The sequence below is a fragment of the Segetibacter aerophilus genome (assembly GCF_007991655.1).
GTDB classification, from domain to species: domain Bacteria; phylum Bacteroidota; class Bacteroidia; order Chitinophagales; family Chitinophagaceae; genus Segetibacter; species Segetibacter aerophilus.
The window spans coordinates 1-57,671 of record NZ_BJYT01000013.1 but is presented as its reverse complement, the minus strand read 5'-3'; the positions used below and the strand labels follow the sequence as shown (position 1 = coordinate 57,671).

The following is a 57,671-nucleotide window of genomic DNA, read 5'->3' as shown; positions in this document are numbered from 1 at the left end:
ATAAATTTGTAGTCGCCCTTTAGACAAAGATGTATTCATCAAAGAGTATATGAGCACTTTATTCATACCGCCCGGTATAAGAAACATTTGGAAAAATGTTTCCGCAGCAGACAGAATTGAAATAATAAAAACAAATAATCAGCGCTTAAAAAAAAGTGGCGTCTGTGATGTTTCTATTATTATTCCCGCATTTAACGAGGAAAAAAACATTCTTAAAACGTTACATTCTTTAGCTGTAAATACAACTGCGAAATCGGTTGAAATTATCGTTGTCAACAATAATTCTTCAGATAACACAGAAGAACTGGTGCGGCCAACCAGTGTAAAATGCATCTTAGAAAAAAAGCAGGGAATAACGGCTGCAAGAAATGCCGGCTTACAAGTAGCGGCAGGCAAATACATTCTAAACGCTGATGCTGATACCATTTATCCATATAACTGGATTGATGCAATGGTTGCGCCATTAGAAAAAGACACTGCAATTTCGCTGACTTATGGGCGTTTCTGTTTTATACCTACGGGAGGCACTTCACGTTTCACCTACTTTCTTTATGAGTCTGCGACAAACCTGTTGAGGCGTTACAATCGGCATTTTAAAGAAGAAGCGGTAAATGTTTACGGTTTTAATTCTTGCTTTAGAAGAGAGCATGGCCTGGCAGTAGAAGGATTTAATCATCCTGTTGGTAGCAACGAAGACGGTTGGTTGGCTTTGAAATTAAGAGACAAAGGCTTTGGGAAATTGCGAAACGTTACTACATCTGGCGCTCTTGTTTGGACAACTGACAGACGCATACAAATGGAAGGAGGTTTTCTAAAGGGCTTGAATAAGCGAATTGCAAAAACACTATTTCCTCAAAGATTTACTGAAGTTAGAACGGACTTGTAATCTTTAAACTTTACTTTCTCCTGGCTTTATCCCATGCTGCACTTTGTTTGTTTGAAGCGAATCTGACCATTCCAGCGAGTACAGCATAATTCATCATGCAAAAATAAAACGGGATAAAAACAGCCTTTATCTTAATCTCCTTCCTTTCAAACAACCAGCCTATTAGTGCCGCAGTGTATATAAAGAACTGGCCTAAAAATAGAAAGCTGTACAGGTAATCTGGGGAAGAGAAAAGAATAGCAATATTTAGTAAGAAGGCAAGTATCATACAGAATGGAGTAATGGTCCATCGTAACACCCTATGGCTGATGTACTGAAATGACAGCACCGGAAATTTAAAGGGATTTAATAAGGCACGCAAGCGAAGTATCGATTGTATTCCACCAGCTGCAATACGTACTTTTCTTTTTAGCTCTTCAAACGTGTTTTCAGATGAAGTCTCAAGCGCAAAAGCATCAGGTTCGTAAATGATGCGATAATGCCTGGCTGCAATTTGTAGTGAGATCATAAAATCATCTAAAATCGTGTCGGCAGGAACGGGTTCATATAAACTTGTACGAATGCTAAAAAGTTCTCCGGCGGCACCTACCACTGAATAGAGCTGTGAATCCAACCTTTTTAATGCCGATTCGTATTTCCAGTAAAATCCTTCTCCTGCAGTGGCGTCAGAAACATTTGTTATTTCAACCCGCTTTTCACCGGAGACAGCACCGACTCTTTCGTCTTCGTAATGCCGTGTGATATTTATAAGAGCCTCCTTATTTAGAAAAGTATTTGCATCAGTAAAAATGGTAACCTCCGATGTTACTTCTTTCATCGCCCGATGTACTGCGTTTATTTTACCACTTCTCCCAGGTAAGTGCATGAGTTTTATACGTGGGTATTTTGCTACTGTATCTGGAGTACTGTCGGTAGAACCATCGGTTATAAAAATATATTCAATTTTATCTGCAGGATAAGTTAACGCGAGAGTATTACTTATCTTTTCGTCAATAATATTTGCTTCATTGTATGCAGCAACTATTAATGTAACCGAAGGAAGATTCTCGAGATTGTTATGTACAGGCCTTTTGCCTTTTATGGCTTGCCTGATTTTTACAAGTATAAAAAGTACAAAACCATAACCGAGATAAGTATAGAAAATTATAAAGACACTGATCCAAAAAGTAACTATCATAGAATTGCGCTGACAGAAAAAAGAATATTTCTATGATAAAACGCTCAACCTATTTCTATTATTTTAAGAGGGGAAATATAAGCGCTTACTATTTACGCTATTTGTAAAATTCCAGTAAATGGCTTTAAACAAGATGGAGATGAAACTAAATTGTTTGTTCCTCAAATAAGTGATCATGTTTCTTGTAGATACAATGCTAAGAAAGTAAATCATGAACATACAATAGGTAAAAGCGGGTGCATGCGAACGAATGAAAAGAATTCTGTTTCGGTTCATGTAATATTCTTTCAAAGCAGAATTCTTGCCAACAGATCGTGACTCTTTGTGAAATATAATGGCATTGGTATTAATCCAGATGTCGAAGCCTTTCTGTTTTATTCTCTCGCTCCAGTCTAACTCTTCGTAGTACAAAAAATAGTTTTCTGCCATTAAACCAGCTTTATCAATGGCCGTCCGCCTGATCATCATTGCTGCTCCGTGTGCATAAGCTGTTTCTCCCACCACATCATTGTATTGGCCCATATTTTTTTCGTCAATACCAATAGTTTGATTTCTTCCTGTGAGGTAATTCATTTTTGTAAAACCTGCATATTGAAATACTTCCGGTGCGTCAAAAAATAAAATAGCTGGAGAAATAGCACCGACATTTGAGTTTTGATCAAGGGTATTCGCAAGGAGACCGACAAGATCATCAGTAACTTCTGTATCGTTGTTAATAAGAAATAAATACCCGCCCGTTGAAGCCTTAATTCCGAGATTATTGCCGCCTGCAAAACCAATATTTGTTTCCGATCTTATAAACTTCACTGTCGGGTAAGTGATTATCCAGGCAGGAACAGGATCAACTTTGCTACCGTTATCTACAACAATAATCTCTATATCAGAATACCTGTTTTTATCAAAAATTGATTGCAGAAGTTCTTCTGTAACCGGGGCATTATTGTAGTTGACCGTTATTATAGACACTAATTGCATAGAACCAAATTCTGTCCGCGAACTATTAATAATCTACTATCAACAGTTTCAACAAATTTTTGCCTGATTATTACTTTCAATGAAATTCTCTTTGATAGTCTTTAAACTAAATACAATTGTCAAGGGCTTTTTGTAAAACGCTTGCAAAAACTTTATCGTTAGGAGCGAATAGCATTGTTTTATGATCACCCGGAACTTCATGAACATTTACACCTTGCAATGCATACTTTTTCCATCCTAGAAACTTGAAATCATCCACAAAATAAACTCTCTCTTTTGCCTTAAACAGATCAATTTTTCCTTCGAAAGGTTTTATTCTGTAATTGTTGTAAGCAATATCATTCTGCCGACTGATAAGATTCAATTCGGGAAGATACTCACTTCGTTCTTTTGCTTTTAGTAGCCCAAGGGAAAATGAAATCGCTTTAACTTTATTAGACAGGAAAGACATTTGATAATCTATAGTCGTCTTTGGTTGTTTTATTAGCGAAGATGATATCCAGGCACCTTTTTTAAACTGTCTTATTATTTTATTCAATCCCTTATGAAAAGCACTTGTCTCAGAGAAATGTTCTTTGGCATTTGTATCAAACATGGCAAGCAACTTTACTTCTTTTCCCATCAATCTAAGTTGCCGCGCCATTTCTATGGCTACATAACCACCAAATGAATAACCCGCAATAGCATAGGGACCGGAAGGGTTGTGTTTAAGCACCTCGCCGATATAATGATTCGCTATTTCTTCCATACTATCCAATGGCTTATCTACCCCGTTAAGGCCCTTGGCCTGCAAACCGTAAACAGGCTGGTCATCGTGCATGTGTAGCGCAAAACTGCTAAAATTCATGATGTTTGATCCACTGCCATGAATAATATAAATAGGCATTTTGCTTCCCGTTGCTTTTATAGGAACCAGCGATTTCCAGATGGTTTCTTTATTGTCAGTGGTTAAAAGTGTTGCAAAAGTTTTGATAGTAGGATATTTAAACAAACTTGATAAAGGAAGCTTTACGCCTGTTTCCTTTTCGATCCGTACCATTACTTCTACTGCTATCATCGAATGACCTCCCAACAAGAAAAAGTTGTCATTGAGGCCGATGTTTTTGTCGCCCAGGTATTGTTTCCAAATTTTACTAACTAGTTTTTCAGCATCGCTGTATTCTGACTCGTCTTTGCTTGCTGACTGTCGGTGTATTTTTGGAATTGCCTTATAATCGATTTTACCATTGGGGAGGAGCGGCAATTGCGAAAGACAAATAAAATCATCCGGTATCATGTGAGCCGGCAATTCTACTTTTAATTGATGTTTTAATTTTGGAACTATCCTTGAAAAATTATCTTTATCGGGAGCGTTCTTAAATACTAAATATCCGACGAGTGTTTGATGTAACCTTTCATCCTGCTGCGCGATAACGAGTGCTTCTTTGAAGAGGCCACATTTCATAATGACATTTTCAATTTCTCCAGGTTCGATTCGAAAGCCTCGTATTTTTATTTGCCTGTCTATTCTACCTAAACATAGTATTTCACCATTAGGTAAAAACTTTCCAAGATCTCCTGTTTTATACATTTTTCCCTTAGCTATACCAAAGGGATTACGAATGAATTTTTCTTCTGTTAATTCAGGCAGGTTCAGATACCCGCTCCCAACTCCATCACCTGATATGTATATTTCTCCCGTTCCACCTTCTGTTACAAGATTACGGTCCTCATCTAATATGTACACCTCGGTATTGTTAATAGGGGTGCCAATAGAAATAATTTCATCATTTGGCAAAATTTGCTTTCCTGTGGAATAAACGGTTGTTTCGGTCGGCCCGTATAGGTTGTAAAGAGAACTACATCTTACCAATAGTTTATCTGCTAAATCTTTAGACATGGGCTCTCCACCACAAAGGAGTTTTATTGGCAGTATCTGATCCCACCCGGCTGCAAGCATCATCCTGTAGGTAACAGGTGTAGCCTGCATGATAGTTATTTGTTGATCTTTCACAACTTGTAAAATTTCCCGACCGTTTCTTGCGACGTTTGCATCTGCCAGCACAATGGTTGCGCCGACTAATAAAGGCAAAAACAGTTCGACATAAGCGATATCAAATGAAATTGTAGTTACTGCAAGTAACACATCCCTTTGTACTATGCCTGGCATTTTTAGAAGGCTGGAGAGCATATTTACTAAGTTCCTGTGTTTGATAAGTACTCCCTTAGGTCTTCCGGTAGACCCTGATGTATAAAGAACATAGGCAAGAGCATCACCGCCAACTCTTGTACCCGGCTCACTTTTAGAGTAAGAGTCTAATTCAGGTAAAACATCTTCAATAAATAACTCAGGAGAACGATATTCTCCCTTATACTTTTTGTTCATTATGATACACTTAGCAGACGTATCATCTAGCATGTATTGAAGACGGTCAGTAGGGTATTGTACATCTAAAGGGACGAAGGCAGCACCGGTCTTCATTACGGCAAGTATCGAAATGACCATTTCCGGAGATCTTTCCAGCGCCACACCAACTATGTCTCCAGCCTTTATTCCTTTTCTTATAAGATAATGAGCAAATTGATTTGATTTTCTGTGCAGCTCCTTATAACTTATATTTCTTTCTCCAAAAACCAACGCAGTCTTTATCGGAAACTTTTCGGCTGTCTCGCTTATTAAACTGTGCACAGACTTGTCGCGCTGATAGTAAATGGTTGCAGCATCCCTTTGATTGCGTTTGATATTTGCACCTGCTTTATTATCAAGCGGAATGTCTTCAATGGCAATTGATGGATTTTCAATTACTGTTTTTAGGATATTCTTAAAGCCTTCCATCATATTGTTAATCGTTTGTGCTTGAAATAAATAGGTATTAAATGACCATTCAAAGGTGAGCGACTTTTCGGAGCCACTTATATTTAAGAAGATTTCAAAGGTTTCAAATGCTCTTGGGTTGCTTACAAGTTCATGTTGTAGTCCGTAAAAGCTTACTCCGTCGCCCATGCCCATATCTACATTAAATACTACCGGCACTAAGGCTACCCTTGATGCATCTCGTGCGAGATTTAATTTCTTTAGAAGGCTTCCGAACGTAAACTGTTGATGATCGAATGCATCAAGAATAGATTTCTTTCGCAGCTTCAAATAGTCCGCAAAGCTTCTATGCCTGTCTACATGGCTGCGTAAGGGCAGAAGGTTCACACAATGACCTACCAGGTTGTATTGTCCTGTTGCTGCCTGGTCTGCTGACGGTAGCCCTAGCACAAGCGAATCCTGACCTGTCAGTAGATGGAGAAATACTTCAAAGCCGCTAACTAGTGTAGTTACAAAGCTGCAGCCGCTCTTAATCGCAAGTTGTTTTAACGCCAACGTTAATTCACTGTCAATCTTATAATCCAGCCGCTGACTTGAGTAAGTACGAATTTCTGGCCGTGGAAAATCCGGTGTAAGAGCTATTGTAGGAACGTTTTCTTCATATTGATTTATCCAATATTTTTCTACCGTTTTATACTCTTCTGTTTTGTAAAATGACAGCTTCTCATTTGCGTATTCCTTAAAAGAAACAGGCGGTAGTAATTTGGCTTGAACGTTTTGCACTTGGCCAGAGTATAACCTACCCAGTTCCTGCAACATAAGACTAAGGGACCAACCATCACAAATGATGTGGTGTGCTGTTATTATAAGAATATGTTTCTCGCCAGCTAGCTTTAATAGTTTTGTTGTAAACAGAGGTCCTTGAAGTAAATCGAAAATATGAAGAACCGCTTGTCGCGCTTCGTTAGCTAAGATTTTTTCCTGCTCCTCAACTTCAACACCTGACAAGTCTTCGTACGAAAGTTCTGTATACTGATTTTTAAAAATGCAAATTTGACTGCCGTCAGCACTAAAGGCTGCGCGAAGTAGTTCGTGTCTTTCTTTTAAATCGTGTAATGCACTTTCTAATTTCTCTTTTTGTAATTCTCCCTTAAAAATCAATGAAACTGACTCGTTAAAAGCTCTGCTTGCGTTTTCTCCACCCAGCACACAGGAAATCCAGATTTCTTTCTGCGGTTCTGTCGCAGGAGCTACCGCTACGATTTGTGGTCCAAAAAAAGGATCAAAATCAACAGAGGTGAACTTAAGCGAAGTTGTATGTGTAACCATTATTTAATGTGTCTTTATCTGAAGGTACTTTCCAGGGTCTTTTGCATCGGCGATGAACCAGGCAGGATTACCGCTTTTATCGCGCCCTAGCCTTGCTCCGGGAACTGGTGTTGTATTAAATGAATTATCTCCATTTCGGAAAGTTTTTTGATCCACCGATTTTGCCTCCTTATAGAATCCCGCTGCTATCATACTATCGACACTTTCTATAAATGCATCAATGATAAATTCTATGTCTGCCGGGCTGTGTGCCTCGGTCATGAAACAAGGAAAGCCATCCCAAATATGAACTCCTTTCTCACGCATTAGCGTAAACAATAACTCTCCGTGAAGTACATCTTCTTTGAATTTCGTTTTCCACAAGGAGCCAAATTGAGCAATATAAATTGGTAGTTTCCTGCGCTCTAATTGAGCATTTATTTTATTGGCGAGATATTCTGCCTTGTAATTTATACTTTCCTGAAGCTTCGGCCCTTTTGCCATCATATACTCCAGTGTGGCTTTAGCAGTGGCTAAAGCAAGCGGGTGCCGAACAAAGGTTCCGGCAAAATATGTAACACCTACTTCTGGAATAGAGTCATCTTCATAGTCCCAGTAGCCGCCGTCAAGCGCATCCATGAAAGTCTTTTTGCCGGCGATCACACCAATTGGTAATCCTCCGCCAATCACTTTGCCATAAGTTCCTACATCTGCCTTTATATCAAACAAAGCTTGTGCGCCCCCCGCATGCATTCTGAAACCTGTTATCACTTCGTCAAAAATCAATACGGTGTTCGACTGATGCGTTATATCTCTAACTTGTTTCAGAAAATCGACTGGTCTGAATTCAGGTCTCCTGCTTTGCACAGGTTCAACTAAAACCGCTGCGAGTTCATGTGCCCGCTCCCTGATTATCTGTAAACTTTCTTCCGTACCATAGTCGAGGATCAGCATGTTTTGGACGGCCTCAGGCATAATTCCTGGCGCTGCCGGAAACGACTTTAATTTTTTTGTTCCTCTAATAAGTACTTCATCGTTTATTCCATGATAAGAACCTGTAAAGGCAACGACAAGTGAACGGCCTGTTACAGTACGTGCTATTCTTAAAGCGCCTAATACTGCTTCCGAGCCAGTGTTGCAGAAAGCTGCTCTGTCAAAATTTGTGAACGCACAAATCATTTTACTTACTTCGCCCGCAAGTTCATGTTGTGGACCTAATTCAAACCCTTTTTCCACCTGGTCATAAATTGCTTTTTTAAGGAAGTCAGGTTGGTAGCCAAACAGGTTTGAGCCAAAGCCGTTCAATGCGTCAACGTATTCATTCCCGTCAACGTCCCACAACCTGCTGCCTTTTGACTTATTGACAATAATAGGGTAGACGACTTCTTTGGTTAATGGAGAGAACCCCGATACTACGCGGGGATCTGCCATATGTGCCCGGTTTTCTTGCGTGTAAGTTTTACTGCCTTGAGTCTTTTTATTATACCTTAAGGTCAATTGCTGCAGAAATCTTTCCTGCGCGGGTGTAAAATCTGTTTTTCTGCGCTCAATTTTTGGCGTCGCGCCAAAAGGCTTTTTTATTTCAAAAAACTCTTCGGCGCTTAATCCTGATGTATCGTGAGAAGAGCCAATTTCGGACAAACTCACTTCTTTTGATTTTGAGAAATTTGCTTGAAAATTGTTCGAAGTACCACGTAAATTTTCCACCTGTTTTGTTAGCAACTGCAACTGTTGCGTAATAAATTCAAGCGTTGAATGATGACTGCCATTAGCCGAAACAAAATGGTTTAACGCAGGCTCTGTAGTATGATTTTTATGTTCTGCAGAGGTATCAGGTGGAAGTGCCTTCTCAAGATATTCAGCTAACAAATCTATAGTGTTGCTTTCCTCTTGTAATTGGCGGAAAGTAACCGGAACGGCAAATTCTTTTTTTAGTGTTATGGCCAGTTGGGTAAGTAATAACGAATCAAGACCAGCTTCTAAGAAACTGATTCCGGTCGTATCATCTTCCATTTCAAGACCCGAGGCATCTTCGATGATTTGTTTTATTTTTTTGACTAAAGTTGCCTTTCTCATTGGTAATTCTTGCAATAAAGTTGGAGTAGGAATTTTATCATAGTTAGTTTCAACTGCGACTTTTGCAGGTACACCAGATTTAATAGGAGGGTCAATCCAACAGTATTTTTTATCAAACGCATAAGTTGGAAGTGTTAGTCTTTTTCGCTTTTCATTTGAATAAAATAATTGCCAATCCGGCTCCAAACCATACATCCACAGCTTTCCTAAAGACTGCAGTAATGAAGCGTATTCGTTGTTTTTATCCTGAAGGCTTGAAACTACAGTGATCTTCTTTCCCACTGTCTGCTTGCGGGCAAGAGTGGTTGTGACAATGCCGGGACCTACTTCAAGAAAAATCGGGTTCTCTTCTAATAGTATATTCTTTAAAGCATCTCCAAAACATACCGTTCTTCTAACATGTTCTGCCCAATACTTCGGATCAACGGCTTGTGCGTCAGTAAGCCAAGTGCCAGTGACCGTGGACATGATTGGTTTTAGCGGCCGATGTAAAACAAGGCCTTCAGCCACTTTTTGCAGCTTGTCTATAATGGGCTCCATCATAGAAGAATGAAAAGCGTGACTGGTAGTAAGAACTTTGTTAGGTATCTCCTTGGTGGTTAAACTATCTGAAAAATCCACGATATCTTTTTCTGTACCCGCAACCACAATTACATCGTCACTGTTTATTGCTGCTATTGAAAGATTTTGCGGGAGAATATCCTTCAAACTTTTGACATCAGTTCTGATCGACAGCATTTTTCCTTTCGGCAATTCGCTCACCATTTTACTCCTTAACACAATAAACTGAATGGCGTCTTCTAAACTAAAAATGCCTGCAAGATGAGCGGCAACGATTTCACCAATACTATGGCCACAAAGGATGGTTGGATGAATACCCCAACTCATCCAAAGTTTAGCTAAAGCATATTCTGTAATAAAGATTGCTGGCTGTGTATAAAACGTATTGTTGAGTGCAGATGCATTGTCACTACTGTTTTCAGTAGGAAAAATGATATGGCGGATATCAATTTTAAGATAGGGAAGCAGTAACTCAGCACAAGTATCAATTGATTGCTTGTACACAGGTTCGTTTTGGTATAAACCAAGTCCCATATTTAAATACTGCGATCCCTGGCCGGGAAACATAAATACAACCTCTGAAGGTTTTTCGAACACTGTATTAGTTTCTGCAGATTGGATAGCGCGCTGTAAAACGGCTATGTCTTTTTCATTTGTTGATACTACCGTTGAATAGCGATGGTTGAATTCAGCACGTGTTGAATGCTGCGAATAAGCGAGATCGGCCAGGTTTTCGTTCTTATTATGTTGTAAGAATTCCACCAGCTTTTCTGCGTAACCCTTTCCACTTAGAGGAGATTTTGCAGACCATGTAAGAAGCTGCATTTGCCTTGATCCGCCAGACTCCATCTCTTTGTTTTCGTATTCCTCCACAACCACATGAACGTTTGTGCCACCTACTCCAAATGAACTTACTCCGGCTCTTCTTTTCTCACTTGTGGCCCATGCTTTTAGTTCAGTGCTTACATAAAAAGGACTGTTTACAAAATCTATCTCAGGGTTAGCTTGCTTATAAAATAGGGTAGGAGTGATCTGTTTATGATATAGAGATAGAGTTGTTTTAATAAGGCCGGCAATGCCGGAAGCGGCTGTTAGGTGACCCACGTTACTTTTTACTGAACCAACCGCGCAAAATTGTTTGGATTGTTGCTGCCCAAAAACAAGATTTAATCCTTCTATTTCTATCGGATCGCCGATGGCTGTGGCGGTACCGTGTGCTTCAATGAAAGAGATATCTGAAGGTTGTAAACGTGCATCGTTTATCGCCATACTAATTGCACCTGCCTGGCCTTCAGCAGCAGGAGCGGTGAAACTGCCTTTGCCTGACCCGTCGTTGTTTACACCTACACCTTTTATGATTGAATAAATAGTATCACCATCACGTACAGCATCCTTTAGGCTTTTTAAAAGAACAACGCCTGCGCCATCGCTAAAAACTGTTCCTGAAGCGTCTTTGTCGAAAGGTCTGCAATGGCCGTCCTTACTTAATATTCCACCTTCTTCGTAGAGGTGTCCACTTTTTACAGGCGAAGTAATGGACGCGGCTCCGGCAATGGCGATAGAACAATATCCTTTTCTAACAGCGTCGACAGCCTGCGCTACAGCAAGCAGTGAAGTAGAACAGGCTGAGTAAACACCAACGGCAGGACCCTTTAAATTTAATTCGTATGCTGTTCTTGATGCTATATAGTCTTTCTCATTAAGCGTCATTACGTTAAAGGCGCCTACTTTATCAACGACGTCTGGGTTAGGTAAGACATTGTTGATATAATAAGAATTGTTTCCTCCTCCTGCATACACGCCAATCGTCTCCTTATATTTTTCAGGCAGATGTCCTGTCTGTTCCAACACTTCCCAGGTGATTTCCAAAAATACCCGTTGCTGCGGATCCATTAGGGCGGCAGCCTTAGGATTAATGCCGAAAAAAGCAGCGTCAAATTCTTCTATCTTATCAATTACGCCTCTTGCCTTTACGTAGTTGCTATGAGACTTTATAGAAGGATCAATGTGAATGGACAATTCTTCATTTGTAAAAAATGTAGTGGTTTCTCTTCCCTCTTTTAAAATTTCCCAAAACTCTGAAATCGTATTTATGCTAGGTAAGCGGACCGCCATTCCAATGATGGCTATATCATCTACAATTTCTTGTTTAAGTTTAATGCTGGTTTGAACGTTTTTTGAACCTATTCCATTTTCGAGAAAATCTGCAATGGCTGCGGCCGTAGCAAACTTGTAGAGTTTGGTAACCGGTAGTGTGTAACCAAACTTTTCACAAAGAATAGTTACTGATTTAAGGGCGAGTAAAGAATTTCCGCCAAGCTCAAAAAAGTTATCATCAACGCCCGGTTGATCTATACCAAGCACTTTTGTCCATACTTCAACAATCCTTTTTTCAATAATGGTTTTAGGAGCTTTATACAAAACAGCCAGATCGGGACGAGTAATAGTGGGGCGTGGTAGCGCCTTCTTGTCAATTTTACCGCTGGTAGTTTTAGGAAGTTCTTGTACCCACACAAATGCAGACGGTATCATATAATCCGGTAACTGATCGCTGAGGTACTGTTTTACGTTAGCGGTGTCACGTTTACCATCACCAGACACGAGGTAAGCAACGAGGCGCTTTTGATCATCTTCGCCTTCGTCAGCGATGACTACCGCTTGTTTAACATTGCTGATTTGATTCAGCACAACTTCGATCTCGCCTAATTCTATTCTTACCCCACGTATTTTAACCTGGTCGTCTTTTCGTCCGAGATACTCAATATTTCCGTCTTCCAACTTGCGAGCTAAATCGCCGGTCAGATAAACTCTTTTAAATTCTCCATTAGCCCTTTCAACTTCTACGAACTTAGAAGCTGTTAATTCAGGGTTATTTAAATAACCATTTGCAAGACTGGCTCCGCTAATAGCGAGTTCGCCTGTCTCATCGTGCGGCAATTCATTATGATTTGCATCAAGAATTAATATTTCTGTGTTAGCGATTGCCTTGCCTATTGATGGAAGTTTTGGCCATGCAGTTGGTATGCCTGTGAGCTTGCATTCGGTCACCACATGACATTCGGTAGGCCCATATTGATTAATTAAACGACATATAGGAAGTTGACTAAAAAAGCGTTCAATTGCCGGCGTAATTTTAAGTTGTTCCCCTGCGGTGATTACTTCCTCTAAGCAAACAGGAAAAAGGTTACTTGCATTTGCTGCCTCTGTTAAATATTGCAATGCGACAAACGGCAGAAAGATGCGGTTTATTTTTTCTTTTTCAATGAACTGCAGTAAGGCTTCCGGCTCAATACGTAGCTCATTCTCGATCAACACAAGTGTGCCGCCCGTTGTGAGCGTTGCAAATATTTCCTGGAAAGAAACATCAAAACTTAGAGGCGCAAATTGAAGCGTTCTTGTGTTGACACCAGAACTTGAACTTTCGCCCTGCCACTTTAAAAGATTTACGAGCGCCTTATGTCCCATGCAAACACCCTTCGGCTTACCCGTCGATCCTGATGTATATAAGACATAGGCTACAGAACCAGGCACAGCCTTTTGTTCTAAAATAGCTTTCTTGGAATCGCTATCAGTTTCGATAACGTAAACGCCTAAAGATTCAAACAGCTTTGTCTCGGCTGGCGGAGCGATGCAAAATTTTAACCTTGCATCTTCTATAACGTGTAAAAGCCTTTCGCGTGGATAGTCAATATCAAGTGGCAAATAAGCTTTGCCTGCTTTCAGTATAGCAAGCACGGCAATGATAGTTTGTATACCGCGCGAGGCACTAACACCAATTAAGTCACATGTGTCTGCCTTCCCTACTATTGTAAAGGCTAAGTTCTGTGCCTGTTCATTCAATTGCTTATATGTGATTGTCTCATCGCTGAAAACTATAGCAACTTTGTCCGCGTGCATTTCAGCTGCAGACTCGAAAAGTGTGTGAACTAAAGCTGTATCGATATTGCCTGTATTTAAGATTGACATTGAATTTATTAGAAAGTCTTATTAATTGAAACCGCTCCGGGCCGCCCGGTACTAGCTTCACTTTGTTCTTCGACAATATTCCAAAAAGTTTCTACCCTATTTTGCCATGTGTTTTTTGCTGCCTCGTTCATTCTTTCAGTCTTTTTCTGCAATGAATTTTCCTTGATGGCGAAGTCGATCAACTGCAAGAATTCCTCATTGGTTTTGGCTATATATGCCACCTTATCGAACTCCTTTATGTCCTCCGAAAATGCTGTTGAGACGACAGGCTTTCCTGCAGCGAGGTACTCATTTATTTTGAGGGGATAAATGCTTTTGGTTAACTGGTTGTACTCAAAGGGAATGATTGCAACATCGGAATACTGCAAGTAGGCGGGCAACTCATTAATATCCTTTGCACCTGTAAAAATAATATTAGGGCAGTCGCTGAGGCCTGCATCAATATATTCTGAGGTCAACGCAGGCCCTACTAATACAAGTGTTTTATCAGGATGATGAATGGCAATTTTCTTTAAGAGATCATAATTGATTCTTGTACCGATAACGCCTGTGTAGCAAATTATTTTTCCTATTATATTTTTTAATTCTTCCGGGCGAGGTAAGATGGTGTTCGAAGCCCTTTTAAAAATTGATATATCAGCGGCATTAGGCAGATAGAAAACGCGACTAGAAAATGGGGTAACACGTCGTACCAATTCCCTGGAAGTAGCAAAGGTGAAGTCAGCCTTACTAATTGCTTCCTTTTCCAGGCGTATTCCATGCTTTGCAATGTATTCTTCCTGACTGATGTCGTCCACTGTTTGATAGATGAGCCGGCTAGGCTTTAGGTCGGACGGAAAGCTTTTGAAAAAAAACGGATCAAAGATGTTTATGAAGATGTATTGCTTGATGCTGTTCTTCTTGATTACCTCCCTCAGCGTTTTGTATAATATTTGATCATTTTTACCTGAAAGAAAATTATACATCTTTCCATCTTTCAGCCAATTTATAGGAATAGTAAGCTTCGGCGTAACGGCTGTGAAACCAGGAGGAAATCCCTCAACCCTCCTGCAGATACCTTTACCTAATAGTAGAGATGACATCCGTGACCTAATCCTGGTTTTGTTCTTGCCAGAAAAAAAATCTTTGATCGAAAAAGGATGATCTATATAAAAAACCCTGTTTGATTTTGAGAATTCCTTTGCAAGACTCAATGCTGAGGACGAGAGTTCATCATCCCAGCGGGATGAGGTAAGCATTACAATATCGTGATTGCGGAATTTCATATTATTTAAAATGTTACCCACGAAGCCGGGAGTAAATCTTTAGTGTTCCAATCAGGCTTGTTCTTATACCAGCTTGCCGGAGAAATAACGATTTTGTTCTTATTGTTATTTAACCATGCACCCCACCAGCTAAAAGAACTGTTAGCAATAATATGATGCGTACACAAGCTCATTAGTTGCAATTCTATTACATCACTGTCTTCTCCCGCGGTTTCGACAAATACATTTGAACCCGGTAGTTTAAAGCTTTTCTTAACCCATTCTTTATCATCACTAAAAACAAAAAAGGTAGGATTTTCAACCTTAGTCTTTATATAGCTCACAGCCTGTTCATAATATTCGAGACCAATAAAGCCAAAGCTTTTGCTGAACTCAGGGTGACTAACGTAGTCACCTCGTCTGATATGAATTGAAACGGGGTTTACGGCTTTTTCAATTTGTCCCTTATAATCATTTAAACTTGAAGTTGCAGCGTCTTTGAAGATTAGCTCTCTTCTTATTGCTTCGGTAGCGTCTGCAAAGTATTTCTCTGATTGCCAAAATCCGTCAAGTGTAATGCAAGTGGATTTAGCCTTCACTACTTGTTCATCATAATGAAAATGCTTTTCTTTCAGAAGTAAGAAAAAAGGCTGACAACTTCTATTGGGAAAAAGTTTAGTGGCTTTAGAAAGGTAGACAAGCGGAGAGGTGTTTAGTGTTTTGTAATCAATATCAAAATGATGAAGTTTAAAGCTCCGTGCTGTGTCTGTTTCATAAGTCGATTTATAATAGCTTAGGTCGAAAAACAAAGAAGTTTTATGTTTTAAAGAGAGACTCTTCGCAACTGCATATTGAAAGAGTTGGTTTCCTAATCCACTTGTAATTTTTGAAATGATCATACTGTCTTCATGTTGCAAGCGATCGCTTACTTGCACTCTTTTTAATATAATTCTTCTAAATACCTGAATACTTCATCCCGACTTTTAGCGTGAAGAATTGTAGCTCCTGATAAAGCAGGAAATATTGTTTTGTATTCATCAAAATGGTGCTCCATACCATGTGAGGGATTTGATAGAATTATATTTTTTCCACCAAAATAGCTAGCTAAAGCTGCGGTGCCTCCATGCATCGAAATAAACCGGTCGCAATTAGCATAGACCATTAACTGCAGGTGATTGAAGCTCGCAACCTTTGATCTGTAGCTAGTATACAAGTCATTCATAAGTAAAACTTCAGGATGCTTTTCCCGAAGCCACGAGTGTTCGTTTAGGTCAAGCACCTCGCTGTTATCAGAAATAATCTGGGTAGATAAAGGACGGTTGTAAATGACCTGGTACTTGTGTTTATAGGTTGAAATGATTTTATCAAGCGAGGCTATGTCAAGGTAATTCAATGGCGGGTTGTCCCACTCGATATTGTATTTATTGGCAATGATTAAAATGGGTTTCTCAAAAACAAACTCATCGTTTTTATAAAATTTCTTTAGAGGAACTCGTGCCCACTTTCTATAACTAAAAGAATTGCTATGGGTCATGTTGGGAACGTCGTAGTAGTCGTAACCCGCCTTCCAAACGCGTTCGCTATATTTTTCTTCATGGTTCTTGCTGAAGAAATAAAACTCCTTTGTATTCTTACACGATATTGTTTTCTTAAGTGTCCCATTCAAATGGTGCCAGTAAGCAAAAGGCAAAACATACCGCAGCTCCTGGTCGAATTCTCCATAATATTCAACCTCTTTGTACTGCTCTTTTACCAAATAATCTTTCACCAGAAAGCGAGCCTGGTTAAGTCGGCAGAAATAATTATCTCTTATAAAATACCTTAGATCGTTACGGATTCGGGGATATTTTATGAGCACAAAGGCGTATAAAGATTTTAGAATTAAGCGTTGCATTTGCTGTTCTGTTTTATTAGTCTCTTTTTGAAATCGTTTATCAAATGGCCTTTTTTAGTGCCTTAATTTCTGAAAGCGAAATCTTATATATTAACGTTAGTACTCCGTAGATTATTCCCCCAATACATACCTGCGTTATTGTATTGATGATACCTGTATAACCTACCAACATCTTATAAGCATAAATAATAGCGATCATTAACAAACAAAAGAAGACGGGTTTTAAAAGATTTCTAAGAAACATTTTAATAAAGTCGCCGATCAGATGATGAACGATACAAAAATTAAGAACGAGGTTTATAAAAGTGGCTGTTAAAAATGCCATAGCAATACCGGTTACTCCCCAATATTTCGAGAAGACATAGAGTAGCGGAATCTTTACTGCAAGTGTGGCAAGATTTAAATAAAACAACAGCTTTGGTTTTCCTCTTGTAAAAGCCAGCGTGTACAGGGGATGACCCAGGCAGCTAAAGAAACTTATAAATACAAATATTTTTATCAGCGCTATTGTCTGCTCCCAACCCGGTCCATAGAACAGTGGAACTACACTATCCGCGGTAATAAACAAGCCGGCTAATAAGGGCAGATTTATATAAGATAAGAAGTCGAGTATGGTAAGGTAGGAGGTTTTAAGACCTGAAAGATTATCCTTCATCTTCGCTAATAGGGGATAAGTGACTTGAAGAACGATCGGATTTAATTTGGTGATTGGGAACACCGCCAGTTGAATTGCAATTGTATAGTAGCCGAGCATTTTAACGCCTAAAACTCCCCCAATAATGATGTTGTCTGCATTTGATTGTATAAAACCAATAAACCCGTCTGCCACATTATATATTCCAAATTGTAGATGTTCTTTTATTGAAAAGATGTTGAAATAAAGCTTCGGCACGAAGTATTTGCGGCCAAGTATTATTTGCAATATTGTTCTTACGGCTTGCATGGATAATTGCCCGTAAATCAATGAAAGCTCTTCGAAGCCCGAGTAGGCAAGTGTGATGGTAACGGTAGTACCCACAACCGCACCTATTATCTCAATAACTGCCACCGACTTAAACTGCAATTCTTTTTCAAGTAAGAAATAGTAAATCTGCCCGAAGTAAACAATGAGGAAATAGGTCGATGACAACTTGATAACCTCGCTCAGTTTAGCCTCTTTGTAGTAAGCAATAATTAAAGGAGCGCTGAAATAAATGGCAATAAAAATGATTACGCCGAGAATAAGATTTAGGAAATAAAGGGTTGAAAGTACTTTCCGATCCTGCTCTTGTTTGTAAATAATTGAATTAGAAAATCCGAGGTTAGTGAAAATATTAAAGAAAGCAATTATCAAGGTACTTATGCTGACTACCCCGAAAGCAGAAGGGTTTAACAGCCTTGCAAGAATAGCAACCTGCATAAACTGAAAAACAGTTGATATAACGGTTGAAATTGTTATCCATTTACCGCCGTTTATTGCTTTCTTTTTATTACTCATAATTCATCCTGCCTCCGATACTAAAATGCCCGAATTCCAATTTCAGTGTTTTGTTGAAGTTCGACTTGTTTTGTAGCGGCCTGCTTTTCTTTATCAATTCTATACGTTACTGTTATCAATGCCGCCACTAAATAGAAATAGACGTTTGTAGGAAATTGTACAAATGCTTCCTGCGGAAAATTGCCGATGTTCCATGCAAAAACAATCATGGTCATGGCAAGACAATAGCTTTTTAGTTCCGCATCTTGAATACTATAAAAATTATTGACGCCTGTTTTTAAAATAGTGAACATTAAAAGACAAAAGAGGAATAGTCCAATCCATCCCATTTCAACTGCGACCCGTACATATCCGCTATCAGGGGGAAAACTTGCGAGGTACGATGTAGGGGCAAACTTCACACCCCAGACTCCAGTTGAACCGAGGCCTCCCCCCATTGGGTGAGACAAGATGTAAGGCCGGATCTTTTTCTGATTCGCTTTTCTTAAATTATAAGACGCGTCGTTTGATGGTCTGAATGCAGATTGGAAACGATATAGAGTGACATTGCCTGTAGGAATAAAAATTAGAATAACAAAGAAGGCTCCCACTACCATCATTGTCGCCATCATCGTCTTTGTACACTTAAGAATTGCAAATAGAAGTAGTGTGGCAGGTATTAGTACATAAGCGCCCCGGGTACCCGAAAAGACCATTACGTACAAGAAAAGAGCGGCTAGAAATCCAAGAACCAGCTTCTTCCAAAGTCTAAGCGGACCGGTTATAAGAGCAATACAAAGAAGGCTACTTGCAGCCATATTGTACGAAAATGTAACAGGATCCGAAAAAATAGAAAACTTCCGCCATGCACCATCTATAAACAACAAAGCTGATACAATAGGATCTGAATAAAGGTACTCTTCTTCAACAGCTGAGAACCCAATAAACTCCTGCTTCAGCGCGTACAATGCGGCAACAATAGAAAGTAGGATCCAGACTTTTAAAATAAGTTTTATAAAAGAGATCGTGCGAACGTTGTAAACAAAAATAAAATACAACAGCATTAATAAACCAACTGAACGCACGGTATATACCCATGCTAAAATCGACTCGGCTGAAGGATTAAAAACTTGAAGAAGGTTATAGAAAATCCAGGCAAGTATAAGAATGGAAGTAGGTCCTTTAACCATTTCCCAATTTTTCTCCTTCTTCATTTTAATAAAGAAACCGAGAATAAACAGGACTTCTAAAGAGTCAACAGCCGTGCCCAACGGCACGTTATGCAGGTACCTCAAAATAAACATGAGAAAGTAAGCAAGCACCAACAGGAAAATAATACCAAAGTTTGGGTAGACAACAATGGTATAGACGAAAGGCAAACCAATAACTGCAGCAATGCATATTACTCCACCAACGACACCCATATTTGCCACTAACGACGATGCGATAAGGGCAGCAGCGATAAATAATATAAAAGCAAGGAGTTTGTTGTTTTTAATAGCTGCAGCAACTGAGATTGACTTACTAGTATGAGGGGTTCCACCTGCTCCGGTTCTGCCTTTATTTAATATTATTTCCACTTCTTCCATTAAAAGAAAAGTATTTTAAAGAAGAAAATAAAGACACAGACAAACACATATAAAAGCGCGGCTCCCTTGGTAATTTTTTTAACCCTGGCATCCTGCTCGTTAAACAACTTAGCGTTTTTTGTCTTCGGTAAAATCATACGTTCATTACTATTAAGTTCCTCTCACATTTTTTAATTGTAGTCGTGTCTCGTGGCCACAGAAATTTTATTCGCCTTTGAAGCTTTAGTTAAAGACAATACCTGGAAGAACATAAATTTTGGGATACTAATCAGCGCGCTATAAATTCTTTTGTCAATCTTCGTCTTCATCAATGCAATTAGAAAGGCTGCTACAAAAAATAGAATACCAACCATCCAAACAATGGCAATCATTGGCGAGATGAATAAGTTTACACTAAAACAAGCAATCGCTAATAGTAAAAAGATGAAGAGCGGTGGTCTTAGTAAGATTAAGCCAAACAAGAACTGATTAAAATTGGTCTTTTTTATTCCTTTTGCCATTAAGGTAAAACCATAAGAAAAATATTTAAACCACGTGTTTATCCAACGGGCACGTTGCATAACAAGTTGATCGGTCTTTGCTGTTTTCTCGTCGTACACCAGTGCGTTTTCTGCGAATGCAATACGTCTACCTCGCTTTACAATTTCAAATTGCAAGACTTTGTCAAAGCCCGCACCGGTTATGTCAAGATGTTCCAGGCAGTCTCTGTAGAGCTTAGTATTGAAAGCCATTCCAGAGCCGGCAAGGGTGGCTGAAGAACCAACACCAAATAACAATTTACCATCATAAAAATGATAATACACATCTCGTGCTGCGTCAAGGCAGGCATATGTTGTGTTCAGATTTTTCGCATCCCTTACTCCCTGAACTGCTTCATATCCCTTATCAAAAAACTTGTTTAGCTCTCGCAGATATTCCCTGTCGACCAGGTTGTCGCTGTCTATGATCGTTAACCTTTCATGTTTTCTTACAAACCTGTTTATCGCGTAAAAGTGAGACCGTGTATTGCTTCCCAAAGTGGTTTCAGGACGTAGAAGAATTACTCTCGGATCATCGAAAATTAAACCTGAAACATCACATTTATCGGCAACTATATAAACCAAATAATTGCTGTAATTGATATTTAAAATAGAATTTACTGCTTGTTGCAGCAGATCGGTTTGTTCATATGCAGTTACTATAATTGCATAGTCAGCTTCCTTTGAATGTTCTGGCAAATCTTTTTGCTTTTTTGCACAAACATGAATTGTATAAAGCAGTAGTGGCATTACCAGGTTGTGCCCTATTATAAGTTGGAGTATTATCCAGGTCATTCCCCCGATGTTCACGCTTTTACTGTTTTAACTTTCCTGCCTTTCACTGCAAATTTTTTCCCATCAAAACGGTTAAGAACCCAGCCCGATAATTTTCCATTTAAACTTCCCAGGTAATCAATTTCACCGTTGCTGGTATTGCGGATAGTTTTCGCTGCGGCAAACACTGGCACTACCTTGTCTGCAAACATGATCCATTCTTTGGCTTTATTCAGTCTATTTAACGATGGCGTCTCAATAAGAATAACGTCAAATAAATTTCTTAATGTCTTTATTTTTTCTGCTATCAACTGGTGACTACTAAGCTCAAGTAAGGAGAGATCGCTGCCCTTATTGCCCATTATGGTCAGATTACTTTCGGGGTTAAGCAGAGACTTGTCGGTGTTATCGGAAAGCACATAGTCCTCGAAGTAAATATTAGTCTTTACAGTTTCTGTTATTTCAGGTTGTCCGAAATTGCCATCAATAAGAAGAACTTTCTTGTTGATCATAGTGTAAGCATAGGCAAGATTTAAGGCAAAGAAAGTTTTGCCTTCATCTCCATCCAGGCTTGTAATGGCTATTACCTTTTTGTTGTTCAGGTTATTATCTAACTCAAATCGCAGGCTGCTAAGTAAGCTTTTAAAATATTGTAATTCGCCAGTTTCACTTGTGTTGTTCCAGATATCCGTCAGATTGATCTTATCGTTTTTAAGTCGGTTTAATGATCCTAATACCGGTTGTTTTGTACGATTAGCGAGTTCGTTGCCATCATTTATAGAGTCATCCAGAAAAAATAAAACGAAGAGTACCATGATGCAAAATCCAAAAGTTATGATTCCCGATAAAACGACGAGCATCATCTTTTTAGATGGTTTCGGAGTGCCTGGTGTGGCCGCTTCAACCTGTCTTAGCTTTACAGTAAAACTCGCGTCCATTCTTGCCTGCTCGTACTTTTTTGATAATTCGGTGTACTCAGTTGTGGCCAGGTCAATCTCATCCTGAGTGCGTTTTATTGCTGCCTGGTAGGGCACAAGCGAATACAGCCTGCTGTTTAGCCTGCTCAGCTCGCTGCCAAGCGAAGACACGCTATTCTTGGCAAGTTCAAGGGAGACTTCGAGGTTGAGCTTTTGTGCAACCAGCTCCTGCTTAGACGATGTAGGATTGTAGCTATAGTTGTCATTTACTTTGTTAAGCTGGTTTGAAAGCACTGACTGCAACGAGTCTGCTCTCGCCTTGTATTTAGGATCGAAACCGCTTTTTATATAATCGTTATTTACTGTTGTTAGGCGGCCCCTGGTGACAAGTATATCCTGGTTTAGATTTGCAACGCTGCTTTCAAAAAACTTCCTGTCATTTGGGTTGAACCTGCTGTCAATATTTCTTAATGCACCCCGGTACGAGCTTATGTTTTTTTGAGCATCCTGCTTCTTCGTTTCAAAATCTGCAATTTGCGAGATTAGAGTACTTGCCTGTCCATTCACATCCAGTATGCCATTTCTTACTTTATAGTCCCGGAGGTAAGCTGTTTTTTCTTGTAGAACCGCTTGCTTATGTTGTAGAAGACTATCTAAAAACTCGACGGATTTACGGTTGTTGTCACTAACGGTTGCCGTGTAGTAAGCTATCGTTTCTTTACAGAGTGTGTTAAGAACAAAAGCCGAAAGCAAGGGCTCTTCAGCTGCATAGGTCAAATCAATAAAGTCACTATTAGTAACCCTTAAAATAAGGAGATCAGAAAGCAACGATTCACTGTCATACTCCACGGAGGCCAGCAACCGCGATAGTTTATTTTCCTGAGGATTGTTTAAAAAGAGCTCCTCCCTCTTGTTATATTTATTTGTAAGGATTTCAATAGCCTGCCTTTTTTCACCTGGGCTGAGGTGTGTCAATAGATTTCCTGTTTGACGGAAAGGTTTTTCGGTAGAAAGATCGTGCAAGGCCAATTGATACGACACCTGGTTCAAAACCTTTTTCAGCGTCATGGTTTGGATGATGTTGCCAAACTCCTGGTTGACCTGAACCTCCGGCACACTCTTTCCATTCATAAGTGCGTTCGATCCATCGATAATGCCGGTGGCAATTCGTGCACGAGATGTATAAGTCTCCGGAGAGTCTTTCAGAAAATAGTAAGTAGCAGCAACAGCGATCATTGGAATAATCAGCAGCGCTATCTTATGCCTTAAAAGAACTTTTATAAAATTTTCTATTGCCATTGTTTTACAGATTCTAGCGTGTTCCCAATTAATTCCTCCAACCTTGCCTTTGCAATAAACACTTCTGCTTCTGCAGCTACTTTGGCTTGATTCTGATTCGTATATGCTACTAAAGCGGCAGAATAGTTGCCGAACGTTTCCTCGCCTTTTTGAAACTTGTTTCGTACCGATACGAGAACGCTCTGCACATCAATCTCAGACTGGGCTATTAGTTTAAGTGTAGATAACGATTGTATATACTTAAAATAGCGTTCTTTCACCGTCGCCTCAAGCAGGTAAGAATACTCATCTTTTTGCAGCCATGTGATCTCCAGCTCTTTCTTTGCTATTTTAACCTGGGTAGGTTTCTGTAGTAACGTGCCAATGTTAATTCCCACGCCAACCTGGTATCCATTTAATAGAGAAGGATTTATTAAAGTGGTAGTATTCTTAGGACTGTATAAGTAGTTAAGGTTGATGACATCAAGAAGCGATGCTTTAGATTTTTTTACATTTAGTTCAGCTATGTTTATCTGCGCTTCGAATACTTTCATCCGGGCATAGTAGCCTTTGGAAATACGAATAAGTGTGTCTAGATAAGGGTAAGATATTTCGTTTAACATAGTTTCCTGCGCCTCAACCTTAGGAACAACAGAAAAGAACAGGATGCATAAGAGTAAGATAAAACGATACATACTTGGATTACGATAAAAAGGATTCTCAAAAAATTGGTTGCTAGTATGATGACAAGAAAGTAAAATATGATGCAACTCCTTTAAAAAAGATTTTGCTGCACAAACTGCAACTATTTATACCCGCTTGTAATCAATAGATGCTATAACGGGTTTTGAGCTTGTTTTATTTCGTATTAATACAACTGGTTAATAACATAAGGGGATAATGAATTTTAATTTTTTAAAAAATAATAAGAGGCTTAAAAAGATTGTTCACAGGCTATTAATACCCGCAAACGAAGCGAGGCCAAGATTGTGGGTAAGCTGGTTTGTAAACCCCTTTTTTCATAAACAAAAAAGAAGCTCCGTAATAAGAAGAAGGGTGAGGTTAGACGTTGTGCCCTTCAATTATTTTGAAATTGGAGAGAGTTCTGTAATTGAAGATTTTTCAACTATAAATAACGGGGTAGGAGATGTGGTGATAGGAGATAATACTTTGATTGGATTAGGTAATGTAATCATTGGCCCCGTAGAAATAGGCAGCAATATTATACTGGCTCAAAACATTGTAGTAAGCGGGTTAAATCACAAGTACCAGGATGTTGCTTTGCCTGTTAGGGAGCAGGGGATAACGACAAGAAAAATAATTATAGAAGATAACTGCTGGATCGGTGCAAACAGCGTTATAACTGCAGGGGTCACTATTGGTAAACACTGTGTTATCGCTGCAGGATCTGTTGTTACGAAAAGTATTCCTCCTTATTGTGTAGCCGCTGGTAATCCCGCTAAAATAATTAAACAATACAGCTTCGAAACAAACGAGTGGATTGGCGTTGTTACTAAAAACCCCATAAGTCTTTAATCGTAATTCGATTGCTAACCCATAACTCCATGTCTACTACAAACTACTTTTTTCCAGATGTCACTTTGCTGATTACCCATTATAACAGGAGTAGTTCTCTCGAGCGTTTATTGCAAACCTTCAAAGAAAGGAGTTGTAAATTTGGAGACATCGTAGTGTCTGACGATGGAAGTCTGCCAGAACACCTGGAAGCGGTTAAGGAATTAGAGAACCGATATTCCTTTCAGCTCATCACCACGCAGAAGAACAAGGGTCTCGGAAATAATATCAATAAAGGGCAGGACGCGGTTAAGACCCCTTATACACTTTATGTACAGGAAGACTTCATACCTACGTCTGTCTTTGCCAACCATTTTCTAGACGCAGTAAATATTATGAGTTCGGACACCAAGTGGGATTTGGTTAGGTTCTATGCCTATTCACCCTACCCGTACTTGAAGCCTTTTGACAAAGGATTTTCGGAAATGGTATATAGTCGTTGGGGATTAAAAACAATGAAGCTTCACTATTACAGCGATCACCCGCACCTGAGGAGAAGTAATTTTTTAGAGAAGTTCGGTCGCTACCCAGAACACTTAAATTCAAGGAAGACAGAGTATACAAAGTGTGTTTCCTTCATTCAAAAAAAAGGAAAAGGGCTGTTTTTTAATGAATTTAAAACCTTGTTTATACAGGAGAATTCTGCCACCGAGCCGAGCACCTGGACGGAAAAGCGCTGGAGAACCAGTAATAACCCAATGATCTCGCTTGTTCGTAAAACTTACAGGCAAGTAAAATATAATTATGACGTAAACTTCAAAAGAGTACCCAGTTAATTTTTCTTATACTCTTTAAACTGGACAATATAAATTTTCTTTCCTTTTTTCTCTTTAAAGGAAACAATCTTTCCAAGCTTAATATATCTAATCAAAAGCGCAGTCGATTTAGGGTCGGGCCTTTTACTATCCAGGGCTATCGTCTTTTTGACATTACTTTTTTCAGTTGCCGATAATATATAAGGCGTGCTAAACTGTTCGGCTTCCTTTTCTTTAAAGGCTACTGAAGCAACAATTTCAGATTCTTTCAGTTTTATATTTTCTGCTTTCAGATAAACGTGTTCTGTTCCTTTGAAGTAATAAATTTTACCCGTTACACAAGCATCTTTGTATTGTAAGCTATCAGCAGAGAGGCTCGCAATACTTCCTTCTTCTGTGGCAATTATTACGTCAAGGTGTTGCGTCACGTTTCCAAGATTTACCAAAATGGGCTTATCCTTTACATTATAAAGATGCTTGACACTTATAATGGTACCGCATACTGTCACGGTCTCACCAATATGTTTATCAGCCTCCTTCAATTCGGTACGTGTCTGCGCTAATGTTGGGATAGAACTTACAATAGCACCGGTAAGAAGGACACCTATTATTTTTATACGTAGAAACCTCATGTTAATAATCATCGCTTTAGAAAAAACATTCAAAATAAGCCACAGCTTTAAACGACTAAGTCTAGTTATAATTGTGTGAAGGATAGAAGGATTATTAACTTGCATGTTCACTCAACTTTACCGTATGATTAGATGTAGCTAAATATCGGGCGGCAACTAGTGGAATGTAAATATGGGCTTTTACAAAAGTGGTATCAAAAATGTCAATACTAAAAAAGCACAGTTTGATTGTCGAATTAAAAGCGAACGATTAATTGATGTACATAAAAGCAGCTGGAGTTTAAGTAATCGAAGCTTTATTGTTGTATTGTACTGAAAACCTTGGGCCTACAATAACTGACAAAATTACGCCCTTGGTGCTTTCGGTAATTCCGGTAAGCCTTCCGCTGCTTTAATTGCTTTTAAATAAATCCTGTCGACTTAAGCTTTGGATCTTTTTTAGTCGATTTTTTGTAGTTGCTAAATTGCTGGCGATTTTTCAAGCCTGTTCGAATTTCGCACTTGGAGCATTAAGGGCTTTGAAACCATCATATTAAAGCAGATAGTGCATTCCCTTCTCCTCCAACGAACCCCATTCCCACCACAAATCTCCTCAACTTTCATTTTGAATTTCAAATGTTAATGGTAGTTTTACTAGGTATAAATACTAGCAAGATTTAAATTACTACCGATTAATACGTTTTAATGGATATCAAAGCCAAACTGAAAAAACAACAGGTTAAAATGAGGTTAGCAAGAAGAAAATATATGGTTGCCAAAGCAAAAAATGAGTCAGATATGACTGTCAAAGTATTGTATGCGCGTTGGTCTCAACTAAACTTCATCTGTAACCTCTGGGAAGAGGCAGTCAAAAAATTGGGTTAATTCAAATTAACTGATAAAAAGCTCCAAAGCTTTGCGCTCTTATACAAAGTCTACTCCTTCCAACAATCTCATTCATATTACTACAATTAAACTTCGTTCCTGAAATATCGGTATGTTTGAACGCGACGTAAAAGGCAAAGGGTAGACAGGACCTGCCACTAATCAGCGCCCGTGCTCGAAGTGTAGGTACTTTACCAACCATCTTTCTTTCTAAATTTGCAATCCGCTTTAATTTAACTCACCTCGTAAATATGAACAAGGAACAGGAAGGCAGTTGGATTAGATTTGATTTTGAGCAAGCTCGCGCTAAACATCTGCTTTTTAAGACAAGGCTACGGTCGATATTATATGGGGCTAGCCTTGATGAAACTCCCGTAGTTTCTCACCTTGAATGTTCGGTTGGAAAATGGATCTATGGTCATGCATTAAGTGCTTATGCTGACATTGCCGAAATGCACGAACTCGAGCAAGTGCATACAACACTTCACACAGTGGCTAAAAAATTGGTGGATTTATATAAAGCTGGTAAGGTAACGGAAGCAAGGATAGGTTTGGACGAAATGGAAGGCATTGCGGATAGATTAGTAAAATTACTTTCGACAGTAGAAGCATTGGTTCTAATAAATAATCCCGCGGAACAAGAAGGTTCACCGGCAAACGCTATAGTCATTAACCTTAAAGAGCTGGAAGAATTGCAACGTCTGAACCAGGATTTGGACCGCCGTATCAAAGAACAATCTAATGACCTTTCGGAGGCCAGGGAACGATTTGAACTGGTGGCCAAAGCAACGCAGGATGCAATTTGGGATTGGAACCTGCTTACTGATGATATGTGGTGGAACGAAGGTTTTAAAGAGCTTTTTGGCTACAGCGAGAAAGAGAAGGGCGCGACTATTGAGGCGTGGACCTCTCGCCTGCATCCCGAGGATCGTGAATGGGTAGTGAAAAGCATACATGCGGTAATTGACGAAGGTGGCACTCAGTGGTTAGCAGAATATCGTTTTGCAAGAAAAGATGGCGGTTACGCAACTGTGCTGGATCGTGGCTACATATTACATGACGAGAACGGTAAGCCCTATAGAATGCTCGGTTCGATGCAAGACATTACGGAGCGTAAAAAGAACGAAGAGTTACTTATTCAAAAAGATAAAAACTTCCGAAATATCATCAATACTGCGCCGGTGGCGATGCTTATTTTCAACGGACCCGATATGATTTTTGATACAGTCAACCGGAGCATGCTCAAACTGATTAACAAGACCGAAGCAGTAATTGGGAAGCCGCTTCTGGAAGTTCTACCGGAAATAAAAAGTCATTCCATTATTACTAATCTAAACACAGTTTACGAGACTGGCGAACCTTACGTAAACGACGAGCGGCGCGTTCCTTTTATAAGTCACGGATTAGTTGAATGGCGTTACTTCAAACTGGCTTTTACCGCTGTTAATGAAAGTGGAAAGATTACAGGAGTAATGGTGGTTGCCACTGAAGTGACCGAGCAGGTAACTGCCCGAATTAAAGTCGAAGAGAGTAACAAAGAATTTAAGTTTGTTACCGATTTTATGCCCCAGATAATTTGGGCAACCAAGCCTGACGGCTATCACGAGTTTTACAATAAGCGATGGTACGATTACACCGGGTTGACCTACGATCAGTCAAAGGATACGGGTTGGAATACAGTGTTGCATCCGGACGATCAGCAAAGGGCCGGGGAAGCATGGAAGCACAGTTTGGAAACCGGCAACCCCTACGAAATTGAATACCGCTTTAAACGTTTTGACGGCAAATATCGCTGGTTCCTTGGACGGGCTTTGCCTTTGAAAGATGAAGCAGGCAAAATCTACAAATGGTATGGTACCTGCACCGATATCGACGACCAAAAGAAGGCTTCAGACCTGCTTGAAGAAAAGGTGAAGGAAAGGACCAGGGACCTCGAGAACCAGAAGAACCTGTTAGATAATATTTTAGAAAATTCGTCCAATGGAATTTCTGTCAGCGAATTAATTAAAGATGAACAGGGTAAAGTGTATGACGCCAGAACTATTCTAGCTAATGCATCTGCAGTAAAGTCGGTGGGTATTCCCAAAGAGGTTTACTTGTCTAAGAGAGCGCTCGAAATGGATCCTAACATCTTTAATTCGCCCTACGGACAGGCTTGTATAGAAACATTGGAATCTGGCAATCCTTCGCTTATTCAATACTACCTGGAAGCCGCCGGTCGATGGCTTGAACTCACCCTTTCTAAGATGGATGACAATCACCTAATTCATATTTTTACTGACGTAACTTCAAATAAGAAGTCCCAGCTTGAACTGGAGCGAACCATCCGGGAACTTAAAAGGTCTAATTCGAATTTGGAAGATTTTGCCTACGCTGCATCGCACGATTTAAAAGAGCCTATAAGAAAAATCAGAACCTTTTCTGACCGCCTTAAAAATAACCTTGCGGGAAGACTTTCAGAAGAGGACCAACACTACTTTCAGCGGATGGAAAAAGCTACTGAAAGAATGCAATTGCTCATCAACGATTTGTTGGAATTCTCTCATGCTTCGACCACAAATACAAGTTTAGAAAACATCGATCTTAATAAAAAAGTACTGCAGGTGTTAGAAGATCTTGAGGTAGCAGTCGCCGAAAAGAACGCGCAGATAATAGCAGAAACTCTCCCAACAATCAAGGGACATAGAAGGCAAATTCAACAAGTATTTCAAAACCTCATTACAAATGCTTTAAAATTTAGCCAACCTGGTGTTCGTCCTGTAATAATCATTACTGCTTCAGTAGTTGGTGAAGCTGAGGCGCACCCTGACCATCCGGAGATAGATGAAAACCGGAAGTACAACCTGATCGAGATCACTGATAACGGGATTGGATTTGACCAGGCGTATGCGGATCAAATCTTTAAAATGTTTCAGAGACTGCACGGTAAAGCGGAGTACGAAGGCACTGGGATTGGCCTCGCTATTGTGAGGAAAGTTGTTGAAAACCACAAAGGCTTTATTAGAGCGGAAAGTCAACCTGGCAAAGGAACAACCTTCAAAATATTTTTCCCTATCGAATAAGTTCGTCATCTTTTCCTCGGATTATCTGAAAACGACAAAAGTCAACTCAAACAATCTTAACTACTAACGACCCTAAAAAAACTGCTATTATACAGACGATAAAACTTAAGGTCGTGTAAAGGGCAAAACCAGTGTAATTCGAGCTTTGCAGCAATTGAAGGTTTTCATAAGCAAAAGCTGAAAAAGTCGTAAACCCGCCGCAAAAACCTGTCACCAGGAACAAGCGTAAAGTAGGAGTGAGCCAATGAAATCTTTCAGACATCCCGTAAACAATTCCAATAATTACGCACCCGATTACGTTGACGGCAAAAGTTCCGTAAGGAAAAGCCATAGAAGAAAATTGCTTCGATACATACAACGAAACCAGGTATCTTACTATGCTTCCGAGCGCACCACCTAGGCCAATTAAAATAAGATTTGTCTTCATACATCCAATGAACTGCAGATGCCCGTGTCTTGCAACCAGCCGTTCTTTTTATTAATCAAATATAAAGGTTTACAAATAGCGCTATCATAGCATAAGGAACTGAATGCCCAATGTTAGCAGGCTCTCTTATATTTGATCGGGCAGACTATAGAATTGCGCTTTTAATATTTTACAAACTTAAATATTGGTTACAGCTGTACTTTTAATCGCATTAGGTTTTCTTGTAGGTACTTTTGGTACGTTGATCGGTGCTGGCGGCGGTTTTATTTTAGCACCTGTTCTGCTGTTCTTGTATCCTTTCTTAAAGCCGGAGGTGGTTACCAGCATTTCTCTTGCTGTCGTATTTCTAAACGCTGCCTCAGGCTCTGTTGCTTATGCAAAACTTAAACGGATCGATTATAAATCTGCCATCATTTTTGCCGTCGCCAGCTTGCCCGGCTCTATTATCGGTGCGCTTGTAACTAGTCATATTCCAAGACATTTGTTCAATCTTATTCTTGGTGCCTTGCTAATTATTGTGGCAATTTACCTGCTGGTGCGCCCCGGGCAAATGCGCGATGGTGAACATAGTGACAACACGCGTTTGGTGCATAGAACAATTATTGACGTTTATAAAGAAAGGTTCAATTATTCTTTCAACCTCGCAGTTGGTATTGCCATCAGTTTTTTAGTTGGTTTTCTCTCAAGCTTATTAGGCATAGGAGGAGGAATTATTCACGTCCCTGTGTTGGCAAGTCTGCTTCATTTCCCCGTGCATATTGCCACGGCTACTTCTCATTTTATATTAGCGATTATGGCCCTGGCGGGAACCATTGTTCATATGATACAAGGCGCTTTCTGGCAAGAATGGTCTAAAGCCGTTTATATCGGTATGGGCGTTATTGTCGGAGCACAAGTGGGAGCAAGGCTGTCGCAAAAAATAAAACCGAAAGGCATTATACGAGCGTTGGCCGTTGTATTGTTTTTAGTGGGAACCAGGCTTCTATTCTTTTGATCTTTTCAGGGTGCTATTTTATTTGTTGCCCTGGCTGTAGTTGTTCACGCATCATTGTTGCGTCGCACTCTTGTACTTTTTCCAATAAATTGCCAAGCGTAGATCTCGGCTACATTTCAACCATCAAGATAGCCGCTTCACTATAGCTTTTTCCTGCAACTTAAAGTGCGTCTATCTCCCAGAAATTTGTTGCAAAATTCGAAGGAAGCAACGTCATCCTGGTCATTATTCAATTGTAAGCTGCTAAATTGCTTTATGATTATTTACGTCCTTCTGGCTACTATTATCCTGCTGCTCATAATCAATCTTATTGTATTGTCTCGTTCAAACAATAACAAAGACACGGGCTTCATCTATAAGCTCGATTCGCTCCAACTGGAAATGCAACGGGTTGAAGGGTCTGTGAAAACAGAAATTGCTTCAAACCGAAAAGAAACTTTTGACAATGCTGCGCTTGCAAGAAGAGAGCTGGCCTCATCACTTATCTCGTTCGAAGAAAAGTTAAGTCATCTTACCAATACGATCGACCATAAGCTTACCGCTTTTAACGAAACCAATACCAATAATGCAAAAGACGCAAGAACGGAAATAAGACAAGCCCTTGACACCTTTAAAAAAGACCTTGCTTTATCGATACAGGAATTCAATGGAATTCAGAAAGAGAACTTTTATGCCCTCTTAAATAAGCAGGGTGAACAAAATACAGACACAGGCAATCGTCTCGACAACATGCGAGAGACACTCGAGAAGAAAATTTTTGAATTGCAGCACGGCAACGAACAAAAGCTCGAGCAGATAAGAATAACGGTAGATGAAAAATTGCAACAGACACTTGAGACTCGTCTTGGCGAATCATTCAAGCTGGTAAGCGACAGGCTCGAAGCTGTACACAAAGGTCTTGGAGACATGCAGCAACTAGCAACCGGTGTAGGCGATCTTAAACGTGTACTTGGCAATGTGAAAACACGGGGACTACTAGGGGAATATCAACTCGAGAATTTACTCGAACAAACCCTTACGCCTGATCAATATGCGAAAAATGTAAAAACAAAAGAAGGTAGCAATGCCCTCGTTGAATTTGCTGTAAAGCTGCCCGGCAACAAAGACAAGGTGCTGTGGCTCCCGATTGATTCTAAATTTCCTAAAGAGGACTTTGAGTGGTTGATGCAGGCTTACGAATTGGGTGACCTGGTACAGATCGAAGAAAGTCGTAAGGCATTTGTAAAAGGTATTAAAAAGTGCGCAAGTGATATCTGTGGTCGCTATATTGATCCTCCCAACACCACCGACTTTGCTATTCTGTTTTTGCCATTTGAAAGTTTATATGCCGAGGTGTTGCGAACTCCTGGCCTGTTTGAAAGCATCCGGACGGAATGTAAAATAAACATTGCCGGCCCGACCACTTTATCTGCCTTCCTAAGTAGTTTGCAGATGGGTTTCCGCACGTTAGCCATAGAACGGCGCAGCGGCGAGGTTTGGCAATTGTTGAGCGCTGTTAAAACTGAGTTTGGCAACTTTAGCGGGTTATTGGAAAAAGCACAAAAAAACATTCAAACCGGGTTGGACCAACTTGAAAACGTTGCGGGCGTAAGAACAAGAGCCATACAAAAACGTTTGAAAGGAGTGGACACACTAACCGATGAACAACTGAAAAGCATTTTACCTGAATTGACAAATGGAGAACTGTTATTAGATGAAGAAGAGTAGCAAACCGGTTGCTGTCTTCATATTTTTTAGAATTCTTTAGACCAGCTTTTTAATAAACCTGATTTCCCAAATTTTAATTTCTGTCTTAAAATTGTTGAAACCTACGATATGATAAAAATTGCACTCTTACATTTTTTCTTGTTAGCAAGTACAGTTATCTCCGCCCAGGCGCACAAACCAGTCCCGGTTATTTTCGATACTGATATGGGACCGGACTATGACGATGCAGGTGCCATTACCTTATTGCACGCATTTGCGGATGAAGGGAAGGCGAATATTCTAGCAACAGTTGCCAGCACAAAATTCGAAGGAGTGGCAGCTGTGCTTAATGTCTTCAATACCTATTTTAAACAGCCAGGGCTGCCGATTGGCGTTCCAAAAGGGGAGGCGTTGACAAAAAGAGATTTTCAACATTGGACCGATACGCTGATTAAAAACTATCCGCATGCAATAAAAAATAACAGCGAGGTTCCTGATGCAGTGGAAATTTACAGGAAGGTGCTGGCAAAGCAACCCGATAAAAGCGTTACAATCATTACGGTAGGCTTTTTAACAAACCTGGCTAATTTGCTAAAATCCAAGCCTGATAAATATTCCCCTTTAACCGGAGTGCAGTTGGTAAATCGGAAAGTAAAATCTTTGGTTAGTATGGCTGGCCGATTTCCTTCGGGCAGTGAGTTTAATATTGACCAGGATGCAGCTTCAGGAAAATACGTTTTTGAAAATTGGAGTACGCCCATCATTTTCAGCGGCTGGGAAATAGGCCAGAAAATAAAAACCGGGCTGCCGCTGATAAATAACAATACTATAAAAAACAGTCCTGTAAAAGATGTATTTCGCATCAGTATTCCGCTTGATCCCCAGGACAAAGCAGGAAGAATGAGTTGGGATGAGACAGCAGTACTCGTAGCAATAGCTGGCTACAAACCCTACTATAAGCTGGTCTCGGGAACTATTGAAGTAACGGAAAAGGGCGCCAATACATGGAACAATAAGGGCGGAAGTCATTTTTACCTTGTAGAAGACAGACCACCTTTGGAGGTGCAGGACTTGATAAATAAGATGATGATGCATCAGCCGAAGAAATAAAGCGGGAAGGTCAGTTCCATATAGTTCTTATGTACAAGTGTGCGACGCAACGAGGCTAAATTGAAAGATAAAAGCTTGAACAAGAAAGTCTTAAAACGATAAACATTTGCAGCGAAATAATTTTTTTTCAACTACCTCACGCAGCTTATACTTGCAGCCATAAATGCAACTGGTAACTCTAATCAAAAGCAGGTACAGGTAGTAAAGGCATGATATTTATTGTCTAGCAATGAGGTGAAGGAATGGATGAATATTTTATTTAAAAGTAAATATGGCACAACTTAATAAGTCACTTTCCAAAACTCCCACCGGGATAGTTGGACTGGATGAAATAACAGGCGGTGGGCTGCCTACAGGCCGGCCTACTTTGATTTGTGGTGCTGCTGGCTGTGGAAAAACATTGTTTTCATTGGAGTTTATCGTGAAGGGCGCACTTGATTATGATGAACCGGGAGTCTTTATGGCTTTTGAAGAAAAAGCGGAAGAACTGGCTATAAATGTTGCTTCACTAGGTTTCGATCTTGAAGCACTTCAAAAAGACAAAAAGATTAAGGTAGATTATGTGCACATTGAACGGAGTGAGATAGAAGAAACCGGGGAATATGACCTTGACGGCCTGTTTATAAGATTAGGATATGCTATCGATAGTGTGAAAGCTAAAAGGGTGGTATTAGATACAATAGAGAATCTTTTTTCAGGTTTAGCTAATGAAGCAATTTTGCGGGCCGAGCTTCGTCGACTGTTTCACTGGCTGAAAGAAAAGGGAGTAACTGCTATCATAACCGGTGAAAAAGGTGAAGGGTTTCTTACCCGGCAAGGCCTCGAAGAGTACGTATCAGATTGCGTGATACTATTAGACCACCGGGTTATTAACCAGATTTCTACAAGAATTTTAAGAATTATAAAATACAGGGGCTCTGTTCATGGAACAAATGAATATCCGTTTTTAATTGACGAAGAAGGCATTTCTGTATTGCCAATAACTGCTCTTAAGCTTCAGCACCCGGTCTCTTCCGAACGGGTTTCATCGGGTGTCCCATCACTTGATCAAATGCTGGAAGGAAAAGGTTTTTTCAGGGGAAGCAGTATTCTTGTTTCAGGCACTGCCGGAACAGGAAAGACTAGTATAGCAGCCTACTTCGCCAGCGAAACTTGTAAGCGTAAAGAGCGATGCATCTACTTTGCCTTTGAAGAATCGCCTCAGCAGATTATCAGGAACATGCGTTCCATCGGCATAGATCTTCAACAACACATCGATAACGGATACCTTGCTTTTAATGCCTCAAGACCGACATTGAATGGTCTCGAGATGCACCTTTTAACCATACACAAAGCGGTCAGGCAATTTAAACCATCCTCAATCATTCTTGATCCGATAACCAACTTGATTACCATTGGTTCGGTAAGCGAAGTGAAAGGCATGTTGATAAGGCTGATCGATTTTTTACAGGCAGAACAGATTACAGTCATGTTTACTGCATTAACGTTAAATACAGTTGTGAACGAACAGACGGATGAAGGGGTTTCCTCATTAGTAGATGCCTGGTTACTTGTTCGGGACATTGAAAACAATGGTGAAAGAAATCGCGGAATGTATATAATGAAGTCGAGAGGAATGAGGCATTCGAACCAGGTACGCGAATTCGTGATATCTGATGAAGGGCTTAGCCTGGTGGATGTGTACCTGGGACCTGAAGGAGTTTTAACAGGCTCTGCAAGGGAGGCTCAACAATTGATGGAGGAAACGGGGATTGTTTTAAGAACACATGCAGTAACAAGAAAAGACAGGGAAATAGAAAGAAAGCGAAACGTGTTGCAGTCCAAGATAGAAAGTTTAAGAGCAGAGTTTGAGTCAGTATCCGATGAACTAAATAAAAGCTACGTGGAGGAGGAATTGCGCAAAGAGGTGATGCATAAGAACCGAGAAGAATTAATTAAAAAAAGACACAATGGAAACAGCAACGAGCCCGGGGGAGACGAACCCCGAGATACTAAATGAAGATAAATACGAACTAAGGTTATATGTGGCCGGTAAAACAACAAAATCTGTCGCAGCTATTAACAACCTCAACAAATTATGTGAAGAGCATTTGAAAGGTAAATACGTGATCGAGGTCATAGATTTATTGGTGCAACCTCAGCTGGCAGAGGGTGACCAAATTTTTGCTATTCCAACATTAGTAAAAAAAGTTCCTGAACCGATACGCAAAATCATAGGCGACCTATCGAATGAAGAAAAGGTTTTGGTTGGTTTGAACATCCGTCCTGCAAAACAATAGTATGACCAACGAAGAACCGGGTGAGGTGGAAAAAAATGGCCAGGAAGAAGTGGAATTCGTTCTCCGTTTATATGTTATCGGAGCGTCTTCAAATTCTGTAAGGGCCATAACTAATTTAAAAGATATTTGTGAAACCTACATTAAAGGAAGATATTCTTTGGATATTATCGACGTGTATCAACAAAAAGAAATAGCTGAAGCACAACAGCTCATTGCATTACCTCTTCTAATTAAAACATTCCCTTTGCCCGAGAGAAGACTTATTGGCGACATGTCTGACAAAGACAGGGTTCTTCGTGGTTTAGGAATCATTGTCTAGTTGCAGATGAAAGCAAAAACTTACGAGGAACTTTTGGATGAAGTCACGCATCTGCGTCATCAGCTGGATGAAGCCAACGATACTATTGAGGCAATAAGAACTGGCCAGGTAGACGCGCTTGTAGTACTTGGAGAAAAAGGGCATGAATTGTACACGCTAAAAACAGCTGACCAAACCTACCGTCTCTTCATCGAGAAAATGATTGAGGGCGCTGTTACTTTAAATCGCCAGGGAATTATTGTTTACAGCAATTCTCAGTTTGCACGAATGGTCAATCTCCCATTATCGAAAGTTCTTGGTTTGCCTTTTTCTAACTTTATTGCGCCGCCTTTTATTAACCAGTTTTTTGATCTTTTCGAGAAAGGGTGGAAGGAGGATTGTAAAGGTGAAATCTCCCTGGTAAACCAGGACAAGCACATAGAATTTCAGCTTTCGTTTACTACGCTGGAATTGGATGAAGGTGTTTCTCTCAGTATTATCCTAACCGATCTGACACAGCAAAAAGAAACGCAGAGGCAGTTGAAGCAAAACAACCTGCAACTCGAGGAAATTAATCGCGCGCTTGAAATAAGTAACCACGATCTTCAGCAGTTTGCTTCTGTAGCTTCCCACGATTTGCAGGAGCCGCTTCGCAAAATTCAAATCTACTCTAACCTATTGAAGGAGAAATTTGCTTCACAGTTTTCAACTTCTGCAGGCACTTATTTGCAAAAGATAATTAATTCATCAGAAAGGATGAGAGTGCTGATACAAGATATTCTCTCATTCTCGCGCTTGTCTGATAAAGACAATAAGTTTGAACTTACGGACCTCCAGGCACTGATTAAAGAGTTGTTGAAGGATTTTGAAATAGTCATTGAAGAAAAGAAAGCCACCATAACAGTCGAAGAACTGCCGATGATAGAAGTGAATCCCGGTCAGATTAGGCAAGTATTTCAAAACGTAATCAGCAATGCGTTGAAGTTTTCAAGGTTAGGAGTAAATCCCGTAATTACTATTTCAGGAGCACGAATTTGCGATAATCTTTATGATAGTGAACCTGATACAAAAGGTGCATATGCCTGCATACATGTAAAAGACAATGGGATAGGCTTCGATGAAAAATACATGTCGAATGTGTTTACCCTTTTTAAACGGCTACACACCAAAGATGAATATGAAGGCACTGGCATCGGCCTGGCAATTACTAAGAGAATTATCGAAAAACACAACGGTAGCATCATTGCAAAAAGCACTGAGGGCATAGGTTCAGACTTTGTTATAGTCTTACCTGTTAAACAACAACGTGTGTTATAAGACTCCGATTACTGCACTATTCTGTAGTTTTGAGACTTGTTAGTTTAAAGCATTTAAGGTCGGTTTTCTGAATTTCGCAGATATGCCGGCTAAAGATACCAATGCTCCTTTTTCGTTAATGAGACGTACACAAGGTCTCCCTTTAAAAAATTACATTCAGGTGCCGTTACGATGATTGAGGCGTCTTCAACTCTAACTTCTACCTGGCAATACCCACCAAGGAAATTAATTTTTTCAACCTCTGCAATCATTGGCTGCTCTTCGTTTTGTACCAATCTATAATCTTCGGGACGTGTAAAAATATTTTGTCCATTTGTATTTAATACGCCCAAGCGGGTAGCAACTGCACTACTGATTATGTTATAATCTCCAAAGAGACTGGCAACATACTCGTTCCTTGGCCTTCTGTAAATTTCTTCCGGCGTTCCTGCCTGAATGATTTTGCCATCCTGCATGACCATGATAAGGTCTGCCCAGGACAAGGTATCAAGTGGGTCATGCGATATTAGTATGCATGTTATTTGCAGCTTTTTTCCAATATCGTTAATAACTGATTTTAAAATTTTTTTATGGGACATGTCCAGGTTGGAGTAGGGCTCGTCGAGCAATAGTAATGTGGGGGATGTTATCAGCAGTCTTGCTGTAGCGATACGCTGTTTTTCACCTCCTGATAGCTGGTCGGTTCTTCGTTGTAACACGTGTTCGACCTGGCAAATTTTATAAATTGTTTCAGCTTCTATTGGCGAGATTTTGTTAGCCATTTCTAACAACTCTTCGACTCTGTAATTATTGCGTAATTCAAAATGTTGCGATAAAAAGGCAATACCTGGATGTCCCGGTATTAGTTTTTCTTCGGGGCCTAAAATCTTTTGGCCGTCAAATATCACAGAGCCTGTATCGGGTTGAGCCAAACCGGCAATTATTTTTAGCAGCGTGCTTTTTCCTGACCCGGTCTCTCCTGCAATTGCAATTTTCTGACCTCTTTGCTGTGAAAAATTTATATCCTTTAATTCAAAATCACTTCCCGACCGCTTACTTATTCCTGATACAGTTAGTAGACTCATGTGCGTTTTATCTGTTCGATCAAATGTAAAAGGTTTTATAGTTGCACGTGCAAATAGAGCCGCGGTTACTGCTGAGTATGGGGAAAAAAGTAAAAGAGTGCGACGCAAGTAAAGATCAACAGTAGTACGATGTTTGGCTGGGAATAAAAGAAATCCAACGACTAGCGCGATTAGTTAAAATCTTTATCACATCCGCATTATATCTAAAATTAGATTTTACTTTACCAGCAAATCAACCTGAGATTTTCAAATTATTATACATGAAACAACTTAAGACTTCTACACTGTTCTGCGTTTTGTTTATTGCTTTATTCGCTCAGAAAACAATTGCACAAAATCCTGAAAACTGGACAAGCAAACAACTAATACAGCCGGCCGACTTAGCTGAAAAGATTACAGCCAATAGAGACTTGCCTGTCATATTTAGCGTTGGCCCGGGAGCACCTATTCCTCATTCAATTGATATAGGAATGGGCAAGGAAAAAGAAAATATGGATAAGCTTAAGAAGGAGCTAAGCGGTTTGCCAAAAGAAACTAAAGTTGTTGTGTATTGCGGCTGCTGCCCGTTTGAACATTGCCCTAACGTAAGGCCGGCTATCGATGCTCTTAAAGAAATGAAGTTTACGAACTTCCAACTATTAAACCTGCCCCACAACATTAAAACGGATTGGATAGACAAGGGATATCCTACTGCGAAGGGGTAAAGATTTCCTACTTTGAAAGCAACCCTACAGTTCTGTAGCCACTGCTACTTTAAATCTTTTTCTAATAAAAAAACCAGTCGAAGAAATCCTTCACTGGTTTATATATTTTGTTATTTAGAAAATAGGCAGGAAGAATCAATCAAACCTGCTGGAGTTTACAACGTTGTACTTATACGTCGTCTTTTGCCGCCTCATCTTCGAACCGTGCACTTTCACCTTCATCTAAATCATCTATCGGACTTGCTGTGGGAGTTAGATCGGGATCTTGCTCTATATCTTTATCTGCCTGTTCATGTGCAGCAATAACCGCGTCATCTTTAGGAGTGGGTTGAGGGTTATTTCTAACTTTGGGAGTTTCATTATCTAGTGGCATATGCTGTGTTTTTAATGTATACCAGGTACGATTAAATTTTTATGCCAGTGATAGAATTGGCTATAGAAGAGCGCTGCTTTTAATAATTCTTCCGCCTTTATTAATAATACCTTCTTTGGCTTTTGTGAAAGCGCCGTCGTTTATAGCCCGTACAGCATCTTCAATTATATAAGTCGTAAAACCTTCTTCTACTGCATCCTTAGCAGTGTAATAAACGCAGTAATCCGCGGCTAGTCCAGCCACATAAACTTCTGTAACATTCTTGCCTTCCAGATAGGCTGCGAGTGCAGTAGACTTGAGATGACCATTGTCATAAAATCCACTATAACTATCGATTTCGCTATCTGTTCCTTTTCTAAAAATTGCTTCAATTTTGTTTATTGCTAAGTCTTTTGAAAACTCAGCTCCACTTGTTCCTTGTACGCAATGTATTGGCCAAAGCACCTGGCTTAATCCATTTAAATTGATTGTTTCAAAAACTTCTTTTCCCGGATGATTTGCTGCAAAACTCTTATGATTTTCGGGATGCCAATCTTGTGTTGCCACCACTAATTCGAAGTGAGGCTGCAAGGCATTAACGACAGGAATAACTTCATCACCGTATGGAACAGCCAACGTCCCACCGGGAATAAAATCGTTCTGTATGTCGATAAGAAGTAGAGCTTTCATAGGTATTAAAGAATTGCTGGCTCTTAAAGCACGGAAATTATTTTTTGCTTGCTGCCTTTTTTGCCGGTGCAGCTTTAGCTGCTGCCTGCTTGCTTGCTGCTTTACCGTTTGAAGCTTTTAATGCTGCTTTTTTAATATTTCCTGTAGCTGCTTTTTTGGGTTCAACCTTCTTTTTAGCTGCGGCCTTTTTTAATGTATTATCGGCTCTTCCTCCTCCGGCTTTTTTTCTAGGGGACCCACCGGCTTCATCTGTACTTTCTGCATCTTCGTTTATGCCCGAGTAAGCAAGCTTAGTAAGCAGATCGTCCGCTACATATTCTTCATCCAGTGTTTGACGAAGCAACTTTTCAGCTTCTGTTAAGCCCAGTTGCATGGCGTAAGCTCTTGCAGTGCCATAACCGCAGATTTCATAATGCTCTATTTTTTGAGCGCATGCAATCACGGCTGCATCTTTCACATCAACGTCCATGTCAGCACCCATTATTTTTTCTCCTTCGCTGATAATTCCTTCCATTCCCTTACACTTTTCTCCGCCTGTAATCGCTCCAAACAAGCCTGACAAAAATCCTTTATTTTCTTCGTCGGACTCGCCACTAACTATTTTCTGCACTTCATCCAGCCGGGTTCTTTGTTTTTCGGTCACCGATAAATGTTGCTCCAGTGCTTTTTTTAAGTCACTGTTTTGGGCCTTTTCAATCATACCTGGCATTGCTTCAATTATCTGGTCTTCTACCGACATCAGATCTCGCACTTCATGTGCTAATAAAGCTTTTAAATCGTTCATTTTTTCCATGGCAATTTTTTTGTTTATTATAGAAAAAATTATACCTGCTAAAAAACATCTTGCGTTATAAATGAAGGTAAAAAGGAAGCGCTAAACAATTAATTAGCAGAGTTTTTATAAGTTGTTAAGAAGAGACTCTTTTGTTTCAAGCATTTGTTCTTTGTTTCATCATCGTTGCGACGCAGTACGTTCAACGGCAAGTATTAAAGCAGCTTTTTCCAATGCGTGGTAAAATGTTTGCCTTATTCGTAGCAGAATTCGTGTAATTATTTAAATTGGTTTTAATTGCTTTTTTTCATTCAAACCTGTAGGTTCAAAAGTTTCAAATAACATGGTTGACTTTACTTGTACTATCAAAAAGTTCGGACAACAGGGTGAAAAAACCGGTTGGACTTATATTGAAGTGCCTGAAGCAATCGCGTCGGAATTGCTTCCGGGGAACAAGAAATCGTTCAGGGTAAAAGGTTTCCTTGACAATTACAGTTTTGCGAGTTTTGCACTTATTCCTATTGGTGGCGGTGATTTTATTCTTCCAATAAACGGATCCGTTAGAAAAATTCTCGGCAAAGGAAAAGGTGCTACGCTACAGGTAAAAATGGAAGTAGATACGACACCGGTAACACTTTCACCCGAGCTAATACAGTGCTTGTCAGATGAGCCATCTGCGCTCGCCTATTTCAACAAGCTTCCGGGCTCGCATCAAAAATATTATAGCCGTTGGGTTGAAAGCGCAAAGACAGTTGAAACCAAAGCAAAGAGGATCGCGCAAACAGTTACAGCTTGCGCACGAGGACAGCACTACGGCGAAATGATGAGGTCGTTAAAAGAAGAAAAGAACAAGTTGGGCAAATAGCGTTAAGCGGAGTGCCGTCCGACCTGTTACATTAGCTACTCGCGATGATCGCTATAATAATTTCTTTCTATTGAGTTCGCTAAAGCTTCTTTTTGCGATTCAGTTAGTTGCGTGGCAGACACGGCTTCAACAGCTTCTTTCAACTGTTCTGAAGTTCGAATTCCTACAACCGCTGAAGTAACGGCCGGGTTGCTCAATACAAACTGTATGGCGGTTTGAGCAGCACTTCGATTACTTGTTGACAATTGTTGTATGGCTATAGCAGCCTTTTGCACTTCGTCTTCATTGTAGTTAAGGTAGCCTTTTGCCGGCTTGTTGACGAGAAGACCACTTGCAACACTGCCTCTCACTAACACACTGATATTGTGCTCCTCCAGCAACGGCAGGCAAGTTTCTTCAGGCCTTCGGTCCAACAAACTATACTGCATCATAACACTCACAATATTTGAGAGGCTTACATATTTGCTAATCACATTTGGCCTGATAGAAGAGATCCCATAATAGCGGATCTTGCCCTGTTGCTGTAGAGTTTCAAAAGCATCTATCGTTTCCTCTATAGGATCATTGATGGTGCCGCCGTGCAACTGGTATAAGTCTATATAGTCGGTTTGTAAGCGCTGCAAGCTTTGGTCGACGCAAGTAAGTATGTAATCTTTTCGCGGGTTCCAGTCCCAACCGCTACCATCTTTTCTCCATTGGTTGCCAACTTTTGTTGCTATGATTACTTGTTGGCGTTTTTGTTGCAACGCCTTTCCCACAGAAATTTCCTTCATGCCTTTGTCATACAAATCAGCGGTATCAAAAAAGTTGATACCCAATTCAACAGCCTCATGTATTATTCTTTCGTTTTCCTTTTGGTCTGCTTTTAAGGACATGCATCCAAACCCAATAGTACTTATCCTAAGATCAGACTTCCCCAATTGTTTATATTTCATTTGGTAGCTTTAAAGGTTTTTCTGCTAAATTTCTGGCAGTGCAAAAATCAAATAATTATCGGAATAAGAATAAGTAGGGGAAAAACAATTAAACCGTAACCTCTCAAGAAATACATAAACCCGCTTTTATGTTTGGAGAAAAAACAGGGCACAAAAAAGACCATTGAAGAAGCTATTGTGGTAGCGGAGAATTAGGGATTTTTATCCTTTCTGTAATCGGTTGACAATTAAGTCCTTTTCTCTTATCGATTATAAAAGTGCAGCAATAGGACAATGTTCAAAATCTCTATAAAACGCAGATTCTTAAAGAGCTTGTTGCAGAATTATGTTATAATAAGTTTTTGAACTTTAACCAAGTGTCACGGTGGCACCGTAAGCAGAGCGGAGCAATTTTGTAAACGGTGTTACCGTTATGATAGTGAACAAGATTAACTATCAATTGAACCGAACCGATTAATGACCAAAACACTCACACTTCTAGTAGCACTAATTACAACACTGAATATCTTCGGGCAGAACTTCGAAGGCAAAATTGTTTACCAAAACTCTTTCAAAAGCAAGCTGGCGAATGTTACGGACCAGCAGTGGAACACCATGTTAGGCACGCAGCAACAGTATTTCATTAAAGACGGGAATTACAAGTCCATCACAAACGGAACGTTAAGCCTGTGGCAACTTTACATAAATGAGGATAATAAGCTCTACAACAAATTGTCTACTTCGGAAGCAGTACTTTGGAATGACGGAGCGGTTAATAGCGACGAGGTTTTGAAAGCGGAGCTGCACCAGGGTGTCACGGAGATATTAGGATACAAGTGTGATGAGCTAGTTCTTACCTGCAAAAGTGGAACGCAGACCTACTACTTCACTTCAAAGCTCGGTGTTAACAGAGGCCTTTACGAAAAGCATAAGTACGGTAACTGGGCCGAATACACATCAAGGGCAAAAGGCTTACCATTGAGAGCCGTTGTAGATAACGGACAGTTTACGATGGAAAGCTTAGCAGTCGAGGTTAAGCCAATGGTGCTTGAAAAGTCAGTGTTCACATTGCCCGCCAATACTAAAACACAAAAAAGTCCTTATTAAGTATGTGAGCGGGTGCCAACGTGACACCACCTCTTTTCCAGAAAATCTTCCCTGCCATCTTCTATTTCATTTAAACAAACTATGCTTAAAAACACCCTTTATGTCCTCGCTACGGCGCTTATTATTTCAACCAGCTGTCAGTCCAAATCTTCTGCTCAAGCCTCGAGGTCAGCTTCTAACTTAGAAGTAGAAGCAAGGTTTATAGACTCACTGGAAAAGGCTGCGCAAGATATAACCCAGACATTTCCTGGCGAGATTGTCGGTTCAATCGAATTTAAAGTAAAGGCCACAGGCGAGGATCTCAAGAGGTTCCCAGAAGGCTTCGTTCCCTGGGTCAACTTAGAGCATCCAGAGAAGCAGTTGCCGAACTTGGTGAACGGTGACAACGTTGTTTTACCCTACCAGCATGTGTCTCTAATAATTGATTACCCTTTAAGCCATCCTGATACATCTCAGCTTACGGGCACCGTCGCTGGTTTTACTAGCAAGATGTTGATCCAGAAGATTAGTGAACGGTATCACAAGATTTATCAAGAGGAGGAAGTTGCAGCCAAAACCAAAACAGTTCCGGAGGAAAAACGAACGGGCATAATAAACCGTAACCTGACAGATGGACCATATGGAATTTGCTGCCATGATCTCGGTGATCTTGACCTCAGCAGCGTTGAGGTTTATAGAACGCCAGAAGGTAAAATAGTAATTATGTTAGGGGTGGAGTCGTAACCAACCATAGACCACTTAAAATTGCTTGATCAATTTTTCGAAAATGACGATTTCAAAGTGGACGGTATACTTTTTTGTTCTGCTTCTGCTAACATCCCCGTTTGTAATCTATCGGGCTATTTGGTTATCCAACTCGCAAAGAACGGTTGCAGTGGTGTTTGACGTTAAAGAGACAACGTTGGTTCGTCCCAGACAGACTTATCCAATATTTCAATATACCTCTTCAAATTTTCTGATCACTTCTCCAGGCAATTATAATCTTCCTTATGCCGTAGGAGACTCAGTGCCTATTAGGTATTATCCTTCTGACCCCACCAACTTTCTGCTAGATACAACTTGGGATTGTTGGAAGGACCTCCTTTATTATTTTAGCTTACCCTTAATTTTTTCCACAATGGTTTTTCTCGCAAAGGACACCTTGCCGCGAAAAATTAGACTATGGTAGACCTACTGGCACTTAGCCTCAAAAAACTAATTTAGGACGTACACCGCTTATTTAATAAAGCATATGTCCTGTTTTTGGCAGTTACATGTAGTGGATATACTCCTTTACTTATCACTGATGTAGCTGTATAGATTGTGTCAATAATCCGCCTGTATGTTAATCGATCAGCAAAGAAAAAACTAGTTTATCCAGTGAAATAGCAAGGGCTTCGAACGACAATGGAAAGTAAGAAACTTATACAAGCTTCTTTATAGCTAATTCAGATTAAGTCCTATGCCGGTATAAAAGCTTCTACCGATAGATGAAATAATTCCTGGACCCGGGTACTCATCTGTTCTTTGTGTAAAATATCTTTTATCTGCAATGTTATTTACGCCTGCTTTCAACTTTAATTTTCTCCACGTGAAAGTAGATGACAAATCAACGACCGTATACCCGGGAATTTTTCCAACAATTGGATTACTACTTCTAATGGTGTTGGCTGCATCTGCAAATGCACTGGATTGATTGGAAAGCTGAATTGATGCCGATAACCATTTTTTCGAGTAGCTTAACCCAATACGGTTAATAACTTCCGGTGCATACTCTACTTTGTTTCCTTTGAACTCTCCTTTCGTGTAATGTGCATCAGTATAAGCAAACGAATTGTAAACACTAATGTCACCAAGCAATTTATTTATCTTCAAGCCTCTGGTTATATTGACCTCGATATAACTTTCAATTCCCTTATGTATGCTTTTTGCAATGTTAGTGCGAAAAGTGTAAGGCACACCGCTTTCGTCCGTTTTTAATAACAATCCAACCCGATCGTTATATGCCAGATAGAACAGGCCGATATCGTAATTCAAAAAACTCTTCACCGTTCCCCTGATACCAATGTCGGTGTTGAACCCTTTCGGATCTCTGATAGCTGGGTCTACAACTGATGCAGAGGCAAGAGGTACTAATTGGGCATAATCAATTGGACGGTAAGCCTGGGATGTATTGGCATAAATGTTAGACGATCCCGCAATTTTATACTGCAATCCAAGTCCAAACAATAAAAATTGTCGCCCTTTTTCTTCTTCGGTTTCTATCTCTACACCGCCCACTTCATATTCTGATTCTACTTCAGATCCCAACATTTCAAACCTTACTCCGGGAGTAATCGAAAATTTGTCGTTAAGGTGAATGCAATCCTCAAAGAAGGGTGCAAAGTTGACTGTAGAAAAATTAAACTTTTCTTCAAATTCGCTCTGAGGAGTGAGATCGAAATCGGCTTTATTCGTACCGAGAGCTTCTTCTTTTCTCTGAAAATTTGCAATATTAAAGCGTAGACCCGCAGCTATTGTATGTTTAATCTTTCCTTCATTACGCTGGTGCATAAACCGCAATTCGGTTGCAGAGCTTTTCATTATTTCGCGGTCAACTTCCCTATTGCCATACCCGCCGGTAACAGGATCAATAGCATCAATTTCAGGAGGTATTTTGGCAAACCAGACGAGGCTTCTCTCGCCCGACAACAACGTTGACTTAATTTGAAAAAAAATGTTTTCATTGAAGTGATAATCTGCTGAAGCTGCTACTACATTCCACGGGCTTTTTACCCAATTGCGACTGCGAAATGAGGCGCGGCTATCCTGTTCAAACTGCTCATCAGTTAAACCGCCGGGCATTTTTATTTTGTTTCTTAGTAAAGAGTATTCGAGCGACAATTTTAATTTTTCCGTTGCCCGGTAGCTAATTTTGCCAAAGCCCGTTAATTGCTTTTGAAGAGAATTAGGCCGCCAACCATCTAAATTTCTATAGTTTAAAAATCCGAAATAATTGACGTTTTTAATCGTTCCGCCGAAGGAATGATAAGTGTTGAATAGACCGTTGCTGCCAACAGTTTGCATTGTGCCATAATCAAACTGCTTATCATTTTTTCCTTCTTTTAGCACATAATTTACCATTCCACCCATTTGTGCTCCAAATTGTAAAGAAGATGCTCCTTTTATCAACTCAATTCTTTCAACTGCTTCCATTGAAGGCAGGTAATAAGTTTCGTTATAGCCATAAATGTCTGCAGCGATGTTATAGCCGTTTTGTCTTACGTTCATCTCCAGCGACTGGGCAGGATTTAGCCCCCGTATTCCAATTCCGTTCGATACAAATCCGCCTGTTTCACTCTCAACTATATTTAAACCGGGTATTCTTCCTAATATTTGCCGTGTATTGTTAATAGCCTTGTTGCCATCTACACTGTCTATGACAATCACCTCAGTTCTTTTTCCTGCATAAATAAAGGGACGCTGTATTTCCTTTAAATGCCCTATTCCATTCATGCTTATATAAGTAACTATAACAACTTTATCGAGTTCCTTTGCCTGAGAAGAATCCATTTTTTGTGCATATAGGGAATAAGAGCACAGAAAAATTAAGCACAAGAGAATAAAACTGGTATGAGTAAAATTTTTCATTGAAAATCGAGATTTAAGTGAGTGAAAGCCACTGAGCAAGATTAGTAAAATTTTTTTAGACAAGTATAGAGTCTCAGTGAGAGAGATGTCTTCCTTTTGTTTTCATCATTCCTAATAGCAAGCACAAACGAATAGCATCGATACATTAAAAATGCAAGGGCTTTTAAAATTAAGAGTTACCCTTTAAAACGCATGTTCAAATTTGCTTATGTTGATCATATTTTTTTGAGTTTTCAAACGAAGCGGGTAGAGTGCTATGCAAGAAGGAAGCCCAGCGGCTTGAGCAATAATGTAAGAAGTAAGCGCTTTGTGCTTTTATAAGAAATCTAGTTTGAATGTTTATGTTATGTTTTTCTTTTTTCTTGATAAAAAAAGAAACAAAAAAATCAAGAGTGCATAGAAAAGGCTAAAAATTAGTCGAACAGGCTAAAATGAAATAAGTCGCAACTGGAGAACAAGTTCCGGCGTTTGGAGGACTTACAGGCCAAGGATGAAACCAAGCTTTAGTAACATCTATTTCATTTCTTAACGCCTGTTCGCCTAATTTTCTTAACGCCTTTTCTATGAGGTCGTCGCGGGAAAAGGAGACATTAAAGTTTATTAGATTTTTTGTTCCCTACCAACAACAGTTCTTACATAAGAGACATCGGCCGGTGCTTTTTAAAGGAATATTCTTCGACCGTATCAAACCTACTTTTTTCATTTCAATAAATACTGTATCTAATTCTGATCATTAAAGGCAAAATAATTTTTGGAGTACTATTTAAAAATATAAGATCAATTAAAAGTTACAAAAGCGAAGTTTGAAGGGATTACTACAACTTTTCTTTGCGCTCCAAAAAACAGGTGGTTTTTGGCACTCTACTAACTTATATTATTACCGCACCAGAATGTCTCTTTGTTTAAGTTTTAATTGTTGGGTTCCTTAAGCTCGACCTGCTACGGAAGCAGCCTTTCAAATCGGACAAGCAATCATGCTTTTTATTTGTTTCTACAATTAGGGAGTAGAAGAATAAACACCTTTAGCCTTAGAGAAGGCCAGTTTGTTGTAAATTTTATCTTGTGACTGAACTAATTCTCCGTCATTCATAACCCTGACATTCTGTAGGTTCTGATTTAACACGACCGCCTTTAAACTGTCGTTTAACTGTATGTCTATTAATTCCTTGATTTCGGTTTTCAGATCTTCGTTATATAGCGGAAAGCAAACTTCGATTCGCTTATAGATGTTACGGTTCATCCAATCTGATGAACCAAGAAATACTTCATCACTACCATTGTTGTGAAAAATGAAAATTCGTCCATGTTCTAGGTAACGGTCCACAATCCTTCGTACTGTAATATTTTGGCTCATGCCTGGAACACCTGGAACCAAACAGCAAATACCACGTACGAGTAATTGAATCTTTACATCCGCATTTGAAGCATCATACAGCTTACAAATTAATTCTCTTTCCTCAATGTTATTAACCTTGATAATAACGCGTGCAGGCAGGCCTTGATGCGCATTTCTGATCTCCCGATCAAGTAACTCTAAAAATTTTTCTTGCAAATTGTGTTTACCAACCAGTAAATTTTCAAATTGATATTTTTCTTTTGTCTTTTCTTTTTCTTTAAACAATTGAAAAACTTTCTCCACTTCTTTCAGCATTTCAGTATTGCTAGTTAGTAAAATATGATCTGTGTAAAAACGAGCAGTACTTTCATTTAAGTTGCCTGTTGCAAGTAAACCGGCGTACTCAATCCTTGGCCCAATCTTTCTTTTGACTAACGCAAGCTTTGCATGAACTTTCAAGTCAATTGATGTAAAAAGAACTTCCACACCGGCTTTTTTAAGTTTTTTAGCCCATTTAAGGTTGTTCGCCTCATCAAAACGGGCCTTTAGTTCAATCAATACCGTTACTTTTTTTCCGTTATGTGCAGCAGATAAAAGAGCATTAACAATTCTCGATTCGTTTGCAACACGGTACATGGTGAGGTATATGTGTTCAACATCAGTTCTTATCGCAGCTTCATTAAAGAACCGAAGCACGGTGTCATACGATTGGTAAGGCACATGCAACAATATATCACGTTTGCTTATTTCTTCCAATATCCCGTCTTCATTTGTGCAGGGAAGCTGAACAGCAGGCCATTTCCTATATTTAAGGTGTGGTAGGTTGACCGAAATGGTGCTTAGGTCCTTTAAGTTGTGATAGCGACCCCCTTGCATAATGACAGCTTCTGACAGACCAAGATTGTTTATTAACTCCCATAGTATTTTCTCAGGAATGCCTGGCTCGTGCAAAAATCGTGTAGCAAGACCTGCGTCTCTTTTTTCAATTTGCTTTTCAATCTTCGTTGCAATGTCTTCTTCGTACTCATCTTCAAGCTCCAATTCTGCGTCCCTTGTTACCTTAAAACTGAAGGAGCCTTCCACTGTTATTCGGGGAATCACATGCAAGTGGGCTTTGATGATATCATCAAGAAAGACGACATAGAATTTCCCTTCTTTTTCAACCTGAAAAAACCTGGAAAGATGTTCTGTCGGAATATTTACAACTACTATCTCATCTGTGTCTTCGTGCCCTTTCCCTATAAGAGCGAGGTAAAGCATATTGTTTTCAGGAAAAAAATCAGATCCCTCGCCTGCTATAACAATAGGCTTTAAAAAGGCCAGTACTTGCGTAAAAAAATAGTGGGAAACCTGCGGCATGATTTGCGGCGGTATAGGCTTTCCATACACTAGCTCTAATTGATGCGCCTGCAATTGCGGTAGAAGCTGGTGTAAGACCTCCCCAAAACGACTTTGCTGCTCCAAAATAATTTCTTTTGCTTTGCCGGCGACATCCTCATGCCTAAGAGCAGTTTGCTTCTTCACTTTTTGTTTTTGGTAAAGTTTCTGCAGAGCTGTTAAAGCAGGCATCCGGACCCGGTAAAACTCGTCGAGATTAGAAGAATAAATAGATAAAAAATTAATCCGTTCTAACAGCGGTACTGTATCATCTTCAGCTTCCATTAGCACCCGCTCATTAAATGAAAGCCAACTGAGGTCACGGTCAAAGAAAAAATAGTTTGATAGAGCAGCCATATTTTAGTCTTACTAAGAATTTATTTAAGAAAAAAATGCAGTCGAAGCTATGATAAGAGCAAAATTTCCCAAACTTTTTGTAAGCAAATATTGGTTTTGCTAATCTTCATCTCCTTCTTGCAAGGCAAATGCCTTTCAATTTTTAGGCCTGCTCTTAGAACTGCTGGTGTGATCTCAAACCTACTGCACCTTTCTTTGGTAGGACTTACAAGGAAAGACTAATTCACTTGTAAACCGAGAAAAAGAAAAAAAATTTGTAGGACATAACAGCTTCCGTTTCAGAAATTTTCTTTCTTTTTTTTAATTTAATCTTAATTAATTTCAATAGTACGAACAATAACCACATCGGTTACTTTTCATGCTATGTAACTAATCACCTTGCTGAGAAGTAGAATATTCTAATCAGATTTTCGTAGGAAAACCTTCGTTGGTTTTATCAAAGTTTGCCCTAATGTAAATTGGTCTAAAGCTCGCCATATGAAGAAACGCACCGCTCATTTCCCCAGTGAGGCCTTTAATAAGATAGGGCAACGTATAATTAAAACCCTTGCTTACGCATGGTTGTTCCCTGCTTTTTGTCTAAATACGGGTTGCAGTACCGTTGCAAAGAACGCAGCGAAAGGAGGCGCCGTTAAGCAGATAACTTTTACCAAAGAAGTACTGTCGGAGGAATTTATCGCTGAGGGGGTGGCCGTAGGGGATGTGAATAAAGACGGTTTGGTAGATGTACTGGCTGGCGCCTACTGGTTCCAGGCCCCTGGCTGGGTGCCACACGAAATAATGAAACCTGAAAAGTTCTTCTTTGACAAGGGCTACAGCGATGCCTTTATCAGCCAAACGATGGACGTGAATTTAGACGGATGGACTGACTTTTTGCGCATTGGTTTCCCGGGTAAGGAGGCTTTTTGGTTCGAAAACCCCAAAGGAGAATCGGGATATTGGAAGAAACATTTGATACACGATGCCGTAGGGAACGAGTCTGCGGGCTTTTTTGATATAGACAAGGACGGCAGGCTTGATTTGCTCGGTGGAAACTCATCTAAAAAGCAAATGACATGGTTTAAAGCCCCTTCCTCTCCTAACGATTCAGAATGGCAAGCATTCCCCATAAGCGGTGAAGCAGATTTGGGAGCCGAGCCTTTCTCTCATGGGCTTGGAATGGGCGACATGAACGGCGACGGGCGCCAGGACGTGATCATTACAAAAGGATGGTGGGAAGCGCCGCCGGATGTACGCCAACCGGGATGGGTTTTCCATGAAGCAAATCTTGGGCAGGCTGCGGCTCAAATGTATGCATATGACTTTGACGCGGATGGTGACCAGGACGTGATTTCGTCGTCGGCCCACGGTCTAGGTATTTGGTGGCACGAACAAGTAGCTGAACAAGGAGGCCGGAGATGGGTAACCCACCTCATTTCCGACGCCTTTACGCAAACACACGGACTGGCTTTGACTGATATGGACAAGGATGGCTTCCCTGACCTTGTAACCGGAATGCGCTATTTCGCACACATGGGTCATGACCCGGGAGAATTAAACCCTCCCGTATTGTACTGGTTCGGGCTGAAACCCGGTCCGAAGCCTACCTGGGTTCCTCACCTTATAGATAATGCATCAGGGGTAGGGGTCGACGTGGTAGTGAAAGACATCACCAGTGATGGATTAAAAGATATTATAGTAGCTAACAAAAAAGGAGTATTCGTCTTTAAGCAAAACGCCGACTAAAATTCCTTTTAAGTTTAAAATATTTTCTATATTTCTTAATAAACGAAACATGTTCTATTTCAGTTAGTGGAATTGAAAATAGGTATGTTATTGAGTAAAGAGTAATTCCAAACGTAAAAATCAAGACTTTATAGTATGAAATCATTCTGGTTCCTTTTGGTCCTTTTTACCTTGCATTGTTCTTGCCTTTTTGGTCAGTCAAAAGCGAAACCGATTCGTTTATTTGACGGAAAAACGTTCAAGGGTTTGCAAGGTGATACCATCAATACCTGGCGGATACATGAGGGCAGTTTGGTAGGTGGTTCGCTGTCCCAAACGGTACCTCATAACGAGTTTATCAGTACCACAAAAAGCTACGCCAATTATGTGCTCAAGCTCAAATTTAAACTTACCGGGTACGAAGGTTTTATTAACGGAGGCGTACAGTTTCATAGTCGACGCATAACGAATCCGGCTCATGAAATGACCGGCTACCAGGCCGACATCGGTAAGGGTTATTGGGGAAGCTTATACGATGAATCCCGCCGGAATAAGCTGCTTGCAGTAGCAGACTCTGCCCAAATAAAGCGGTTGCTCCGCCCAAATGACTGGAATGATTATGAAATTCAAACCCAGGGAAAGCGGATCCGAATTCTATTAAATGGTGAACAAACGGTTGCCTATACAGAGGAGGATGAGACAATCCCTCAATCGGGCCTGATTGCCTTTCAAATTCATGGCGGGGGCAAGGCAGAAGTCCGTTACAAGGACATAATTTTAGAAGAATTACCTCGAAATACCGCACGGAAATAAAGCTTACTTTTAATGCAACCAGTAATTAATCTTTACTTTTTAACTTCCATCAGTTTTAATCCAATTCTTTTATAAACTGGCTACCTTTAAATTTTCACTGTGATCCGGAAAGGATTTTTCCGAATTTTCGCGGCTTATTCCTTAAAAAGAAAACCTATCTAACATATGCCTGCCTCTCGTCTACTTTTATGCTTCCTGCTTTCTATTTCTCTTAATCCCGGTGTTTTCAGCCAACCCGCTGCTCGTCACGATGCAAAACATACCAAAACTGAGGGTTATGATAGGGACTATACGCTACAGGCAACTATGCTTGGATACTTTGGTGAGGACGGAACGCGGAACCCGGTTTTGAAAGCACAGCCAGGCGAAAACGTGCGAATAACAATCGTTAATGGTGAGACCATGACTCATGATATTACACTTGAAAAAATGGGTGTGAAAAGTAAAGTACTCGTGGAAAAAGGGAGCAGCGCCAGCATTGTTTTTACAGCCCGCCAGAGCGATACTTATTTTTGTTCCATTCCAGGGCACCGGGCTGCGGGTATGGTAGGGAAGTTTGAAGTAGTAGATGGTCCTATTACCAATGAGAATACTGTTGAAGGCATAAAGCCCAAAAAAGCCGGGAAAGAATTGAACTTGAATTTTGAAAAGGGAACCTTGCAGGACTGGACAGCAACGGGAGATGCCTTTACTGACGCCTTGATTTCTGCAGATCCTTCTCCGGTACATGAAAAAGATGTAAAACTCGGCATAGTCGGAAAGTATTTCCTAACCAGCGGGGGCACTAAGTACTATAAAAGAACGGGTACCCTTACCTCTGAACCTTTTCCCGTTACGCAGCCCTTTGCTGCCTTTAAAGTTTCCGGCGGGGCCTTGCAGGATACTCGTGTGGAACTCGTACGGGCAGATACCAAAGAAGTGATTTTTGAAATAACCGGTTCGGGACGGGCTCCTCTTCAGCCTGTTGTAATTGATCTTACTCCGCACCTGCAAAAAGAAATCTTCATCAGGATTATAGACAATGAAACAGGAATTTCACAAATTCCCTATATCGGTGACGATAAATGGGCGCACATCAATTTCGATGATTTTCTCTTTTACCCATCCCGACCGAATTTTACGAACGAGTTGCGGAAGAGCGATATTGTTGTCCTTCCTCCCCTTGACCCCGTTATTCATTCGGGTCTTTCAGGGCAGGAAGCTGCCCGGAGCATGACAATGCAGAAAGGTTTCTCCGTGAAACTTGCCGCTTCCGAACCGGACGTTGTCCGCCCCATTAGCTTTACTATGGATACCAGGGGAAGACTTTGGGTAGTGGAAGCACACACATACCCGGTAAGGGCTCCTGAGGGCCAGGGTAAGGACAGGATTCTTATACTGGAAGATACTAATGGCGATGGTACCCTGGACAAGAGAACTGTTTTCATGGAAGGGCTCAATCTCATCAGCGCAATTGAAGTAGGGATGGGTGGTGTTTGGCTTGGGTCAGCTCCTAATCTCTTGTTTATTCCGTTGGACAAAAAGAATGATAAACCAGCAGGCCCGCCGCAAGTAATGTTAGACGGATGGGGGCTGGAGGACACACACGAAATGCTCAACAACTTCAAATGGGGCCCTGATGGTTGGCTGTATGGTACACACGGGGTTTTTACCCATTCCAATGTGGGTCGCCCGGGTGCGCCCGACAATGAGCGGACAAAGCTGAACGGTGGTGTTTGGCGCTTTCACCCCACTACCAAAGTGTTCGAATTATTTTCGGAAGGAACCAGCAACCCGTGGGGAATAGATTTCAACGATTACGGACACGCGTTTATAACTGTTTGCGTGATCCCCCATATGTTTCAAAGTATACAGGGAGCACGGTATCAGCGCCAGGCGGGCAAGCACTTCAACCCCTACACCTACGCCGACATTAAACAGATTGGCGACCACGTGCATTGGATCGGCGATCGCGGTCCGCATGCCGGTAACTTTAGATCAGACGCCGTAGGCGGGGGGCATGCCCATGCCGGAGCAATGATCTATTTAGGCAGTGAGCTTTGGCCCAAGCAGTACCGGAACAACATATTCATGAATAACATTCATGGAAGCAGAGTAAATGTTGACCGGCTCAGCCGGAACGGTTCAGGGTATGTGGCTGGCCACGACAAAGATTTTCTTTTGACGAATGATACCTGGTCGCAATGGTTGAATTTCCGGTATGACCCTAGCGGTTCTGTTTTCGCGATAGACTGGTATGACAAAAACCAGTGCCACAGCTCTAACCCGGACGTTCATCAAAAAACAATGGGTCGCATTTTTAAAATCAGCCACGAGACAGATAAGTGGGTGCAAGTAGACCTTTCCAAAGCTTCGGATAAAGAACTGGTGAATTACCAGCTTCATCCAAATGAATGGTATGTACGGACCGCCCGTCTTATTCTACAGGAACGCGGACCAAACAGGAAGGTTCACAAAGCTTTAAAAAACATCTTAAATACTAACCCTGATGTGACGCGCAAACTACGGGCACTTTGGGCTTTACATGTGACCAGAGGACTCAAGGAGCAGGAGCTTCTAGATCTACTAGGACACGAAAGCGAGTATGTCAGGAGCTGGGCAATTCAACTCCTTGCAGAAAACAAAACCCTTTCTGCCACTGCCTTAAAACGCTTCGGTGACTTAGGTAAGACAGACACATCTGCATTAGTACGCCTTTACCTTGCGTCGGCAGCGCAACGTATAGCTCCCGAGAACAGGTGGGAAATAATGGAAGCGCTTTTGCAAAGGGCAGAGGATAAAAACGATCACAACTTGCCACTAATGCTTTGGTACGCATTTGAACCAACGGTTCCTACTAATATGAACAGAGCGGCGGATTTGGCGCTAAAGGCAAAGGTGCCAAATATCTTACCGTTTACCATTCAACGCCTCACCGCAATCAAGTCCGCAGAATCGATCAAAGTTTTGCAAGATCTACAACGGCGTGTGGCAAATAACCAGGATTCGCATGAAAACCACGAAGTTCAGACATTACTAAAAAAGGCTTTAGCGAGTAATTAAAAGGCTTTTCCTTGTATAAGGAAAAAAGTGAAATCGCTCAATTTTTATACAGAACAATTATCCTAGAACAAAAACGCTATAAACAATCGTTTATAGCGTTTTAAGGAGTTGATATCCTGCGAGGCGGAGAGTTAGGGAACAGAACAGCGCCGCTAACACATTAATAATCAGTAAGAAAAGTAGCGTAAAATAGTCGTTAACCGAATTTTTATCCCTCCAAAAAAGGTCAAATAACTTCAAATTCAAGGCAAAGTTAAGGAGACTTTTGGAACAAGAACCTTTTTAAAAACTACTTAAGCAGGTTTTTTCTGTCTTGCAATTTCAAGTGCCGGACGGAGTTTTTGTGCCAATATTTCCTTGAATGCTGTTTTTACAATTTCGTAACGTTCTAACAATTCCAAATGTTCTCTTTTACTTTATTCTAAGTAAAATCTCGTTTCAACTTATCTTGTATATTTTATTAATACCTCAAAACCACTCAAGCTTAATTGTTGCGACAATGTCGCAATAATTGTTTCCAAACCTAACCTTTCACCCTGCCCCTGCCAGGCAT

At 40.3% G+C, this 57,671-nt stretch carries 41 protein-coding genes (1 of these 41 running past the window's edge); 20 read left to right on the top strand and 21 right to left on the bottom strand.

The genetic code is table 11. From position 1 onward, the window contains the following. Together SAE01_RS16545 and SAE01_RS16540 are read left to right on the top strand one after the other, a co-directional pair. Positions 1 to 4: the end of a sugar transferase gene (locus SAE01_RS16545; RefSeq protein ID WP_147204909.1), read on the top strand. 1,124 nt of this gene lie to the left of the window's left edge; 4 of the gene's 1,128 nt are visible here — the last part of the coding sequence; its start codon lies off the left edge, out of view; its stop codon occupies positions 2 to 4. A gap of 45 nt (positions 5 to 49) precedes the next feature. After that, positions 50 to 886, top strand: a complete 837-nt coding sequence (locus SAE01_RS16540) for a glycosyltransferase family 2 protein (RefSeq protein WP_147204908.1) — start codon at positions 50 to 52, stop codon at positions 884 to 886. A gap of 10 nt (positions 887 to 896) precedes the next feature. Here SAE01_RS16540 and SAE01_RS16535 read toward each other — a convergent pair whose 3' ends face one another. From SAE01_RS16535 to SAE01_RS16480, 12 genes are all read right to left on the bottom strand, one after another. After that, the gene (locus SAE01_RS16535) at positions 897 to 2,063 is read right to left on the bottom strand and encodes a glycosyltransferase family 2 protein (RefSeq protein WP_147204907.1); all 1,167 of its coding nucleotides are present in this window, start codon (positions 2,061 to 2,063) and stop codon (positions 897 to 899) included. Between the two features lie 63 nt (positions 2,064 to 2,126). Then, a complete protein-coding gene (locus SAE01_RS16530; RefSeq protein WP_147204906.1) occupies positions 2,127 to 3,038 on the bottom strand; it encodes a glycosyltransferase family 2 protein in 912 nt (303 codons plus the stop codon). Positions 3,039 to 3,144: 106 nt separating this feature from the next. Continuing rightward, a complete protein-coding gene (locus SAE01_RS16525) occupies positions 3,145 to 7,161 on the bottom strand; it encodes a non-ribosomal peptide synthetase (protein WP_147204905.1) in 4,017 nt (1,338 codons plus the stop codon). Between the two features lie 3 nt (positions 7,162 to 7,164). Continuing rightward, positions 7,165 to 13,743, bottom strand: a complete 6,579-nt coding sequence (locus SAE01_RS16520; protein ID WP_147204904.1) for a polyketide synthase — start codon at positions 13,741 to 13,743, stop codon at positions 7,165 to 7,167. Positions 13,744 to 13,751: 8 nt separating this feature from the next. Beyond that, positions 13,752 to 15,008 carry a glycosyltransferase gene (locus tag SAE01_RS16515; RefSeq protein ID WP_147204903.1) on the bottom strand — a complete coding sequence of 419 codons (1,257 nt, stop codon included), beginning with the start codon at positions 15,006 to 15,008 and terminating at the stop codon, positions 13,752 to 13,754. 5 nt (positions 15,009 to 15,013) lie between these two features. After that, entirely contained in the window at positions 15,014 to 15,886 is an 873-nt protein-coding gene (locus tag SAE01_RS16510; protein ID WP_147204902.1) for an alpha-1,2-fucosyltransferase, read from the bottom strand. Positions 15,887 to 15,927: 41 nt separating this feature from the next. Then, on the bottom strand, positions 15,928 to 16,881 hold the full coding sequence (locus SAE01_RS16505) for a hypothetical protein (RefSeq protein WP_147204901.1): 954 nt from the start codon (positions 16,879 to 16,881) through the stop codon (positions 15,928 to 15,930). A gap of 40 nt (positions 16,882 to 16,921) precedes the next feature. After that, positions 16,922 to 18,358: an MOP flippase family protein gene (locus tag SAE01_RS16500; RefSeq protein ID WP_147204900.1), complete on the bottom strand. Its 1,437-nt coding sequence runs from the start codon at positions 18,356 to 18,358 to the stop codon at positions 16,922 to 16,924. Between the two features lie 20 nt (positions 18,359 to 18,378). Next, positions 18,379 to 19,926 (bottom strand): O-antigen ligase family protein, encoded by a 1,548-nt coding sequence (locus tag SAE01_RS16495; protein ID WP_147204899.1) that lies wholly within the window; start codon positions 19,924 to 19,926, stop codon positions 18,379 to 18,381. Positions 19,927 to 20,096: 170 nt separating this feature from the next. Beyond that, on the bottom strand, positions 20,097 to 21,239 hold the full coding sequence (locus tag SAE01_RS16490) for a glycosyltransferase (protein WP_147204898.1): 1,143 nt from the start codon (positions 21,237 to 21,239) through the stop codon (positions 20,097 to 20,099). Between the two features lie 11 nt (positions 21,240 to 21,250). After that, positions 21,251 to 23,434, bottom strand: a complete 2,184-nt coding sequence (locus SAE01_RS16485; RefSeq protein WP_147204897.1) for an exopolysaccharide transport family protein — start codon at positions 23,432 to 23,434, stop codon at positions 21,251 to 21,253. Beyond that, positions 23,425 to 24,036, bottom strand: a complete 612-nt coding sequence (locus tag SAE01_RS16480) for a TolC family protein (RefSeq protein WP_170234180.1) — start codon at positions 24,034 to 24,036, stop codon at positions 23,425 to 23,427. The genes SAE01_RS16485 and SAE01_RS16480 overlap by 10 nt, the downstream gene beginning before the upstream one ends. A 277-nt stretch (positions 24,037 to 24,313) precedes the next feature. Here SAE01_RS16480 and SAE01_RS25090 point away from each other — a divergent pair, with 277 nt between their 5' ends. After that, on the top strand, positions 24,314 to 24,949 hold the full coding sequence (locus SAE01_RS25090) for an acyltransferase (RefSeq protein WP_174834619.1): 636 nt from the start codon (positions 24,314 to 24,316) through the stop codon (positions 24,947 to 24,949). Between the two features lie 29 nt (positions 24,950 to 24,978). Next, complete coding sequence (locus tag SAE01_RS16470) at positions 24,979 to 25,764, top strand: glycosyltransferase (protein WP_147204894.1); 786 nt, start codon at positions 24,979 to 24,981, stop codon at positions 25,762 to 25,764. On the opposite strand, the gene SAE01_RS16465 is transcribed toward SAE01_RS16470, so the two are convergent. After that, positions 25,761 to 26,375, bottom strand: a complete 615-nt coding sequence (locus SAE01_RS16465; protein ID WP_147204893.1) for a hypothetical protein — start codon at positions 26,373 to 26,375, stop codon at positions 25,761 to 25,763. The genes SAE01_RS16470 and SAE01_RS16465 overlap by 4 nt on opposite strands. Before the next feature lie 684 nt (positions 26,376 to 27,059). Here SAE01_RS16465 and SAE01_RS16460 point away from each other — a divergent pair. Both SAE01_RS16460 and SAE01_RS16455 read left to right on the top strand, forming a co-directional pair. Further along, positions 27,060 to 27,239 carry a hypothetical protein gene (locus tag SAE01_RS16460; RefSeq protein WP_147204892.1) on the top strand — a complete coding sequence of 60 codons (180 nt, stop codon included), beginning with the start codon at positions 27,060 to 27,062 and terminating at the stop codon, positions 27,237 to 27,239. Between the two features lie 251 nt (positions 27,240 to 27,490). Continuing rightward, the gene (locus SAE01_RS16455; protein WP_147204891.1) at positions 27,491 to 30,301 is read left to right on the top strand and encodes a PAS domain-containing protein; all 2,811 of its coding nucleotides are present in this window, start codon (positions 27,491 to 27,493) and stop codon (positions 30,299 to 30,301) included. 46 nt (positions 30,302 to 30,347) lie between these two features. Here the strand turns inward: SAE01_RS16455 and crcB are convergent, their stop codons facing one another. After that, on the bottom strand, positions 30,348 to 30,728 hold the full coding sequence (gene crcB / locus SAE01_RS16450) for a fluoride efflux transporter CrcB (RefSeq protein ID WP_147204890.1): 381 nt from the start codon (positions 30,726 to 30,728) through the stop codon (positions 30,348 to 30,350). Positions 30,729 to 30,912: 184 nt separating this feature from the next. Here crcB and SAE01_RS16445 point away from each other — a divergent pair, with 184 nt between their 5' ends. From SAE01_RS16445 to SAE01_RS16415, 7 genes are all read left to right on the top strand, one after another. Beyond that, a complete protein-coding gene (locus SAE01_RS16445) occupies positions 30,913 to 31,722 on the top strand; it encodes a sulfite exporter TauE/SafE family protein (protein WP_174834618.1) in 810 nt (269 codons plus the stop codon). 255 nt (positions 31,723 to 31,977) lie between these two features. Further along, on the top strand, positions 31,978 to 33,429 hold the full coding sequence (locus SAE01_RS16440; RefSeq protein ID WP_147204888.1) for a DNA recombination protein RmuC: 1,452 nt from the start codon (positions 31,978 to 31,980) through the stop codon (positions 33,427 to 33,429). 108 nt (positions 33,430 to 33,537) lie between these two features. Continuing rightward, positions 33,538 to 34,518 carry a nucleoside hydrolase gene (locus SAE01_RS16435; RefSeq protein ID WP_147204887.1) on the top strand — a complete coding sequence of 327 codons (981 nt, stop codon included), beginning with the start codon at positions 33,538 to 33,540 and terminating at the stop codon, positions 34,516 to 34,518. A 271-nt stretch (positions 34,519 to 34,789) separates the two neighbouring features. Continuing rightward, positions 34,790 to 36,517, top strand: a complete 1,728-nt coding sequence (gene kaiC / locus SAE01_RS16430) for a circadian clock protein KaiC (RefSeq protein WP_147204886.1) — start codon at positions 34,790 to 34,792, stop codon at positions 36,515 to 36,517. Then, positions 36,468 to 36,797, top strand: coding sequence for a circadian clock KaiB family protein (locus SAE01_RS16425; protein WP_147204885.1), 330 nt, complete (start codon positions 36,468 to 36,470; stop codon positions 36,795 to 36,797). Before kaiC ends, SAE01_RS16425 begins: the two co-directional genes overlap by 50 nt. A gap of 1 nt (position 36,798) precedes the next feature. Beyond that, positions 36,799 to 37,116: a circadian clock KaiB family protein gene (locus tag SAE01_RS16420; protein ID WP_147204884.1), complete on the top strand. Its 318-nt coding sequence runs from the start codon at positions 36,799 to 36,801 to the stop codon at positions 37,114 to 37,116. Between the two features lie 6 nt (positions 37,117 to 37,122). After that, complete coding sequence (locus tag SAE01_RS16415) at positions 37,123 to 38,412, top strand: sensor histidine kinase (protein ID WP_147204883.1); 1,290 nt, start codon at positions 37,123 to 37,125, stop codon at positions 38,410 to 38,412. Between the two features lie 89 nt (positions 38,413 to 38,501). Here SAE01_RS16415 and SAE01_RS16410 read toward each other — a convergent pair whose 3' ends face one another. Further along, positions 38,502 to 39,476, bottom strand: coding sequence for an ABC transporter ATP-binding protein (locus SAE01_RS16410; RefSeq protein WP_147204882.1), 975 nt, complete (start codon positions 39,474 to 39,476; stop codon positions 38,502 to 38,504). Between the two features lie 260 nt (positions 39,477 to 39,736). Between SAE01_RS16410 and SAE01_RS16405 the strand changes: the two genes are divergently transcribed. Next, the gene (locus SAE01_RS16405; protein ID WP_147204881.1) at positions 39,737 to 40,180 is read left to right on the top strand and encodes a rhodanese-like domain-containing protein; all 444 of its coding nucleotides are present in this window, start codon (positions 39,737 to 39,739) and stop codon (positions 40,178 to 40,180) included. Positions 40,181 to 40,349: 169 nt separating this feature from the next. Here the strand turns inward: SAE01_RS16405 and SAE01_RS16400 are convergent, their stop codons facing one another. The 3 genes from SAE01_RS16400 to SAE01_RS16390 are packed head-to-tail and all read right to left on the bottom strand — an operon-like array spanning position 40,350 to position 42,015. Continuing rightward, positions 40,350 to 40,553: a hypothetical protein gene (locus tag SAE01_RS16400; protein WP_147204880.1), complete on the bottom strand. Its 204-nt coding sequence runs from the start codon at positions 40,551 to 40,553 to the stop codon at positions 40,350 to 40,352. A gap of 60 nt (positions 40,554 to 40,613) precedes the next feature. After that, positions 40,614 to 41,222: a bifunctional nicotinamidase/pyrazinamidase gene (pncA, locus tag SAE01_RS16395; protein WP_147204879.1), complete on the bottom strand. Its 609-nt coding sequence runs from the start codon at positions 41,220 to 41,222 to the stop codon at positions 40,614 to 40,616. A gap of 37 nt (positions 41,223 to 41,259) precedes the next feature. Continuing rightward, entirely contained in the window at positions 41,260 to 42,015 is a 756-nt protein-coding gene (locus SAE01_RS16390; protein WP_218029174.1) for a YciE/YciF ferroxidase family protein, read from the bottom strand. Positions 42,016 to 42,337: 322 nt separating this feature from the next. Between SAE01_RS16390 and SAE01_RS16385 the strand changes: the two genes are divergently transcribed. Then, positions 42,338 to 42,859: a YdeI/OmpD-associated family protein gene (locus tag SAE01_RS16385; protein ID WP_147204878.1), complete on the top strand. Its 522-nt coding sequence runs from the start codon at positions 42,338 to 42,340 to the stop codon at positions 42,857 to 42,859. A gap of 35 nt (positions 42,860 to 42,894) precedes the next feature. Here SAE01_RS16385 and SAE01_RS16380 read toward each other — a convergent pair whose 3' ends face one another. Beyond that, positions 42,895 to 43,794, bottom strand: a complete 900-nt coding sequence (locus SAE01_RS16380; protein WP_147204877.1) for an aldo/keto reductase — start codon at positions 43,792 to 43,794, stop codon at positions 42,895 to 42,897. 456 nt (positions 43,795 to 44,250) lie between these two features. On the opposite strand from SAE01_RS16380, the gene SAE01_RS16375 reads away from it, so the two are divergent. Continuing rightward, on the top strand, positions 44,251 to 44,880 hold the full coding sequence (locus SAE01_RS16375; RefSeq protein WP_147204876.1) for a DUF4412 domain-containing protein: 630 nt from the start codon (positions 44,251 to 44,253) through the stop codon (positions 44,878 to 44,880). Between the two features lie 81 nt (positions 44,881 to 44,961). Further along, entirely contained in the window at positions 44,962 to 45,603 is a 642-nt protein-coding gene (locus SAE01_RS16370; protein ID WP_147204875.1) for a hypothetical protein, read from the top strand. Positions 45,604 to 46,302: 699 nt separating this feature from the next. Here SAE01_RS16370 and SAE01_RS16365 read toward each other — a convergent pair. Both SAE01_RS16365 and ppk1 read right to left on the bottom strand, forming a co-directional pair. Next, positions 46,303 to 48,411: a TonB-dependent receptor family protein gene (locus SAE01_RS16365; protein WP_170234179.1), complete on the bottom strand. Its 2,109-nt coding sequence runs from the start codon at positions 48,409 to 48,411 to the stop codon at positions 46,303 to 46,305. A gap of 1,075 nt (positions 48,412 to 49,486) precedes the next feature. After that, positions 49,487 to 51,559 carry a polyphosphate kinase 1 gene (gene ppk1, locus SAE01_RS16360; RefSeq protein ID WP_147204873.1) on the bottom strand — a complete coding sequence of 691 codons (2,073 nt, stop codon included), beginning with the start codon at positions 51,557 to 51,559 and terminating at the stop codon, positions 49,487 to 49,489. 477 nt (positions 51,560 to 52,036) lie between these two features. Between ppk1 and SAE01_RS16355 the strand changes: the two genes are divergently transcribed. From SAE01_RS16355 to SAE01_RS16345, 3 genes are all read left to right on the top strand, one after another. Next, entirely contained in the window at positions 52,037 to 53,284 is a 1,248-nt protein-coding gene (locus tag SAE01_RS16355; protein WP_147204872.1) for an FG-GAP repeat domain-containing protein, read from the top strand. Positions 53,285 to 53,419: 135 nt separating this feature from the next. Next, entirely contained in the window at positions 53,420 to 54,076 is a 657-nt protein-coding gene (locus tag SAE01_RS16350) for a 3-keto-disaccharide hydrolase (protein ID WP_147204871.1), read from the top strand. Between the two features lie 165 nt (positions 54,077 to 54,241). Then, positions 54,242 to 57,118, top strand: coding sequence for a PVC-type heme-binding CxxCH protein (locus SAE01_RS16345; protein WP_147204870.1), 2,877 nt, complete (start codon positions 54,242 to 54,244; stop codon positions 57,116 to 57,118). Positions 57,119 to 57,671: the final 553 nt, after the last annotated feature.

Excerpts from the sequence above, each read along its gene's own strand:
- SAE01_RS16540 (WP_147204908.1), top strand. The coding sequence starts at position 50 with ATGAGCACTTTATTCATACCGCCCGGTATAAGAAACATTTGGAAAAAT.
- SAE01_RS16535 (WP_147204907.1), bottom strand. The coding sequence starts at position 2,063 with ATGATAGTTACTTTTTGGATCAGTGTCTTTATAATTTTCTATACTTAT.
- SAE01_RS16530 (WP_147204906.1), bottom strand. The coding sequence starts at position 3,038 with ATGCAATTAGTGTCTATAATAACGGTCAACTACAATAATGCCCCGGTT.
- SAE01_RS16525 (WP_147204905.1), bottom strand. The coding sequence starts at position 7,161 with ATGGTTACACATACAACTTCGCTTAAGTTCACCTCTGTTGATTTTGAT.
- SAE01_RS16520 (WP_147204904.1), bottom strand. The coding sequence starts at position 13,743 with ATGTCAATCTTAAATACAGGCAATATCGATACAGCTTTAGTTCACACA.
- SAE01_RS16515 (WP_147204903.1), bottom strand. The coding sequence starts at position 15,008 with ATGAAATTCCGCAATCACGATATTGTAATGCTTACCTCATCCCGCTGG.
- SAE01_RS16510 (WP_147204902.1), bottom strand. The coding sequence starts at position 15,886 with ATGATCATTTCAAAAATTACAAGTGGATTAGGAAACCAACTCTTTCAA.
- SAE01_RS16505 (WP_147204901.1), bottom strand. The coding sequence starts at position 16,881 with ATGCAACGCTTAATTCTAAAATCTTTATACGCCTTTGTGCTCATAAAA.
- SAE01_RS16500 (WP_147204900.1), bottom strand. The coding sequence starts at position 18,358 with ATGAGTAATAAAAAGAAAGCAATAAACGGCGGTAAATGGATAACAATT.
- SAE01_RS16495 (WP_147204899.1), bottom strand. The coding sequence starts at position 19,926 with ATGGAAGAAGTGGAAATAATATTAAATAAAGGCAGAACCGGAGCAGGT.
- SAE01_RS16490 (WP_147204898.1), bottom strand. The coding sequence starts at position 21,239 with ATGACCTGGATAATACTCCAACTTATAATAGGGCACAACCTGGTAATG.
- SAE01_RS16485 (WP_147204897.1), bottom strand. The coding sequence starts at position 23,434 with ATGGCAATAGAAAATTTTATAAAAGTTCTTTTAAGGCATAAGATAGCG.
- SAE01_RS16480 (WP_170234180.1), bottom strand. The coding sequence starts at position 24,036 with ATGTTAAACGAAATATCTTACCCTTATCTAGACACACTTATTCGTATT.
- SAE01_RS25090 (WP_174834619.1), top strand. The coding sequence starts at position 24,314 with ATGAATTTTAATTTTTTAAAAAATAATAAGAGGCTTAAAAAGATTGTT.
- SAE01_RS16470 (WP_147204894.1), top strand. The coding sequence starts at position 24,979 with ATGTCTACTACAAACTACTTTTTTCCAGATGTCACTTTGCTGATTACC.
- SAE01_RS16465 (WP_147204893.1), bottom strand. The coding sequence starts at position 26,375 with ATGAGGTTTCTACGTATAAAAATAATAGGTGTCCTTCTTACCGGTGCT.
- SAE01_RS16460 (WP_147204892.1), top strand. The coding sequence starts at position 27,060 with ATGGATATCAAAGCCAAACTGAAAAAACAACAGGTTAAAATGAGGTTA.
- SAE01_RS16455 (WP_147204891.1), top strand. The coding sequence starts at position 27,491 with ATGAACAAGGAACAGGAAGGCAGTTGGATTAGATTTGATTTTGAGCAA.
- crcB (WP_147204890.1), bottom strand. The coding sequence starts at position 30,728 with ATGAAGACAAATCTTATTTTAATTGGCCTAGGTGGTGCGCTCGGAAGC.
- SAE01_RS16440 (WP_147204888.1), top strand. The coding sequence starts at position 31,978 with ATGATTATTTACGTCCTTCTGGCTACTATTATCCTGCTGCTCATAATC.
- SAE01_RS16435 (WP_147204887.1), top strand. The coding sequence starts at position 33,538 with ATGATAAAAATTGCACTCTTACATTTTTTCTTGTTAGCAAGTACAGTT.
- kaiC (WP_147204886.1), top strand. The coding sequence starts at position 34,790 with ATGGCACAACTTAATAAGTCACTTTCCAAAACTCCCACCGGGATAGTT.
- SAE01_RS16425 (WP_147204885.1), top strand. The coding sequence starts at position 36,468 with ATGGAAACAGCAACGAGCCCGGGGGAGACGAACCCCGAGATACTAAAT.
- SAE01_RS16420 (WP_147204884.1), top strand. The coding sequence starts at position 36,799 with ATGACCAACGAAGAACCGGGTGAGGTGGAAAAAAATGGCCAGGAAGAA.
- SAE01_RS16415 (WP_147204883.1), top strand. The coding sequence starts at position 37,123 with ATGAAAGCAAAAACTTACGAGGAACTTTTGGATGAAGTCACGCATCTG.
- SAE01_RS16410 (WP_147204882.1), bottom strand. The coding sequence starts at position 39,476 with ATGAGTCTACTAACTGTATCAGGAATAAGTAAGCGGTCGGGAAGTGAT.
- SAE01_RS16405 (WP_147204881.1), top strand. The coding sequence starts at position 39,737 with ATGAAACAACTTAAGACTTCTACACTGTTCTGCGTTTTGTTTATTGCT.
- SAE01_RS16400 (WP_147204880.1), bottom strand. The coding sequence starts at position 40,553 with ATGCCACTAGATAATGAAACTCCCAAAGTTAGAAATAACCCTCAACCC.
- pncA (WP_147204879.1), bottom strand. The coding sequence starts at position 41,222 with ATGAAAGCTCTACTTCTTATCGACATACAGAACGATTTTATTCCCGGT.
- SAE01_RS16390 (WP_218029174.1), bottom strand. The coding sequence starts at position 42,015 with ATGGAAAAAATGAACGATTTAAAAGCTTTATTAGCACATGAAGTGCGA.
- SAE01_RS16385 (WP_147204878.1), top strand. The coding sequence starts at position 42,338 with ATGGTTGACTTTACTTGTACTATCAAAAAGTTCGGACAACAGGGTGAA.
- SAE01_RS16380 (WP_147204877.1), bottom strand. The coding sequence starts at position 43,794 with ATGAAATATAAACAATTGGGGAAGTCTGATCTTAGGATAAGTACTATT.
- SAE01_RS16375 (WP_147204876.1), top strand. The coding sequence starts at position 44,251 with ATGACCAAAACACTCACACTTCTAGTAGCACTAATTACAACACTGAAT.
- SAE01_RS16370 (WP_147204875.1), top strand. The coding sequence starts at position 44,962 with ATGCTTAAAAACACCCTTTATGTCCTCGCTACGGCGCTTATTATTTCA.
- SAE01_RS16365 (WP_170234179.1), bottom strand. The coding sequence starts at position 48,411 with ATGGATTCTTCTCAGGCAAAGGAACTCGATAAAGTTGTTATAGTTACT.
- ppk1 (WP_147204873.1), bottom strand. The coding sequence starts at position 51,559 with ATGGCTGCTCTATCAAACTATTTTTTCTTTGACCGTGACCTCAGTTGG.
- SAE01_RS16355 (WP_147204872.1), top strand. The coding sequence starts at position 52,037 with ATGAAGAAACGCACCGCTCATTTCCCCAGTGAGGCCTTTAATAAGATA.
- SAE01_RS16350 (WP_147204871.1), top strand. The coding sequence starts at position 53,420 with ATGAAATCATTCTGGTTCCTTTTGGTCCTTTTTACCTTGCATTGTTCT.
- SAE01_RS16345 (WP_147204870.1), top strand. The coding sequence starts at position 54,242 with ATGCCTGCCTCTCGTCTACTTTTATGCTTCCTGCTTTCTATTTCTCTT.